This window comes from Marinomonas sp. 63XJN7_7_ISO-PGPR-S23-202 (genome assembly GCF_056173505.1).
This window is the reverse complement of record NZ_CM149677.1, coordinates 1,268,773-1,326,443: the sequence shown is the minus strand read 5'-3', so window position 1 is coordinate 1,326,443 and position 57,671 is coordinate 1,268,773. Positions and strand designations below refer to the sequence as shown.

General features: G+C 43.6%; 60 protein-coding genes (2 of these 60 only partly in view). 18 read left to right on the top strand and 42 right to left on the bottom strand.

The window, feature by feature from the left end:
- Nucleotides 1–188: the final stretch of a RecQ family ATP-dependent DNA helicase gene (locus tag AC0VYG_RS06095; RefSeq protein WP_475431428.1), read on the top strand. The gene continues 1,822 nt to the left of window position 1, outside the view; the window shows 188 of its 2,010 coding nt (coding positions 1,823–2,010); its start codon lies off the left edge, out of view; the stop codon is at nucleotides 186–188.
- A gap of 43 nt (nucleotides 189–231) precedes the next feature.
- Here the strand turns inward: AC0VYG_RS06095 and AC0VYG_RS06090 are convergent, their stop codons facing one another.
- From AC0VYG_RS06090 to AC0VYG_RS06070, 5 genes are all read right to left on the bottom strand, one after another.
- A complete protein-coding gene (locus AC0VYG_RS06090) occupies nucleotides 232–1,356 on the bottom strand; it encodes a glycosyltransferase family 4 protein (RefSeq protein WP_475431427.1) in 1,125 nt (374 codons plus the stop codon).
- 120 nt (nucleotides 1,357–1,476) lie between these two features.
- The gene (locus AC0VYG_RS06085) at nucleotides 1,477–1,860 is read right to left on the bottom strand and encodes a VOC family protein (protein ID WP_199477334.1); all 384 of its coding nucleotides are present in this window, start codon (nucleotides 1,858–1,860) and stop codon (nucleotides 1,477–1,479) included.
- 97 nt (nucleotides 1,861–1,957) lie between these two features.
- Complete coding sequence (locus AC0VYG_RS06080) at nucleotides 1,958–2,236, bottom strand: GIY-YIG nuclease family protein (RefSeq protein ID WP_475431426.1); 279 nt, start codon at nucleotides 2,234–2,236, stop codon at nucleotides 1,958–1,960.
- Between the two features lie 127 nt (nucleotides 2,237–2,363).
- A complete protein-coding gene (locus AC0VYG_RS06075; protein WP_475431425.1) occupies nucleotides 2,364–3,026 on the bottom strand; it encodes a LysE family translocator in 663 nt (220 codons plus the stop codon).
- The gene (locus tag AC0VYG_RS06070) at nucleotides 3,026–3,253 is read right to left on the bottom strand and encodes a DUF1127 domain-containing protein (protein WP_475431424.1); all 228 of its coding nucleotides are present in this window, start codon (nucleotides 3,251–3,253) and stop codon (nucleotides 3,026–3,028) included. The genes AC0VYG_RS06075 and AC0VYG_RS06070 overlap by 1 nt, the downstream gene beginning before the upstream one ends.
- 209 nt (nucleotides 3,254–3,462) lie before the next feature.
- On the opposite strand from AC0VYG_RS06070, the gene AC0VYG_RS06065 reads away from it, so the two are divergent.
- The 3 genes from AC0VYG_RS06065 (at nucleotide 3,463) to AC0VYG_RS06055 (ending at nucleotide 8,252) form a co-directional block, all read left to right on the top strand.
- Complete coding sequence (locus AC0VYG_RS06065; RefSeq protein WP_475431423.1) at nucleotides 3,463–4,896, top strand: aminotransferase-like domain-containing protein; 1,434 nt, start codon at nucleotides 3,463–3,465, stop codon at nucleotides 4,894–4,896.
- Nucleotides 4,897–5,135: 239 nt separating this feature from the next.
- Nucleotides 5,136–6,977: a methyl-accepting chemotaxis protein gene (locus AC0VYG_RS06060; protein WP_475431422.1), complete on the top strand. Its 1,842-nt coding sequence runs from the start codon at nucleotides 5,136–5,138 to the stop codon at nucleotides 6,975–6,977.
- A gap of 63 nt (nucleotides 6,978–7,040) precedes the next feature.
- The gene (locus AC0VYG_RS06055; protein WP_475432512.1) at nucleotides 7,041–8,252 is read left to right on the top strand and encodes an IS256 family transposase; all 1,212 of its coding nucleotides are present in this window, start codon (nucleotides 7,041–7,043) and stop codon (nucleotides 8,250–8,252) included.
- Between the two features lie 227 nt (nucleotides 8,253–8,479).
- Here the strand turns inward: AC0VYG_RS06055 and AC0VYG_RS06050 are convergent, their stop codons facing one another.
- Complete coding sequence (locus AC0VYG_RS06050; protein WP_475449899.1) at nucleotides 8,480–8,989, bottom strand: Spy/CpxP family protein refolding chaperone; 510 nt, start codon at nucleotides 8,987–8,989, stop codon at nucleotides 8,480–8,482.
- Between the two features lie 195 nt (nucleotides 8,990–9,184).
- On the opposite strand from AC0VYG_RS06050, the gene AC0VYG_RS06045 reads away from it, so the two are divergent.
- Together AC0VYG_RS06045 and cpxA are read left to right on the top strand one after the other, a co-directional pair.
- Nucleotides 9,185–9,889, top strand: coding sequence for a response regulator (locus tag AC0VYG_RS06045; protein ID WP_475431420.1), 705 nt, complete (start codon nucleotides 9,185–9,187; stop codon nucleotides 9,887–9,889).
- A complete protein-coding gene (cpxA, locus tag AC0VYG_RS06040) occupies nucleotides 9,886–11,346 on the top strand; it encodes an envelope stress sensor histidine kinase CpxA (protein ID WP_475431419.1) in 1,461 nt (486 codons plus the stop codon). Before AC0VYG_RS06045 ends, cpxA begins: the two co-directional genes overlap by 4 nt.
- A 27-nt stretch (nucleotides 11,347–11,373) precedes the next feature.
- Here cpxA and AC0VYG_RS06035 read toward each other — a convergent pair whose 3' ends face one another.
- The 3 genes from AC0VYG_RS06035 to AC0VYG_RS06025 form a co-directional block, all read right to left on the bottom strand.
- Nucleotides 11,374–12,723: a hypothetical protein gene (locus tag AC0VYG_RS06035; RefSeq protein ID WP_475431418.1), complete on the bottom strand. Its 1,350-nt coding sequence runs from the start codon at nucleotides 12,721–12,723 to the stop codon at nucleotides 11,374–11,376.
- A gap of 44 nt (nucleotides 12,724–12,767) precedes the next feature.
- On the bottom strand, nucleotides 12,768–13,949 hold the full coding sequence (locus tag AC0VYG_RS06030; RefSeq protein ID WP_475431417.1) for a glycosyltransferase: 1,182 nt from the start codon (nucleotides 13,947–13,949) through the stop codon (nucleotides 12,768–12,770).
- 221 nt (nucleotides 13,950–14,170) lie between these two features.
- A complete protein-coding gene (locus AC0VYG_RS06025; RefSeq protein WP_475431416.1) occupies nucleotides 14,171–15,553 on the bottom strand; it encodes an amino acid permease in 1,383 nt (460 codons plus the stop codon).
- A 1,111-nt stretch (nucleotides 15,554–16,664) separates the two neighbouring features.
- Here AC0VYG_RS06025 and AC0VYG_RS06020 point away from each other — a divergent pair.
- The gene (locus AC0VYG_RS06020) at nucleotides 16,665–17,318 is read left to right on the top strand and encodes a peroxiredoxin (protein WP_475431415.1); all 654 of its coding nucleotides are present in this window, start codon (nucleotides 16,665–16,667) and stop codon (nucleotides 17,316–17,318) included.
- A gap of 86 nt (nucleotides 17,319–17,404) precedes the next feature.
- On the opposite strand, the gene AC0VYG_RS06015 is transcribed toward AC0VYG_RS06020, so the two are convergent.
- From AC0VYG_RS06015 to AC0VYG_RS05985, 7 genes are all read right to left on the bottom strand, one after another.
- Nucleotides 17,405–17,893 (bottom strand): P-loop nucleotide/nucleoside kinase family protein, encoded by a 489-nt coding sequence (locus AC0VYG_RS06015; protein ID WP_475431414.1) that lies wholly within the window; start codon nucleotides 17,891–17,893, stop codon nucleotides 17,405–17,407.
- Nucleotides 17,894–18,013: 120 nt separating this feature from the next.
- On the bottom strand, nucleotides 18,014–18,886 hold the full coding sequence (locus tag AC0VYG_RS06010; protein WP_475431413.1) for a DUF2076 domain-containing protein: 873 nt from the start codon (nucleotides 18,884–18,886) through the stop codon (nucleotides 18,014–18,016).
- Between the two features lie 215 nt (nucleotides 18,887–19,101).
- Nucleotides 19,102–20,004: a LysR family transcriptional regulator gene (locus tag AC0VYG_RS06005; RefSeq protein ID WP_475431412.1), complete on the bottom strand. Its 903-nt coding sequence runs from the start codon at nucleotides 20,002–20,004 to the stop codon at nucleotides 19,102–19,104.
- 50 nt (nucleotides 20,005–20,054) lie between these two features.
- Entirely contained in the window at nucleotides 20,055–20,795 is a 741-nt protein-coding gene (locus AC0VYG_RS06000; RefSeq protein ID WP_475431411.1) for a LutC/YkgG family protein, read from the bottom strand.
- The gene (locus tag AC0VYG_RS05995) at nucleotides 20,788–22,245 is read right to left on the bottom strand and encodes a LutB/LldF family L-lactate oxidation iron-sulfur protein (protein WP_475431410.1); all 1,458 of its coding nucleotides are present in this window, start codon (nucleotides 22,243–22,245) and stop codon (nucleotides 20,788–20,790) included. The genes AC0VYG_RS06000 and AC0VYG_RS05995 overlap by 8 nt, the downstream gene beginning before the upstream one ends.
- A gap of 24 nt (nucleotides 22,246–22,269) precedes the next feature.
- Complete coding sequence (locus AC0VYG_RS05990) at nucleotides 22,270–22,989, bottom strand: (Fe-S)-binding protein (RefSeq protein ID WP_475431409.1); 720 nt, start codon at nucleotides 22,987–22,989, stop codon at nucleotides 22,270–22,272.
- 279 nt (nucleotides 22,990–23,268) lie between these two features.
- On the bottom strand, nucleotides 23,269–24,297 hold the full coding sequence (locus tag AC0VYG_RS05985; protein WP_475431408.1) for an ABC transporter substrate-binding protein: 1,029 nt from the start codon (nucleotides 24,295–24,297) through the stop codon (nucleotides 23,269–23,271).
- Nucleotides 24,298–24,758: 461 nt separating this feature from the next.
- Between AC0VYG_RS05985 and AC0VYG_RS05980 the strand changes: the two genes are divergently transcribed.
- The 3 genes from AC0VYG_RS05980 (at nucleotide 24,759) to AC0VYG_RS05970 (ending at nucleotide 29,076) form a co-directional block, all read left to right on the top strand.
- Complete coding sequence (locus AC0VYG_RS05980) at nucleotides 24,759–25,220, top strand: Lrp/AsnC family transcriptional regulator (protein ID WP_475431407.1); 462 nt, start codon at nucleotides 24,759–24,761, stop codon at nucleotides 25,218–25,220.
- A 74-nt stretch (nucleotides 25,221–25,294) separates the two neighbouring features.
- Entirely contained in the window at nucleotides 25,295–27,019 is a 1,725-nt protein-coding gene (locus AC0VYG_RS05975; protein ID WP_475431406.1) for an aminotransferase class V-fold PLP-dependent enzyme, read from the top strand.
- 278 nt (nucleotides 27,020–27,297) lie between these two features.
- The gene (locus AC0VYG_RS05970; RefSeq protein WP_475431405.1) at nucleotides 27,298–29,076 is read left to right on the top strand and encodes a diguanylate cyclase; all 1,779 of its coding nucleotides are present in this window, start codon (nucleotides 27,298–27,300) and stop codon (nucleotides 29,074–29,076) included.
- 19 nt (nucleotides 29,077–29,095) lie between these two features.
- Here the strand turns inward: AC0VYG_RS05970 and AC0VYG_RS05965 are convergent, their stop codons facing one another.
- Nucleotides 29,096–29,563 (bottom strand): MOSC domain-containing protein, encoded by a 468-nt coding sequence (locus tag AC0VYG_RS05965; RefSeq protein ID WP_475431404.1) that lies wholly within the window; start codon nucleotides 29,561–29,563, stop codon nucleotides 29,096–29,098.
- Nucleotides 29,564–29,811: 248 nt separating this feature from the next.
- Here AC0VYG_RS05965 and AC0VYG_RS05960 point away from each other — a divergent pair, with 248 nt between their 5' ends.
- The 5 genes from AC0VYG_RS05960 (at nucleotide 29,812) to AC0VYG_RS05940 (ending at nucleotide 33,690) form a co-directional block, all read left to right on the top strand.
- Nucleotides 29,812–30,072, top strand: coding sequence for a DUF4212 domain-containing protein (locus AC0VYG_RS05960; protein ID WP_475431403.1), 261 nt, complete (start codon nucleotides 29,812–29,814; stop codon nucleotides 30,070–30,072).
- Nucleotides 30,073–30,076: 4 nt separating this feature from the next.
- Entirely contained in the window at nucleotides 30,077–31,843 is a 1,767-nt protein-coding gene (locus AC0VYG_RS05955; RefSeq protein WP_475431402.1) for a sodium:solute symporter family protein, read from the top strand.
- Between the two features lie 147 nt (nucleotides 31,844–31,990).
- Nucleotides 31,991–32,506 (top strand): hypothetical protein, encoded by a 516-nt coding sequence (locus AC0VYG_RS05950; protein ID WP_475431401.1) that lies wholly within the window; start codon nucleotides 31,991–31,993, stop codon nucleotides 32,504–32,506.
- 37 nt (nucleotides 32,507–32,543) lie between these two features.
- Nucleotides 32,544–33,200: a 5,6-dimethylbenzimidazole synthase gene (bluB, locus tag AC0VYG_RS05945; protein WP_475431400.1), complete on the top strand. Its 657-nt coding sequence runs from the start codon at nucleotides 32,544–32,546 to the stop codon at nucleotides 33,198–33,200.
- Between the two features lie 289 nt (nucleotides 33,201–33,489).
- Nucleotides 33,490–33,690 carry a hypothetical protein gene (locus tag AC0VYG_RS05940; RefSeq protein WP_475431399.1) on the top strand — a complete coding sequence of 67 codons (201 nt, stop codon included), beginning with the start codon at nucleotides 33,490–33,492 and terminating at the stop codon, nucleotides 33,688–33,690.
- A gap of 427 nt (nucleotides 33,691–34,117) precedes the next feature.
- On the opposite strand, the gene AC0VYG_RS05935 is transcribed toward AC0VYG_RS05940, so the two are convergent.
- The 4 genes from AC0VYG_RS05935 to AC0VYG_RS05920 all read right to left on the bottom strand — a co-directional run bounded on the left by AC0VYG_RS05935 (nucleotide 34,118) and on the right by AC0VYG_RS05920 (nucleotide 36,145).
- On the bottom strand, nucleotides 34,118–34,354 hold the full coding sequence (locus tag AC0VYG_RS05935; protein ID WP_475431398.1) for a glutaredoxin domain-containing protein: 237 nt from the start codon (nucleotides 34,352–34,354) through the stop codon (nucleotides 34,118–34,120).
- A 159-nt stretch (nucleotides 34,355–34,513) separates the two neighbouring features.
- On the bottom strand, nucleotides 34,514–35,101 hold the full coding sequence (locus tag AC0VYG_RS05930) for a uracil-DNA glycosylase family protein (RefSeq protein WP_475431397.1): 588 nt from the start codon (nucleotides 35,099–35,101) through the stop codon (nucleotides 34,514–34,516).
- 137 nt (nucleotides 35,102–35,238) lie between these two features.
- Nucleotides 35,239–35,559 carry a GNAT family N-acetyltransferase gene (locus AC0VYG_RS05925; protein WP_475431396.1) on the bottom strand — a complete coding sequence of 107 codons (321 nt, stop codon included), beginning with the start codon at nucleotides 35,557–35,559 and terminating at the stop codon, nucleotides 35,239–35,241.
- Nucleotides 35,560–35,731: 172 nt separating this feature from the next.
- Nucleotides 35,732–36,145: a hypothetical protein gene (locus tag AC0VYG_RS05920; protein WP_475431395.1), complete on the bottom strand. Its 414-nt coding sequence runs from the start codon at nucleotides 36,143–36,145 to the stop codon at nucleotides 35,732–35,734.
- Between the two features lie 222 nt (nucleotides 36,146–36,367).
- Here AC0VYG_RS05920 and AC0VYG_RS05915 point away from each other — a divergent pair, with 222 nt between their 5' ends.
- Nucleotides 36,368–37,219: an AraC family transcriptional regulator gene (locus AC0VYG_RS05915; protein WP_475431394.1), complete on the top strand. Its 852-nt coding sequence runs from the start codon at nucleotides 36,368–36,370 to the stop codon at nucleotides 37,217–37,219.
- Between the two features lie 87 nt (nucleotides 37,220–37,306).
- Here the strand turns inward: AC0VYG_RS05915 and AC0VYG_RS05910 are convergent, their stop codons facing one another.
- The 19 genes from AC0VYG_RS05910 to ppsR all read right to left on the bottom strand — a co-directional run bounded on the left by AC0VYG_RS05910 (nucleotide 37,307) and on the right by ppsR (nucleotide 52,654).
- Nucleotides 37,307–37,789 carry an FKBP-type peptidyl-prolyl cis-trans isomerase gene (locus tag AC0VYG_RS05910; protein ID WP_475431393.1) on the bottom strand — a complete coding sequence of 161 codons (483 nt, stop codon included), beginning with the start codon at nucleotides 37,787–37,789 and terminating at the stop codon, nucleotides 37,307–37,309.
- A 271-nt stretch (nucleotides 37,790–38,060) separates the two neighbouring features.
- Nucleotides 38,061–38,426, bottom strand: coding sequence for a DOPA 4,5-dioxygenase family protein (locus AC0VYG_RS05905; RefSeq protein WP_475431392.1), 366 nt, complete (start codon nucleotides 38,424–38,426; stop codon nucleotides 38,061–38,063).
- A gap of 136 nt (nucleotides 38,427–38,562) precedes the next feature.
- Nucleotides 38,563–39,198, bottom strand: a complete 636-nt coding sequence (locus AC0VYG_RS05900; RefSeq protein WP_475431391.1) for a TetR family transcriptional regulator C-terminal domain-containing protein — start codon at nucleotides 39,196–39,198, stop codon at nucleotides 38,563–38,565.
- A gap of 132 nt (nucleotides 39,199–39,330) precedes the next feature.
- Nucleotides 39,331–39,804 (bottom strand): HugZ family pyridoxamine 5'-phosphate oxidase, encoded by a 474-nt coding sequence (locus tag AC0VYG_RS05895; RefSeq protein WP_475431390.1) that lies wholly within the window; start codon nucleotides 39,802–39,804, stop codon nucleotides 39,331–39,333.
- A gap of 211 nt (nucleotides 39,805–40,015) precedes the next feature.
- Nucleotides 40,016–40,387, bottom strand: a complete 372-nt coding sequence (locus AC0VYG_RS05890) for a DUF2750 domain-containing protein (RefSeq protein ID WP_475431389.1) — start codon at nucleotides 40,385–40,387, stop codon at nucleotides 40,016–40,018.
- 99 nt (nucleotides 40,388–40,486) lie between these two features.
- Nucleotides 40,487–41,176 carry a pseudouridine synthase gene (locus AC0VYG_RS05885; protein WP_475431388.1) on the bottom strand — a complete coding sequence of 230 codons (690 nt, stop codon included), beginning with the start codon at nucleotides 41,174–41,176 and terminating at the stop codon, nucleotides 40,487–40,489.
- Nucleotides 41,177–41,208: 32 nt separating this feature from the next.
- On the bottom strand, nucleotides 41,209–41,739 hold the full coding sequence (locus AC0VYG_RS05880) for a GNAT family N-acetyltransferase (protein ID WP_475431387.1): 531 nt from the start codon (nucleotides 41,737–41,739) through the stop codon (nucleotides 41,209–41,211).
- Nucleotides 41,740–41,867: 128 nt separating this feature from the next.
- Entirely contained in the window at nucleotides 41,868–42,500 is a 633-nt protein-coding gene (locus AC0VYG_RS05875) for a YitT family protein (protein ID WP_475431386.1), read from the bottom strand.
- A 166-nt stretch (nucleotides 42,501–42,666) separates the two neighbouring features.
- The gene (locus tag AC0VYG_RS05870; RefSeq protein ID WP_475431385.1) at nucleotides 42,667–42,972 is read right to left on the bottom strand and encodes a S24/S26 family peptidase; all 306 of its coding nucleotides are present in this window, start codon (nucleotides 42,970–42,972) and stop codon (nucleotides 42,667–42,669) included.
- Nucleotides 42,973–43,047: 75 nt separating this feature from the next.
- Entirely contained in the window at nucleotides 43,048–43,197 is a 150-nt protein-coding gene (locus AC0VYG_RS05865) for a hypothetical protein (protein WP_475431384.1), read from the bottom strand.
- Nucleotides 43,198–43,454: 257 nt separating this feature from the next.
- Nucleotides 43,455–43,898 (bottom strand): tetratricopeptide repeat protein, encoded by a 444-nt coding sequence (locus AC0VYG_RS05860; protein ID WP_475431382.1) that lies wholly within the window; start codon nucleotides 43,896–43,898, stop codon nucleotides 43,455–43,457.
- A gap of 306 nt (nucleotides 43,899–44,204) precedes the next feature.
- Nucleotides 44,205–44,834, bottom strand: a complete 630-nt coding sequence (cobO, locus tag AC0VYG_RS05855) for a cob(I)yrinic acid a,c-diamide adenosyltransferase (protein ID WP_475431381.1) — start codon at nucleotides 44,832–44,834, stop codon at nucleotides 44,205–44,207.
- A 23-nt stretch (nucleotides 44,835–44,857) separates the two neighbouring features.
- On the bottom strand, nucleotides 44,858–45,472 hold the full coding sequence (locus tag AC0VYG_RS05850; RefSeq protein ID WP_475431380.1) for a trimeric intracellular cation channel family protein: 615 nt from the start codon (nucleotides 45,470–45,472) through the stop codon (nucleotides 44,858–44,860).
- A gap of 75 nt (nucleotides 45,473–45,547) precedes the next feature.
- Nucleotides 45,548–46,138, bottom strand: coding sequence for a histidine phosphatase family protein (locus tag AC0VYG_RS05845; protein WP_475431379.1), 591 nt, complete (start codon nucleotides 46,136–46,138; stop codon nucleotides 45,548–45,550).
- Complete coding sequence (locus AC0VYG_RS05840) at nucleotides 46,135–46,908, bottom strand: adenosylcobinamide-GDP ribazoletransferase (protein ID WP_475431378.1); 774 nt, start codon at nucleotides 46,906–46,908, stop codon at nucleotides 46,135–46,137. The genes AC0VYG_RS05845 and AC0VYG_RS05840 overlap by 4 nt, the downstream gene beginning before the upstream one ends.
- Before the next feature lie 46 nt (nucleotides 46,909–46,954).
- Nucleotides 46,955–48,016, bottom strand: coding sequence for a nicotinate-nucleotide--dimethylbenzimidazole phosphoribosyltransferase (gene cobT / locus AC0VYG_RS05835; RefSeq protein WP_475431377.1), 1,062 nt, complete (start codon nucleotides 48,014–48,016; stop codon nucleotides 46,955–46,957).
- Nucleotides 48,017–48,028: 12 nt separating this feature from the next.
- The gene (gene rlmB / locus AC0VYG_RS05830; protein WP_067018758.1) at nucleotides 48,029–48,796 is read right to left on the bottom strand and encodes a 23S rRNA (guanosine(2251)-2'-O)-methyltransferase RlmB; all 768 of its coding nucleotides are present in this window, start codon (nucleotides 48,794–48,796) and stop codon (nucleotides 48,029–48,031) included.
- 25 nt (nucleotides 48,797–48,821) lie between these two features.
- Nucleotides 48,822–51,416: a ribonuclease R gene (gene rnr, locus AC0VYG_RS05825; RefSeq protein ID WP_475431376.1), complete on the bottom strand. Its 2,595-nt coding sequence runs from the start codon at nucleotides 51,414–51,416 to the stop codon at nucleotides 48,822–48,824.
- 431 nt (nucleotides 51,417–51,847) lie between these two features.
- Entirely contained in the window at nucleotides 51,848–52,654 is an 807-nt protein-coding gene (ppsR, locus tag AC0VYG_RS05820; protein ID WP_475431375.1) for a posphoenolpyruvate synthetase regulatory kinase/phosphorylase PpsR, read from the bottom strand.
- Between the two features lie 251 nt (nucleotides 52,655–52,905).
- Here ppsR and ppsA point away from each other — a divergent pair, with 251 nt between their 5' ends.
- Nucleotides 52,906–55,302 carry a phosphoenolpyruvate synthase gene (gene ppsA / locus AC0VYG_RS05815; protein ID WP_475431374.1) on the top strand — a complete coding sequence of 799 codons (2,397 nt, stop codon included), beginning with the start codon at nucleotides 52,906–52,908 and terminating at the stop codon, nucleotides 55,300–55,302.
- 110 nt (nucleotides 55,303–55,412) lie between these two features.
- On the opposite strand, the gene AC0VYG_RS05810 is transcribed toward ppsA, so the two are convergent.
- Nucleotides 55,413–56,447: a succinylglutamate desuccinylase/aspartoacylase family protein gene (locus AC0VYG_RS05810; protein WP_475431373.1), complete on the bottom strand. Its 1,035-nt coding sequence runs from the start codon at nucleotides 56,445–56,447 to the stop codon at nucleotides 55,413–55,415.
- On the bottom strand, nucleotides 56,447–57,352 hold the full coding sequence (gene rimK / locus AC0VYG_RS05805) for a 30S ribosomal protein S6--L-glutamate ligase (RefSeq protein ID WP_067018768.1): 906 nt from the start codon (nucleotides 57,350–57,352) through the stop codon (nucleotides 56,447–56,449). Before rimK ends, AC0VYG_RS05810 begins: the two co-directional genes overlap by 1 nt.
- Nucleotides 57,353–57,580: 228 nt before the next feature.
- Between rimK and AC0VYG_RS05800 the strand changes: the two genes are divergently transcribed.
- Nucleotides 57,581–57,671: the start of an IS256 family transposase gene (locus tag AC0VYG_RS05800; protein ID WP_475432512.1), read on the top strand. 1,121 nt of this gene lie beyond the right edge of the window; the window shows 91 of its 1,212 coding nt (coding positions 1–91); the start codon lies at nucleotides 57,581–57,583; its stop codon lies off the right edge, out of view.

Genomic DNA, 57,671 nt, shown 5'->3' with positions numbered 1-57,671 from the left:
CACAACAACTGCAAAACAAAAGCCCAGAGACAACGCTCACACCGGTTCTAATAACACGTTTTTTAACTGGACTCGCACAACCAATTTTTACGAAGATCAAAGCCCGTCAATTGACAGGCTTTGGTGTTTATGAAGAGAAAGCCTATAAAGACGTTATTGCTGCGGTAAAAGCGCTACTAACACAATGACTCCTCAATAGGGTCTTATATGGCATACTAGGCGAACAGACGACTAGGCAATATAAGGCCCAAAAACGGCATCAAATTTTTCTTCCAATGCGGATTCATAGACTTCTTTGGCTGAAGTTTGATTGGCTAGGGAAACCCGTTCCCGCAGCGCTTTATCACTGAGCAAAGCATCCATCAAATTGGCGAGCGTTTGGTTGCTTTCACCATCATAGACAAACTCAGCCGATTCATCTTTCATTATTTCACTCGCCCCCACCCATTTGGTCGTGATCACAGGGGCACCACAAGCCATCGCCTCAGCCACAACACGCCCAAACTCTTCAATTCTGGCTGGCAGTACAAATACATCCAACGCATTAAAATACCCCTCCACTTTATTGATGATTGGCAGCTGGCGTACTCTATCTTTATAAGGAGAACGGTCTAGAATCGCTTGATATTCAGGGGACAGTTTATCTTTACCAACAAAGACAAAATGCGTTTTCTCAGCCACCTCTTTTGGCAATAAGCTAATGGCCTCAAAGAATCGATCAACACCGCGTTTTTTAAAGTTTCCAGAGGTCACTAAGCCCACCAGAAGCTCATCGTCTTTCACTCCTAGGTCGGCGCGAATCGCATTTCGCTCCTCAATGGGTAATAGCTTAAACTGGTTTTCATCAATCGCCGGATAGATCACAGAAATATCGTGCTCTGGTATCGAAAAACGAGACATCAATTCATTTTTGGCCAAGTGTGAGTTGGCAACAATATGTTTAAACTGATGATTTTGGAAAATGGGGGTATGTGTTAAATACATCTCATCGTCTTTCGCCAAGGGCTTGCCATGGATTTTCTCGGATGCTAAATGCACACAATTATGAATAAAGTGCACATCCGGCTGTTGTAAGTCCCCTTGACCTATCAACAAATCGACCTTGAGTTTTTTCGCCAACTTCAGCGCTTCATTACTAAACTGCATTCTGCGGTTAAATTTTTTCTGCCAAAAAAATCGCCTAGACTTATGCGAAATTCCACCACTGTTTTCAATATCTGCGACATTGGCATTTTCAGAAATAGTATGCACTTCACAGCCTTTAGAACGAAAATATTTGATTTCCTCATGCACACTACGACAAGCACCAGAATAGGTCTTCTCAAGGTTTTGTTTCGCAATTAAGATAGTTTTCATAGCCGAAGAAGGATCCTTGACGGTCATTTGAGGGAACAAAATTAAAGCAACAATGATAACAATAAGTGAACAAAAAAGCGGTTCTAAACAAGAAAAAATAACCCAATAGGACGAAATGCGTTATTCAGAGAGATTCTTAGGATAGACACTCACCTCGATAAGATTATTATCAAGGTCATTGAAATAAACAGATTGAATCTCACCCTGGGCACCCGTTTTGCTGACAGGACCTTCAAGAATCGGCACCTGACAGGCGTTAAGGTGAGCAATGACTTCATCCAGAGACCAATCGGTGATCAAACATAGATCACCAGAGCCTTCAAGAGCATGATTACGTAGCTCATCACCTACACATTGAAAGTTGATTTTTTGCTGTCCAAAATGCACGGCACGACGACCGTTAGCAAAGGTAACAGGTTTCATTTTCAACACTTTTTCGTAAAAGGCGACGGATTTTTCAATATCAACAACGGTTAACACGATATGGTCAATATGGCGAATCATGTACCCTTGTCTCCCTTTACAAGTCACGATTTAATCTGTCTTTGCTAATCAAGTAATGCTAGGAGCAAATGGCCTGAAAGACAAGTTAAAAACCTGCTTATTCTCGTAAAGAATGTAAATCAATCTGACCGCTAATCAATTGTAATTTCTGATATTTCTTAAGTTTTTTGACACGATACTCAAGCCTTGCGGCGTCTCTCTTCGAGTCAGCCAATTGATGCCAGACAAGCTCCAAAGGTCCTTTTCCTTTAAGGTATTTCGCCCCCGTTGTGCCCTGCTTTGAATGCTCATGAAAGCGCCTTTCCACATCGGTGGTAATACCCGTATAGAGGGTATTTAAACGAGTTCTAATGATGTAGATATACCATTCGCTCACGCGTTACTCAGCCTTATTGATTGTCCTGCCATAGCGATAAAAGTCATCCCACGATACTGATCAGATCTGCTATTGCATACGCCCCCCCCATAACGACTAACAGTAGAGTGCCATCCGCAAAACAAGACTAGCCTTTGATTATTAATAACAACGTCGAAGCAGTCAGTACGCCCATGACAATATTAAATAGGCGTTGACGCTTTACACTCGTTAGCTTTCGGCGAATGGCCTCTCCTGCTAACGCCCATATTGTGATCGCAGGAAACCCCATACACGCAAACAATATAATAATCCAAAAACCAGACTGAACATACAGATTGCCCGCTAGAGAAAACGAGCTAACACAGCCAATGGACATCATCCAAGCTTTAGGGTTCGCATACTGGAATAAAGCGGCTTGCCACCAGCGCATTGGCACTATTTGCTTATCGATATTTTCAGCTTGTAGACCACTGTGTTGGCCCGATGAGGCTAAGTTTGGCTTTTGCGTTGTGATATTGTCCGTTGGGGCATTCGCAATTTTCCATGCTAGCCAAAGCAAATACGCCCCACCTACCCATTTTAAAACACTGTAAAGTGGAGGGTAGAGTATAAACAACGAGCCAAGCCCCAATAAAATAGCCAACAATAAAGACGCCATGCCAAGAATAATCCCTAACATATGCGGCAAGGTTCGACGAAAACCAAACTGTGCACCTGAGGCCAATAACATCATATTATTTGGTCCTGGCGTAACGGACATCACAAAAGCAAATACGGCAACACCCAGAAAAAAAGAAAGATTCAGCATTAGACATCTCCATGCGCTTTTTTATCAAGGGGCTTTCTAGTGCACTTAAACATCAGTACCTCCTTCCCTACTCCTAATAAACTCGCTTTAGCAGCCTGTTTTATTCTCTCTCCTTCACTGATGCCGATATCCTTGAGTTCATCAGCTGTTAAGACCAATAAGTCCTTGCGTGTCCGATAACTTTGTACACACTGTTTTATATGAGCTAATAGCGCAATCACCAACATTACCCTTCTCCTTCTTAGCCAACTAACCTAAGGCATCAGATTAAAGGGAAGACAAAAACCATAACAGAGGTAAAAATAGACATTTTTTACCATACAGATCATCGAAAAAACCGCCTGTGTGGCGAAAAAAACACCAATCTGTACGGTTACAGTGGGAATATATTCATTTCTAATAAAATGAAGCACTTTAAAATAAAGGAAAATCGATCATGACACTGTATCAAGATTTAGCGCTAAGACTAGGGGAGCATATTAAACATGGCTTTTACCAAATAGGCGACAGACTGCCTTCCGTTCGTCAACTAGCACAAGAATACAATGTCAGCATTTCCACCGTACAAGAAGCCTATCGCCAGCTAGAACAAGAAAGATTGGTAGAAGCTCGTCCTAAATCAGGCTACTTTGTTAGTCAGCCTTATCAACACGATAATTTGCCCACTATTTCGCGACCACCTCAACGCCCATTAGAAGTCTCACAATGGGAAGAAGTGCTCAATATGCTGATGATTCGTAGTGAGAAGCTTGGTATACAACTGCAACATGCCATGCCTGATATGCAGGCCCCTACCCTTAAACCTCTGCTTAAAACATTAGCGGATTTATCCAAACAACATCCGCAGTTAGGACTAGGTTATGGCGATGTACGAGGGACGATCGAGTTACGCGAACAAATTTGTCGTCTCACCGTTGCCTCTGGATGCCAACTTCATCCCGATGACTTAGTTATTACCTCAGGCTGCCAAGAAGCACTTTCAGTCTGCCTAAGAGCCGTTGCCGAGCCTGGCGATATTATTGCCATTGAATCACCAGGCTTTTATGGCGCGATGCAGGCCATTAAGGCCGCTGGACTAAAAGTCATGGAAATCCCCACTCACCCAGAAACAGGTATTAGCCTAGAAGCATTGGAACTGGCCTTAGACCAATGGCCAATTAAAGCGATTTTAACCACACCTACCTGCAACAATCCTATGGGCTATACCATGCCTGAGGAGCAAAAAAAACGCCTATTTAAACTGGCTCAAAGTTATGATATCACCATTATTGAGGATGACATCTATGGGGATATTTCTTATCAATTCCCCCGTCCGAAGACAATAAAATCGTTTGATAGCGATGGACGCGTACTAATGTGCTCCTCTTTTTCTAAAACCATTGCACCAGGCATGCGCGTTGGATGGATCGCTCCGGGCCGCTATCGGGACAAAGTAACCCATATCAAATACGTCAGCAGCTCCATGTGCCCGACTTTGCCACAATTAGCCATCGCCAAATTTATTCGTCTGGGAGGCTATGACAAACACATTAGACAAATGCGGCAACACTATGAACAACAACGAGATCATATGCTCACCGCCATTAACACCTACCTGCCAAAAGGCACCAGAGTGAGCTTTCCTAGCGGAAGCTTTGTTCTATGGGTAGAACTCAATCTACCGATAGATTGCCTAGAGTTGGTTAAAACCTGTCGCGAGCATGGTATTAGCTTTGCACCCGGCCCTATTTTTTCATCCACAGGTAAATACCGTAATTGCTTACGAATCAACTATAGTCAATTACAACCACATGAACGAGAAGAAGGCATAAAAAACCTCGCACTTTTAATTGATGAGTTCGCCTTAACGAAAAGCCAAAAGGCCAGTTAAAATAGACTGAGTTCTCTGAAGAAGATAGTTTTCTGTTACAGTAGTCATCACAATGGTGGTGGGGACATTGTTATACCACTTAGGACATTTTAAAACTTTCCTCCATGGTTGTACTATTAAAAACAGTTTCCTACCTTTATATTTGTTTATATCAACCATCAAAATAAGATGGACTTATTGGTCATTAGTTTTTTACTAGACTCCCTCAGTTCAATCTACATCTGCTAAGGAATCACCAGATGATGAATTTTTTAGAAAACCGATTAATTGGAACCAAATTAGCATTAGGCTTTGGTTCCGTGCTGATACTAACGCTTATTGTGGGGATAACAAGCCTGTATGGCGTGAGCTCACTACTCAGCCGAGCAGACAAAGTCCGGTTATCCAATGAATTGGATCATAATATCGTTGATATGCAGGTTGCTCGCGAGCACTTTGTTGCTTCCGGCTCTGAGGCTGACAAAGCCAAGTTAATGGATCTCACTCGACAACTTAGTGACAAATTAGCCAAATCAAAACAGCTCTATAATGGCCCAGATGTATTAAACCTGATCCAGAAAACCAGCCTGAGCATAGCGGAGTACGAAAAGACATTAACGCCACTTGCTGAGGCCCGTAAAAAATGGGATGACGTTGACAAACAGGCAAAGAATCTTCTTAGCAATATTTACAACCAATACGATCTTGTTGCGCAAGCACTTAAGAAGAACAAGGATCAGAACAATGCGTCAGAAGTGCTAACCATTGAAACTAGTTTTTATTCCTTAACGTCTTTTATTGATAGCCTTATCACAAAAGGACAACCGATTCCTGTGGATGAGGTCACCTCTAGACTCAATACAGTTATCGAAAAAACAAAAGCATTACAGTTACCTGATAATTTACAAAGCCATCAGCAAAAAATATTAACGCTGCTTGACCAATATCGTGAAATGGGTAAGCGCAATCCTGAGGTTACCTCCAAGCTTTACTCGGTTAAAGACCAATTGTTGGCACTATCTAAAAGCATGAATAAAAATATTGATGCAATTACTGGCCTACAAGAGAAGAAGAGCAAAGCGGATGGCTCAAACATTAATAGTTTAGTGATTTCCGTCACCGTCATTGCCATTATCATTGGTATCTTTTTTGCCCTATTGATCCGTCATATGATCACCAAACCCATGAATACTGTGATTCAAGCGGTCGAAAAAATTTCTGAAGGGGATTTTACTCAACGACTTCACACTGAACGAAGGGATGAGCTTGGGAAGCTGTTAAATCATATTGGCGACATGAGTAAAACCCTAAACAGCTTGATCTCCGAGGTCGTATCAGGTGTGATGAACTTAAGCTCAACCAGTGAACAATTGGAAGCCATTTCTAAGCAAGGGCAATCCATGATGCAGTCACAGCGGGATGAAACAGATCAAGTGGCCACAGCCATCAATGAAATGTCTTCTACCGTCACCGAGGTTGCACGCAATACTGAAACCGCGGCTGAGGCCTCTACAAAAGCCGATGAGATCGTCGGGCAAGGTAATGTCATGGTTAATAGTGCGGTCAAACTCATTGAGTCTTTAGCGGAAGATCTAAATGTGACCAGCCAAGCAATGGAACAATTAAAATCCCGTACTGATAACGTTGGCAATGTACTTGAAGTGATCAAAACAGTTGCGGAGCAAACTAACCTGCTCGCTCTGAACGCCGCCATTGAAGCAGCCCGAGCCGGAGAAGCTGGTCGTGGTTTTGCGGTGGTTGCAGACGAGGTGCGAGGGCTGGCGAGCCGCACCCAAAGCTCCGCAAAAGAGATCGAAGATTTGATTATTGAACTGCAAAATGGCGCGCAAGAATCTCTAACCAGAATGATGAGTAGTCGCGACATGTCAATGGAAAATGCAGAAAAAGCCAAAGGCATTCTAACCCTATTCAAAGACATTAACGAACAAGTGGGCTACGCTCAGGACATGAACCAACAAATTGCAACGGCCGCTGAAGAGCAATCTCATGTCTCCGAAGAAATTAGCCGAAGTGTAGAAAATGTTCGAGAGCTGGCCGATAGAACCAACGAGGGAGCGCTTGAGTCTGTTCGGAGACTGTAACTAATTTTGTGTAACTGCCTACCACAACATATTCTATTAAGAATTAAGGATAGGTAGATGCAAATGAACAAAAAAGAACTTGAAGCGTTCGCAAAAGAAGCCGCCAAGGGAATTAAAACGCCTGAGGATCTCAACGAATTTAGCCAAATGCTGAAGAAGATTACCGTTGAAGCGGCATTGAATGCAGAAATGGATGACCATCTGGGTTACGAGAGACATCAAAAGTCCACCTCAACCAATAGTCGTAATGGCAAGAATAGCAAGCGTATTAAGACGGAAGATGGTGAGTTTGAACTGGATACGCCTCGTGACCGAGAAGGCTCTTTTGAACCCAAGCTGGTCAAAAAACACCAATCCCGATTCACTTCTATGGACGATAAAATCCTGTGGCTCTATGCGCAAGGCATGAGTACCCGAGACATCGTCAATGCCTTCGATGAATGGTATGGTGCCGAGATATCTCCAACACTGGTATCACGCGTTACCAATGCGGTCATTGAGCAAGTGACTGAATGGCAAGCACGCCCTTTGGATGCCATCTACCCCATTGTGTATCTTGATTGTATTGTGTTGAAAATCCGCCAAGATAAACGCGTCATCAATAAATCGATCTTCTTGGCACTCGGTATCAACACTGAAGGTCATAAAGAACTCATGGGCATGTGGATTGCGGAGAACGAAGGTGCGAAGTTCTGGCTCAACGTCCTCACTGAGCTTCAGCAGCGCGGCGTAGAAGATATTCTCATCGCTTGTGTTGATGGTCTAAAAGGCTTCCCAGAAGCCATCAATGCTGTTTTCCCACAAACTAACATCCAACTGTGCATCGTACACATGGTACGCAACTCATTGAAATATGTATCATGGAAAGACTATAAAGCAGTGACGGCGGATTTAAAGCAAGTTTACCGCTCCGCAACGGAAGAAGAAGCCTTGCTAGAGTTAGATCGTTTCGGCGACATCTGGGACGATCAATACCCGCAAATTACCAAATCATGGCGCAATCACTGGCATCACCTCAATACGTTGTTTAATTACCCTGACGATATCCGAAAAGCGATCTACACAACGAATGCGATTGAGTCCCTGAACAGTGTTATCCGTAGAGCCATTAAAAAACGTAAAGTCTTCCCAAGCGATGATTCTGCGAGGAAAATGGTATACCTTGCCATTAAAGAAGCCAGTAAGAAATGGACGATGCCAATTCAGAACTGGCGCCAAGCAATGAGTCGATTTATTATTGAGTTCGAGGAGCGTCTCGAAAAGCACCTTAACTAAATGGCAGTTACACAGAATCTGTTACAGGGTCTCTGTTCGTGCAGTGACCAACTTAAGAACCCTAAGCCATCAATTAAAAGCATTAACAGATCGCTTTAAGATTTGATCCCACTCTGCTCTATAGAGGACCATCAACCAAAAAAAAGCCGCTGTCCGATTACTAGACAGCGGCTTTTTACTGTTAAGCTGTTTAACAGCTCTCATCTTTTATCATCAATAAGTACTCACTAATAGACAAACTTTTTATGTTCTTTTGCTAAACGCTTATGCATTCTTTCCTCACATTGATGCTGGCGTTCTCTTTTAAGTTTCATATATTCTGCTTTTTGTTTTGGCGTCAATATATGAAGTATTTTGTATTGTCTTTCCAACATCGCAACTTTGCGGTCAATTCGTGTGCTTTCCATTGCAGTAGCAAGTTCCCTTGCAGCCACTTTATCAAACTTATCGGCATTCAATAGAGTATTGAGACGCTTTTCAAGGTCTCTTTCAATTACCCTCATCTCTTTTACTTCATCGAGACGAAACGCTCTCAGTTCCTTTTGTTGAGCGTCACTAAAATGCAGCTCTCTCATCATATGTGGATCTAACCTAACAATCATGTCGGGGCGGCACATTGGCGGCTTAGGGCCTCCCAATTTCCATTGAGTGGAAGTATCGGCGAATGCACTGGCCGCCCCCATCATGAAAGGTAATGTCACCGTCGCTAATATCAGTTTTTTCGTCAAATTTCCCATACCCTACAACTCCTCACTATAAAGTGGTTAATTTGCTGACGCTATCGTCAACCTGTAGAAGTAGCATAAAATCTGACGAGTAAAGGGGCGTATAGCTAAGGTAAAGCTAAGTAAAAACATCACCGTTTGACACATTTAGCAGTAAAATACGAGTCATCCTATTATTCTTGACTCATCATTTTTCAAGGAATAACGATGCCACACATTTTGATCATCGATGACGATACAGAACTAAGTGATCTACTTAAGGAATTATTAGCCTTTGAACATTTTACTGTCACCAGCGCTTACGATGGAGAAGAAGGGCTAGCACTCATGAATGAATCGGTCGATATGATTCTATTGGATGTCATGATGCCCAAACTGAATGGCTTTGATACCCTCAAAAAGTTACGAGAGCATTGGGACATTCCCGTTCTTATGTTAACCGCCAAAGGCGATGAAATAGACCGAGTGATAGGATTAGAATTAGGAGCAGACGATTATTTACCCAAACCCTTTAGTGAGCGTGAATTACTCGCTCGCATTCGGGCTATTTTACGCCGTGCCAATGGTAAAAGTGACAAAGAAAAGACTGGCAAAGGCCAAAGTAGCCAAGACAAAATCGAATACGACGACCTTGTCATTTATCCAGGTAAACTAGAAGCCTACCACAGGCAAGAATTGATCGACCTCACCAGTACGGAATTCGCACTATTACACTATTTTTTATTACACCCAGGACAAGTCGTCACAAAAGAATCTCTCAGCCTTGAAGTACTGGGAAAACGGCTTGCCGTATTTGATCGTGCCATCGATATGCATGTTTCTAACTTGCGCAAAAAACTGCCGGACTCTGCCGACAACAAACCACGCATTAAAACATTACGTGGACGTGGTTATCTGCTGGTGGCGGAATGATTCGCCTACCGAAAATAACCAACCTTTATGGTCGAATTTTTGCCATTTTTTGGTTTACCATGCTATTGGTATTGCTTGCGGTATTATCTTTGCCTCATTTCGACCCTCGAAAAAGCCATCCTATCGACAGAGAGCGACTAAAGCATCTTCAAACCATCAAACAACACCTAGAGAAGCGCTTTGCCTCACAAATGGATATCAGTAAAATTCTACTCAAAATGGAACCCAAACCACCAAAACGACATCCATTGCCTCCCCCATCCTCAGAGCGTGACAATCCACAAGGCGTTGAACATGCTCCCAAACGCATCAAAAAGCCAGAGCATATTAGAGAAAAATCCATTATATTTTTAACGGATATCAACGGGTTGATTTTATCTCCTATCAAGGGGCCTAACTTTATTTTTCGCGCCCTACGAAATTTCATCACCTCGATGGACAGTCCAAGTAACCCACAACAAAAGCTCTATGGCCGATTGATGCTATCGGGGCCGTTGCCCATCCATCTGGCGGGCAATAACTATCTGCTATATGTTGGCCAAGAGTGGCATCGTCCACCGCCTTTATTACTACGCTTATTTGATCATCCCTTACAACTCCTTCTGGCGGTCATGCTCGTCAGTACCCCTTTGCTATTGTGGTTCGCTTGGGCTCTTAGCCAACCAGCTCGTCGCCTAGAAAAAGCCGCACAACGGGTTGCTAGAGGGGAATTTGAAGTGGATCCGAGCTTAGAAAGAGGTAGTTCGGAATTTCGTCAAGCAGGGGCCAGTTTTAATAAAATGGTTGAAGCAGTGAATGACATGATCAGCCGGCAGCAACGCCTGCTTTCTGATATTTCTCATGAACTACGCTCCCCGCTTACCCGACTTCGCATGGCACAAGCCATTGCCATTCGAAAACAAGGTGAGAACCAAGAGTTAGCTCGCATCGATACCGAAGCCCAGCGCCTCGAAATGATGATCGCAAAACTGTTAGAATTGTCTCAACAACAAGTGAATAGCCATAATCACTGGGAGGAACACGCACTAGACAGTTTGTGGGAAGCCATGTTGGATGATGCTCAGTTTGAAGCGGAACAATTGGGAAAGCAGCTTTCCTTTACGCCTCTTCCAAGTCACCAAATTCGTTGTTATCCCGTATTACTCATCAGTGCCTTAGAAAACCTTGTGCGCAATGCCATTTACTATAGCCATCATGCCATCCATATCTCAATTCACGACCAAGGAAGCTCGTTACAAATTGTAGTAGAAGACGATGGTGAAGGCGTTCCAGAAGGAGAATTGAATGCTATCTTTCGTCCATTTTATCGTGTATCCACTGCCAGAGACAGACACAGTGGCGGCACGGGCTTAGGGTTAGCAATATGTAAAAACGCCATCATCCAACACAATGGCACGATTAGCGCATCAAAAAGCCCCCTGGGAGGCTTGCAGGTCAAGATACATTTGCCAATATAAACGAACTTTCAACTTCCAAATCGACATCTATACAGCCTTATCAAGTGATGCTTTAGCAATTAAAGCCTCACTAAACACGCTACCATCTACCAAAGTAAATACTTCATTCGACTTAATATGGGTTTGAAAGTACACATGGTCGCCATAGTACTGGTAACCATTCTTCAATACCTTTTTGTTCCACCACTTTTTAAGCATTTTACCGACTCGCGGTTTACTCCTTAGGTCGTGCATCGTATCAAAAGAGACGACTTTTTCTTTTTGCGTCGCGATATCCAACTGATGGCTATAACAAGCAAACGAACCAAAGACAGACGTTTCATTAAACCATGGCGGTAAGGCTGTTTTGGCATGCTCAGGACCATAAGGAAAGGTCTTTATGTGACGAAGGTGATTCACATACATTAGTACCCGCTCAGGCGTATGTGAACTTTCACGAATCGCCAGCGCTAAAGCATGAGCAGACATAATATGTTCAGGATGAGGGTCGATTTCCGGCTCCGTCACCAATACGGTGGTGGGGTTGATTTGTTCTAATAAGCTAGTCAAATCCATGACTAGGGCTTCCCCTGAACTCTTATTCGACAAATCATTCGGCAAGAAAATGCGATTCCACTGACGACTCACTTGCGGCGTTAACTCCGCCAAGACCGGATCCGTTTGAGGCTCTTTCGCGGTATCATAAAGCGCATTTTTGGTTAGCCCAAAGTAGCCAAGGGAAGATAACTGCTCTAGGGGAACACCTGCAAGCAGCGGTGTCGTCATACTATTCCAGGCTCTAATGGACGCTTTACGTCCAACCGCCGCATGCATGCTATCGTCCAAACTAGGAATATATTGCTTTTCCAATTTCTGAACATTTTGCCCGGCATTAATGGTTGTTATCCAAGTCGACTCGGCAAAATCACGATAAAAGCCATAAGCCGCCAACTCCGCATCATCGGCATGAGGGGCTAGGATTAAAATTGGCCCATCGCTAAAATCCGGCTTTTTAAACGCCAATAATTTTCCATAATTAGGCAAACGACAATGCTGAAAGATCAAGATCGCCACTGATTTAGCATTATCGTTCAACACCCCACTCAAATTGAGATAACGCATCCCCTCTTCACCCGACTCAAAATACTGAGTATTAGAGGCCGACACTTCTGACTCATCCGACTCAACTATCGCAATAGAGCCTTGCTTTTTCTTATGAGTCGACTGATAAGAAAACGCTAATAGCCAAGTGAAATCATCGACATTTAATTCATTAAACCCTCCGCCATCCGCTAAATTAATGGTGACGCAGTGCTGATGTTTCGATTGAGTGTTTTCCAGTATCGCCTCACTTTGCCAATCAGGCTGTAAAGCATATTGATAATCCGTTTTCTTCATAGCTAACTCGTGTCTGTGCAATCCTCTCATCGCTTTACAGAATATTATTCTGTCGCAAAGTAGGCTTGGATATATTGTTCGACAATATGCGCTTCATCAAACTGCTGTAATGCTTTGGTAATATCTGCCGTCAGCTCTGGGGTTCTCTCTTCTTGTAGCACCAAGGCGATTTTCTCAGCCAAGGACTCCGGTGTTTGCTGTGCTAAAAAATCTTTTAACTTACCTTGCATGATATCACTCACGCCACCAGGACAATTTGTCGCCACAACGGATGTACCACAAGCCAGTGCCTCAATCAGCACCATTCCTAAACCTTCACTTGTTGAGCTTAATACAAAAAGATCCGCTTGCTGATACCAAGGGAACGGGTTGTTTTGTTGTCCTTTTAAAAAAACATAATCTTCTAAAGCAAACTGCTTAATGGTTTGTTTTATTTTTTCACGCTCACGCCCTTCCCCAACAATCACTAAATCATGCTGTATGCCATAGTGTTGACGAGCGTAATGGTATGCCTCAACCAACAACGAAAAGTTCTTGCCCGGCACTAAGCGTCCGAGCCCTAAAATATAGGGTTTTTTATGATATTCCACACCCTCAACTAGACGTACCGCTTCCAAACGAATTTTGTCATAATCATTAGGATTGGTAATCGTGTGAATGCTCTGACAAGGAATCTGGAAGGATTCAATTAAGTCCTCAAACGACTCACGCGCCCCATCCGACACACAAACCATACGACGATGAGAAAACAATAAGGTGAAGATACGTTTAGAATACGCACCAAAATGCACTTTGTTTTGTGTGCTTTCACAGACAAACACGAAACGTTTGTCTTGCAAAGGCCAAACATGACTGAATGTTCCATGACCTCGGAACACAATCAGATCAAAACGGCCAACACGCTTTTCTAGACGATTTAGCTTATAAGCAAAAGCCACCGCCTCTGCATAGGCAAAAAACATCGCAAACGTCTTACGAAATGCCACATTCAACAAGCGACAGATCACTAGCCATATGAATCCAATGCCAGTCAATAACACCCATTTTTTTAAATCAAATAAATGCACTGTCGAGCTCGGATGACTGGGAGTAACTTCGATTCGACGATTTTTTAAATAGATAAGATGAGCATCATGGCCTTGCTTTGCAAACGCATCCGTCAAACTGCAAGCCACCCGCTCCATTCCGCCCAATTTTAAAGAATTAACAACTACTGCGACTCTCATCTTACATCCTAAACATTACTATCGTACCGTCACATTTGCTCGCAGATTTCTATGTCATCTAAAAGTAACCAAACGAGGGTCTAGTTTAGCGGTTTGTCTTTCAGAGATCTAACTTAAATACGACCCACAAAAAAAAGCACGATAGGATCATCGTGCTTTTTCAAAGAAATGTTTATCGCTCAGCTTATATGAGAGACGTCAATAGCATTAGCCATCCACTGTTATTCCGTTACTAGGTTTCTGTCAGTGGTACGTTTACCAGTAACAATAAAGCTAAAGATTAGCATAATCGCGGTTACGCCAACGGTTGCAAAGGTTTCTGGTCGGTAGTCTGGAGAAATACACATATAACCCAAAACCACCGCAATAACGGCAATAGTTAACCAGGTTAACCCTGGAAACAACCACATTTTAAAGGCAGGCGATTTTCCTTCTTTTTCCAGTGCACTACGCATTCTCAACTGAGACACAGCAATGACCAAATAGACAATAAGAGCGATAGCCCCCGTGGTTGATAAAAGGAAGCTAAACACTTCACCTGGGAACACATAACTAGCAAAACAGCCAGCAAATCCAGCCAAGGTTGAAGCAATTACGGCCACACGAGGCACACCAGTAGAAGAAAGTGTTGTCGCTACCGCTGGCGCATCACCACGACAGGCCAACGAATAAAACATACGAGAAGCGGTATATAACCCTGAGTTCATACAGCTACATACCGCAGTCAATACGACAATATCAACCAATAATTTAGCATGAGGTAAATGAAGTGAACTGAGAACAAACTGGAAAGAGCCCGCTTTTAATGCAGGGTCATTCCAAGCCACCAGAGACACAATGACAAAGATAGACAAGATATAAAACAGCGCAATTCGATACACAACCAGTTTTGTTGCTTGGCGAATCTTGTCTCCTGGGTTTTTGGATTCTGCCGCCGCAATGGTCACAATTTCCGCTCCGAAGAAAGAAAAGATCGTCACTAATACACCAGCAAGCACGGTGCCAAACCCTTTTGGCATAAAGCCTCCATGAGCATACAGATTCGACACACCGCTAACATTCTCAGCTAATGGCCAAACACCGAAAATCGCCATGCCACCAATAATGATAAACGCGATGATCGCGACCACTTTAATCAGTGCGAACCAAAACTCAAACTCACCATAGCTTTTTACATCCCATAAGTTTGATATGGTCAGAATCACCATGATCCCTATCGCAAATTCCCATGAAGGAATGTTTTGGAACCAAGCATGCAGAATATTCGCCCCAGCAATGGCTTCAACAGGAATGACCAATACCCAGAACCACCAATACAACCAACCAATTGTAAAGCCAGCCCATGGACCAATAGCACGAGATGCGTACGTCGAGAAAGACCCAGAATCGGGATTAGACACCGCCATTTCACCCAACATACGCATAACAAGCAGTACGAGTACCCCTGTCATCGCATAGGAAATCAGAATAGCAGGCCCTGTGGTTGCAATGGCATTAGCGGAACCAACAAATAGCCCCGCTCCAATGATCCCCGCAATTGAAATCATGGAGACTTGTCGATTTGACAACCCTGCCCCCAAATGCTTCGCATGTGTTTTACTCATAGTTACCCCCAGTGATTTATAATCTATTTATTTTATAAAAGTGAATTCATCCACATGTTTCAGTACACCGCCATTGCTACGTTTACAGACTCCTCATTGGATTGAAGCATCTATAAATACCAAAGTGACAAAGCACCGAAGTGATATCCTTTTTTGTAATCATCAGTAAATGATTGCAGTGAAAGTCCCTCAACAAATCGAATAGGTAAGAGGCTTCACAAGAAAGTACAAACTTCAGTAGTACATTTTTTTTTGACCTATCTCAAGTAACTGTAATGTTAACCACACCATTACATCATCAAATCAACCTGCCTCTTGACGATTTCTTTGTAATTGACTGACTTACATCTGACCTGTGCAAAGCATTCACAGAAACAAGGGGGTGTATTCTCTTCTAAAAATTTATATGGACGATTGCAACATGTACAAACGATCAAAAAACTCTTTTTAAAACAATAAAATAATATAAAAATCATAAAAAAATATGATAATTCTAAAAGCTATGTCAGAAGAAAGAACTTCAAACACGAAAATCACACCGATTTTTATTGCAAAATAGTCTGATAAAACTTTCAAAAAAATCTTGCTAGAAGTAACAAATATTGGTGTTAGAGAAAAATTTAATGATGCTTCATTTTTCTCCTAGTAAATCGTGGATATATTAAGGATAAGAGTGGGAACTTCATAAAATTGCCATAACTGAATAAAATCTAGACAAAAAATGAATATAGTTCATTTTTTAAACAAACAGTCACTCTGACGACAATGCACATACCAAATAAGAAGCCCTGCACTTTCCACTGGCTCTTACCATCGAGTTAGCTATAGACACTCAAAGCTATAAATAGAATTAACATCGACCTTCTCTCAGAAAACAGTCGACGAGTATCCAGACAAATCCGTCACTGCTCGTACTTTCACTTTCCAGTCATTGAATCGTCCCAACAACCTAGTCTTCCAGCAGCTATCCAAATATCACCGAAATTTTTATAGCTTTTATTTATAAGCTTAGTAGAAAATTACATATGGAGATAAATATTAGGACATCCTAAGATAGTTAATACAAGCTTAAAGCTTGTTTCGTACTTCAACCAATATTAAGGAGAATCTAATGTCTTTACGCATTAACGATACTATTCCAAACCTAGAACTTGAAACGGATCAAGGTACTTTTAAGCTTCATGATTGGATAGGTAACAGTTGGGCAATTTTGTTTAGTCATCCTAAAGACTTCACACCAGTTTGTACTACAGAGTTTGGGGCAGTTGCCCAGTTGTCTTCAGAGTGGGAAAAGCGTGGTACAAAAGTGATTGGTTTATCTGTTGATGGCATTGAAGAACACAAAGAATGGAAAGCCGATATCGAGTCTTTCTCTGGTGCAAAAGCAAGTTTCCCTATTATCGCAGATGAATCTTTAGAAGTCTCTAAAGCATTGGATATGTTACCTGCTGACGCTTACCTTCCCGATGGCAGAACCGCAGCGAATTCTGCCAGTGTTCGAGTCGTTTTTATCATTAGCCCAGACAAAAAATTACAACTATCCATGACATATCCAATGTCAGTTGGTCGTAATTTTGCCGAGGTTTTACGGGCTCTTGATGCGTTACAATCTAGCTATGGTGAACCGATTGCAACGCCAGCGAATTGGGTAGCAGGCCAAGATGTTATTGTTGCTTTGTCTTTAAACGATGAACAGGCGAAAGAAAAATTTGGTGAAGTTAATACTATTTTGCCCTACCTACGTACTGTTAAGATGCCATCATAATCATTTCTTAGGCTGGCGATCCATTCTCTAATTCATTATGGATCGCCTTTAGAAAGCCTATAAATAAAGCCAGACGACGTCAGGCTTTATATTTTATCTCGCCAGTTCAATCCTTCTTCAGGACTCGGTACTTCAAAATACTTAGTCACTTGGTGGAATACCGATTCCGTATCAAACGCTGCTCGCGTGGGTTCTTCTTTGCGCCGCTGCGCAATGCGTTTTAAACATTGCTCATCACTGACATCTAAATAAAAGAATTCATGCGGCGCATCGATGGTTGCGACTAAACTTAAAAACCATTTACGTTGTACAACGGTATTGGCAGGAAAATCCATGACAACATTGGTCCCGGTAGAAAGAATATTCTGAACATGCTCTCTGATTAAGGGTTTTAACCGTGCCGAATAAGTTAAATAGTCCTTAAAAGAAAGAATCAAATTCGGATAAAGTGCCGCTAACCACACATCTTCTGACAGCAAAACCGCATTTCTTTTTTCAGCCATTTGCTTAGCTTGTGTCGACTTACCGGCCCCCATTTTTCCACAAAAAAATACTAAACAGCCCTTCTCTTTCATACCGACTCCATCCTTATAGTACCTCTTCATATCATCGTTAAGCACTATTAAGAGACTAGAACCAAGAAAAGCAAGGCGCAAGATATTTTCTCTGGGATCGATACATCACGCCACTAAAGTTTAGCTATAATCATCAAAATCCCCACCAAAGTCATCAAAACCACCAGCATCGCCAAAGCCACCTTGGTCAAACCCACCACCTAGGTTTGAATTAAATCCATCGGGATCCATACCACCTTGGTCAAAGCCAGCTTGCCCAAATCCCCCTTGCCCCATGCCATTGTCAGCAAACCCACCTTGATCCATACCATTATCACCAAAGCCACCTTGATCCATACCATTATCAGCAAAGCCACCCTGATCCATGCCATTATCGGCAAAACCTGCTTGTCCCATATCTTGTGGCGGTGTTTCATTAATAATATCGACCATCTCGGTTTGCGAATGATGACTAAACATATCCATCAACATATTCCCTACAACCAAACCACCAGCGACACCTGCGGCTGTTTTTAAAGCACCACCTAAAAAGCTGCTGCCACCGCCACCGCCGCCAAACATACCACCAGCAGCAGGCCCTCTTGCTCCATTCCCTTGGTAGTTGGCTTGTTGACCATAGGCCGACCCTGCACCATAGCCTGCTCCTGCTTGTTGCGCATTTCCGCCCCAACCTGACCCAGAGTTCCCTTGTCTACGCGCTTGTTCATTATTGGTATTTTGACTGCCACCACCAAATAAGCCCGATAAAAAGCCACCGGAACTTGGTTTACTAGCCACTTCTTTTTCCAATGCCTCGACTTTTGCTTTTAACTGTTTTAATCCAGCTTCTTGCATAATAATGGTTTGCGCCATGTAATAAGGCGCAGATGGATTATTGACAAGGTGTTTATTAATATGAGCTTCAGCGTCCTTATCCCGCTCGCCAGTTTGTTTTTCTGCTTCAGTAATACGTTCAAACAAATTATCGATTAAACGTTTTGCATCATCACTCATGGCACAGCCCTCTTTGTCTAACAATTGAATCGGTTGATAAATACAACCCTGTTATTATCATAATAAGGTCAGCAGCAGGACTAACAAGCCACTAAAAAGTCAGGAAAAAGGAAAAAATTAAATGACAGGTGATAAATAAGAAGAGAAATACCAAGAAATTTGCCTGTCGGGGCAAACAAATTCCTCACCAAACTCACGTTGGATAAGGTTCGTGGTTAGAAGCGTTCCTTCATAGATAGGTAGCCTTCTCGAATATGTTCTATTAGCGCCTGTATGCGTTTAGAAGGTGTCCTTGTGAAGGGGTAGACAGCATAAATACCTACTACTTTACCAACATGACCTGCCAGTATTTCGATAATTTCACCCTTTTGCAATTCGTCATAGACGAGACAAGTGGGAAGGTAGGCAACCCCATTACCCGTCAGTGCGGCTTTTTTTAATGCCGCCGCGTTATTAGAGGCAAAATTCCCCGACACTTTATGGGTATAAAGGCGATTGTCATGAGAAAACTGCCAGTCAAATGTACCCGTACTTTGATGGGTATAACCTAAGCAGTTATGCCTTGATAACGCCGCAGGCGTCTGGGGAACGCCATTGCGGTCAAGATAAGCAGGCGACGCACAAATCACCCAACGAGAATTAAATATATGCCGAGCAATCAGGCTGGAATCTTCCAAATACCCAGTTCGGATCACCAAATCATAATTCTCCGCCACAAGATCCACAAAATGATTGTCCATGGACATATCTACCGTTAGCCCAGGGTGGCGATTACAGAAATCGGAAACAACATCGGCCAATAACAGTTCACCGGAGATTGTCGGTACCGACATCCGTATATGACCTGACATGGATTCACTGTAACCTGTAATCGCATCAAACGCCGATTGTGCCACTTGGTTAAGGTTCTTCGCTCGACGGTTAAGTACCTCTCCCGCCTCAGTAAGAGACAATTTCCTAGTGGTACGATAAAGTAATTGCACACCCAACTCTTTTTCCAATTTGCTGATGCGCTTACTCACTACCGATTTGGTAATACCATTTAATTCAGCAACCTTACTAAAAGAACCGTGTTCAATGACTTGAGTAAACAGGATTAAATCGTCTATTGCGGGCATGCCAAAGATTCTCTTTTATAAGTCATTTCAGAGTGTTTATCGTCGAATGATTATTGATCATCCAGAATAATATAGGTCGCAAAAATAGGACCATGAACCCCAACTACTTTAATTAACTCTATATCCGCCGTCGAGCTGGGCCCTGAAATAAAGTTAACGCAGGATGGCATCCGCTCACCGGCTTTGGCTTTCTCGGTCAACACAGCTGTCGCCTGGGTTAATCTTGGCACAATGGCACTTTTTGGCACGATAAATACCGACGCCTCAGGCAATAAGCTAATCACGCGTCCCTGTTCAGCCTGACTATAGAGCACCATGGTGCCAGATTCCGCTAGGGCTTGTTCTGCAAACACAACCCCCACCTTAGCTCGCTCACAAACACGGATATTCGCGTCGTATCCAAGAGATGAATCCCATACATATGGACTTAATCCCGCTTGAGTAAGCTGGTTAATATCCACATCAGCCAGCAGCCGAACATCAGCGGATAACACAACATCGTTACCATCGCTAGACGATTTATGTTGCTGATAAGCATGACAAACCTCAAACAACACCTGACTCAACTTAGCCTTAGTTGTAACAATAGCCTCAGCACCCAATGCATTTTTGGTGTAATCAACCAAGTGATCTCTTAGTTGATCTGGCGACCACCCTGCCATAACCTCTTGATGACAACAATATTTAAAAGCAGGTCGAACCGGTGCTTGCGTGCGTCTAGGCCGATCTAATACCTTAGCAATATTATCCAAAAAAGCGGTACGGTGCTGTAATCGCTCCTGATTAGTCATGATTGCCCCCTGCCTCATTTTTCTGCTGATCGACTTGTGTTTGTTTTCGGTTTTTAAACCAACTACGGAAAGACTCGCCATCAGGTTGAGGAAGGTCACGTGAATCCGTCCAGTCTTTTAAGGGTCCCGCATTAAAAGGCATTTTGCCGTCTTTTATCGTCGCGTTGGCCACTTTGGCGCCCGCTTTAACGGTTTTACCCCACAATGTTGGACGAGCATTCACATAGTTAAAAAACCCTGCCGCTGCACGTTCACCAAGCGGTGTTAATTTACTTTCTGCCATGACTCTACGGTGCTTGAGCAATAAATCGGATAAAGGAATTTTCACAGGGCAGACGTCATTACAGGACTGGCATAAACTACAAGCATAAGGTAACTCTTTAAAATCGTCATAGCCCCCTAATAGTGGTGACAACACCGCCCCAACAGGGCCTGAATAAATGGAACCATAGGATTGACCGCCAATGTGACGATAGGCAGGGCAAGTATTCACACACGCTGCACACCTTATACAACGTAGAATGTCTTTAAATTCAGACCCTAAAATAGCGGAACGACCATTATCGACTATCACCAAGTGAAATGCCTCTGGTCCATCACATTGATCGCTCTCCCTTGGGCCTGTCAGCGCCGTCACGTAACCGGTTAACGGTAACCCCACCGCACTTCGGCATAACAAGCTCACCACAATATCCAATTCTTCAAAGGTTGGCACCAGACGTTCCATCCCCATCACCGCAATATGCGTTTTTGGTAAACTGGTGGCCAATCGTGCATTACCTTCATTCGTCACTAAACTGACCGTGCCCGTTTCTGCCACAGCAAAGTTACAACCAGTAATACCGATGTCGGCTTCTAAAAAATCATGACGAATGTGCTGACGCACAAAGCGCGTCATTTCTTCAGGGTCATTTGTCCCTTGATAACCTACTTTCTCTTTGAAAATATCGCGAATCTGAGTACGGTTTTTATGTAATGCGGGCACCACAATATGGGAAGGCGGGTCGCAATCATCTACTTGTAGAATATACTCACCAAGATCCGTTTCAATGACTTCACAGCCAAGATCGATAATGGCCTTATTCAAATCAATTTCTTCGGTCACCATGGATTTGGATTTAACGATTTTTTTGGCCTTTTTCTCTTTGATGACACCTTCAATATAACCTCTAGCCTCTTCGGCCGTGCGAGCAAAAAACACATGGCCACCGTTTTCCACAACCTTGTCACTCAACTGCTCTAAATAGTAATCAAGATTCTCCAAAACATGCTGGCGAATCTCCTTTCCCATTTCTCGCCATTGTTCCCAATTACCTAATGCATCGGCGGCTTTAGCACGGTTAGTGAACATTCGCTCTTGTGCATTGGCAACAGACTGGCGCATATAACCATCTTGCATTTGAATATCAATGCGCTCTTTAAACGTCGCATGACTGGTTTTCATTGACATGTTTATCCCCTTCAACGAAATCAACTAACGGCTCGTCAGCACCTCAGCAATGTGCATAACCTTGATCGCCTTCCCTTCACGATGAAGACGCCCTCCTATGTTCATCAAACAACTGATGTCTGCGCCAATCAAATAATCCGGTGTAACGTCACTCATATGACGCACTTTTTCTTTTACCATCTCTCCAGAAATTTCGCCCATTTTGACGGAGAAGGTTCCTCCAAAACCACAGCAGGTTTCTTGATTATCAATGGGTAATAAAGTCAGGCCTTCTACCTCAGCCAATAAGGATAAAGGTTCATCGCGTACACCTAACTTACGAATTAAACTACAAGAAGGATGGTAAACAGCCGTTCCTGCCAGCTTCGCCCCCAGCTGAACGACCCCTAACTCGCGAACCACAAATTGGGTTAATTCAAAAAGCCGATCAGCAACGGCGCGTGCTCGCATGGCCCATTCAGGCTCATTTTTTAAGTATTCGGGATAGGCCTTGACCATGGCAGCGCAAGAACCCGCTGGGGTAACAATGGGGTAATCATTGCACTCGAAGGCACGAATGAACGACTTCATAGCAGGCTTGCTACTTTCTACATAACCACTGTTAATGGATGGCTGGCCACAGCAACTTTGGGCCTCAGGAAAAATCACATCACAACCTAATTGCTCTAATAGGGCGACAGTGCGCTTTGCGACATTAGCTTTCACTGTGTCGCATAAGCAGGTGACAAAAAAGTTAACCTTCATACTGGCTCCTAGGGCGTTTTTGTTAGAATGCCCTAACATAAAAAGATGCTATAAGAATCACTTTATAATGCCGTTTTATGGCAAAAAGTATAGAAGCAGATTTCTCTTAAAGTATGAATAGAAAACAATAAGAATAAAAAAGAGAACTTATCTTTGTATTTTTATATAAAATTCAATATCTTAAAATAATAAAGTTTATTGGAGCGGCTTTAATTATAACACATTAAGAAACAATCTTTCGTCGTATACGAAATAATAAAAACACAGCCGTTGTAGCGTCTATTTTTCGGTCTCCTTAAGACGACCTTGTAACGTATCCAACGCAATGGCCATTTGTTCCAAACCATCAAACAGGCGAGTTGAGGCTCTCATCGCTAAGGCATCCATAATAACAAAGCGGTTTTCTTTCACGGCGGTCATATTACGTGTGTACGGATTACGTTTAAGAAACGCAATCTTAGTTTTATAATCGTCTGCGGCCCAACGACGACGATTCATTTTCGCCAACACAATAACAGAAGGGTTCGCCCTAGAAATGGCTATCCAGTCTATGAGAGGCCATTCTTCACCAGAGCGCACGATATTATCTATCCCCAAAGCATTCAAAATGTAGCCTGCTGGACTATTTCGCCCAGCAACATAAGCAGGACCATCCAGCTTTGGACTAGAATACCAAAACACCGCTGATACATTATTTAACTCATCCTTTTTTGCTCGTGCAATCGCATTCGCTTCCCTTTCTTTTAAGGAGGCGATAAACACGCTCCCTCTTTCCTGTTTATCAAAAATGTCAGAAAGCTCTTTAATCCCCCGATACAAGGAGCCGGTACTAAACACATTGACTCGTGTTCCATCGATACCAACAGTATTGTCTTTGTTATCACAATCTGTCGGCAACACATAGGCAGCAATACCGTGAGATGCAAACAACTCTCGAGTGCTTATCACCCCCTCCTTGCCAACATACCACTCAAATTGTGAGCCAATAAAATCCGGTTTTTTTAGCAGAATTGATTCAAGGGTCGGCGTATTATCCGATAAACGTGGAACAATTTTATCTAGCTGTGAAAATTGCGGTGCAACGTTATTCAACCAGACACCTGTCCCGACAATTTTGTCCCACACACCGAGTTGATAGAGAGTTTCGGTCATATCTTGACCAATTGAGACTACCGCCTTGGGAGGCTCAAAATAGATATGCTCATACCCACAATTCTCTATTTTTAATGGGTATTGAGTCTGAGCAAAAGACGACATACTCACTAAGCCCGCCACTAAGCTCATAAAAACACAGAATAAATTACGCAAAAGACGCCTCCTTCGTTTTAAAGTGCTTTAAAACGATTACTTAAGACCTCCTCACGATGTCACGAGTCAAGCCAAGACGAGGAAAAAACAGACAAGAAAACGGAGTTTATGGGTGAAAAATGAACATTTTGAGTCTGTTTTCAACAAGATATTGACGAACGCAATTGTCATGCAAAGATCTCTACTGACAAAAAGGCATGCTTCTTCCCAAAGATCACCAATGTAAGACTGACTATAAACCTGTCTAGATTCAGGTAACCATCATGCTCGTTTTTTTCTCCCTATACATGAAATATAGACCGCTATTTAATAAATATTAGACTTTTTAGCATTATTTTTTCGTCAGTGATCGAACTATGATTCCTAATATCCTCTATTTTTAGAAACCAGGTTGCATAGGTTATAAAAAAAACACATCATTAAAAAAATTATTCTATAAATATTAGAAAAAAGAGAACAAAATGACTTTAGATGACATAGATATGCAACTTCTTGCCTTAATTCAAAGTAATGATAGTATTTCTAATGATGCTCTTGCTAAGCAAGTTGGGCTCTCAAAAACCCCCTGCTGGCGCCGCATTCAAAAGCTCGAAAATGCTGGCTATATTAAACGACGAGTGGCGTTATTGGATGCCGACAAGCTTGAGCTTGCGGTATCAGTGTTTGTCCAAGTGAAAACGAATCAACACGACGTAAATTGGGCCACAAACTTTTCTCAAATTGTGGCGGATTTTCCAGAAGTGGTGGAGTTTTACCGCATGGCAGGAGAATACGATTATTTATTACGAGTGGTGGTAAAGGACATCCCCGCTTACGACCGATTTTATAAACGCTTAATCAGCGCAACCGCTCTGACTGACGTGACCTCAAATTTTGCGATGGAACAGATTAAGTATACAACGGAGCTGCCTTTATCTATCTAAAAGCAGGCCATTATCGCAGCAAAAATAGAGAGATCCGTTACAGATAAAACATTTATTAATAAAGGCAATCTCGAATGCAATCTACTGTCAAAACAGCTCCTCAACAAATGACAACAAACGCCACTATAAAGACTAAAGAGAAAGAGGCACTACTCGAACGTATTCGACAAGGCATCATTGGCAAAGAGACGTTGATCGACACCCCGTTTGGAATGCGCAGACTCACTTATGCAGACTACACTGCCTCCGGACGCAGTTTGCAATTTATCGAGGATGCTATCCAGCAGTATGTTATGCCCTACTATGCGAACACTCATACGGAAGCCAATGCCACAGGCCAACAAACGACGTGCTATCGTGAGCAAGCTCGTGAGCAAATACGACAAGCGGTCAATGCCAGTAGTGAGGATCTTGTTTTATTTTGTGGTAGTGGTGCAACCAGTGCCGTGAACACCTTGATCACCCAGTTAGGGCTACGAGACCTTGCGGCCCAGGAAAAACACAACACCATCGTGTTTATCGGTCCCTATGAGCACCATTCGAACGAATTACCATGGCGTGAGCTAGGCCTAAAAGTGATTCGCATTCCCCAAGCGGAGGAAGGAGGCGTGTGCATCAAAACACTGGAAAATAAGTTGCAAGAACATCATGGTAAACGTCTTATTGGATCATTCAGCGCCGCTTCCAATGTCACAGGCATATTATGCGACCAAAACGCCATTACCGATTGCTTACATCGTTACAATGCCTTGTCTTTTTGGGATTTTGCCGCCGCTGCACCTTATATTGATATTGATATGAACCCCCAACAGAATAAGCAACTCGCCAAAGACGCCCTCTTTTTCTCGACACACAAGCTGGTTGGCGGCCCAGGTACACCTGGGATACTCGTGGTCAAGCGCGCCTGCATTAAAAACCAAAAACCAAGCCATATTGGTGGCGGTACGGTCTCTTTCGTCACCCCAGACTCCCATACTTTTTTACCAATTGGCGAACGTCGTGAAGAAGGTGGCACCCCCGCCATCATAGAATCCATTCGTGCTGGCCTCGTCTTCCAACTCAAACAAGCGGTTGGCGTCGATACGATCCTCAACAAAGAACACGCCTGGGTGCAAAAAATACACTCTCGTTGGAGCCATTCTTCGACAATCGAACGGTTAGGTCATGCCGATGCCCCCAGCCTTTCCATCACGGCGTTCCGTATCCGCACTGACTATGGCTATTTGCATCATGGTTTTGTCACCTCTTTATTGAACGATTTATTTGGCATCCAAGTTCGTGGCGGTTGTTCGTGCGCGGGTCCATATGGGCACCAACTATTAGGGATAAATGAAGCTCAGTCCAAGCGCATTCAAGAAGCGATGGCGAAGGGTGAAAAACTCGTCAAACCAGGCTGGGTACGCTTTAATCTCAATTACTTTCTAGAGGAAAGCGAGGTTGACTTTATTCTTGATGCAATTGATTTTGTCGCCGAACACGGACTCACTTTATTACCCTATTACGCCTATCTCCCAGAGAGTGATTTATGGCGTTTTCAAGGCAAAGGGGCAGCCACTACCAAGGATCTTAACACTTTATTATCGGCAACGTTATCGACCGCCCCTAAAGAGTCTTCTTTACAAACGTCGACGATAGATAAGAAGCAAGATTGGATGAACCGATCAAGTTATTTCGCAGCGGCATTAGACATCATTTCAGATTGTCAAAGCGGTCATTATGCTCGTCAGCAACAAGCTTTTAATGAACAATATAAAGACATCAAAACATTCGTTTTGGCTGGAGATTTGCCACTCTCTTAAATATTTCAAGGCTTTACTTAGGACCATGTGATCAAGTGTAAAGCCTTGTTTTTCAGACATATAATGGCCAACCAATTGGTTCACCGTCTCACACGGACAAGCTTACTTGTATTTTCAATATAACGATTTTTGGTTCTAATCATTATTTTTTCGGAGAATCACTAAAAAATATTACATGAAACACGACAATCCACATGACTTTAGCCAGGACATCAGGTTATATAGAGCAGTAGAAGTACGTTATTTTTCATAAATAGAAGTACGTCAGGAGACGAAACATGGCAAATGAGGCTAATACAAAGCTCAAGCCGTTGAAACAATTAGGCTTTCGCCTAAATTTAGTTCTTTTAAGTGTTCTTAGCTTCTATGTTCTGACAACAGGTTACAGCCTCTTTACCTTACGAGAACAATCCCAAGAGTTTGAAGCATTGTCTAACTCCTATTTTGACCGGGCAATGCATGCAGCGGAATTATCTCGAGAAGCAGAAGTCATTGCCTCTGACACTCTAGTCAATATGCTCAACCAAAGCTATGACAACAAATACATTCAAACGCCAACCATTGGCCTGCCTGAACAAAACAAAAATATTGTCAATAATGTTTCATTTGAAAGTTCCTTTGAAGATATTCGTCAGCAATTAACCGCTAACACACCACATGAACAAGCCTTAATTGACAAGATAGATAGGTTAAAAAAACCCTACTTCGACACTATTCGTATCTTAAATAACTATCTGATTGAAAAAAGAAATATCACCCAGTTACAACGTAATATTGAGTCTCGTCTGCTAAGCCTACAAAAGAAAATCTACCTCCTCCCACAAACAACAGAACATCAAAAAAACCTTGTTGATGAGCTTATCAAAACCATCAATCTAAGTGTTCTGACATTGCACTCGACAACTTTCAATCAACTGATTGCTCACATGAACAGCATTTCCTCATTAATCTCAAACATGTCATATCAAGATAACTTGACATCATCTGAATGGCAAAACATTAGTCTTATCAGCAAGTTATCTAAGCAGGTATTCAACACAACACTTAAACGACAAATGCAACTCTCGGCCACGTTAATAGCAGTAAACAAAACACGCATGGAAGCCAAAAAACTCAGCAATGCATGTTACGATCTTTATGTGTTATTAAAACAATCAACGCAAAAAGCCTCTTCGGCACACAAAGCATTTATCAGTAAAGTGATGCTAAAAATCGGCTTATTTAGCGTTATTTTTCTGTTACTAACAGGCATTGCATACTGGTTCATCCATCACTACCTGATTCATCGTTTGAACCGATTAAATAGCGTGATGCTAGAACATGTCGAAGGCATAAAAACAAACATACCTCAGTCAGGTAATGATGAAATTGCGATGATGGGGAAAGCATTTTCTATTTTTGTCGAGGCGACCAATAAAGCGCAACAAGACTCCCTCAAAGCTCAAAAGCGCACCGAAGAGGCCAATCAAAAGCTGACTCAGCTCAACCAGTCACTGAAGCAATTAAGCCATACCGACGAACTTACTCAAATGGCGAACCGCCGACATTTCTTCCACGAACTCACGAACATGTGGCAACTTGCCTGTGAGAAACAAATCAGCATAAGCATCATCATGCTTGATTTAGACTGGTTTAAAAATTTCAATGATTACTATGGTCACCAAGCTGGAGATAAATGTTTATTTCAAGTGGCACAATTGATTCTAGCGGAAGTAAAAAGTACACAGGGCATCGCGGCCCGCTACGGAGGTGAAGAGTTCATCATTCTACTACCCTATTTTGACCTAGACCGAGCAATGGTGTTCGCTAAAAAACTACAAAGCAAACTCTACGAAGAAGAAATCGAACATCATAAGTCGCCTAAAAAACGCATTACGCTGAGTCAAGGCATCACCAGCCATATACCAAAGGAGGGGGATAAATTTGATCACCTCATCCATCTCGCCGACCAGGCCTTATATAAGGCAAAAAACAATGGACGAGATCAAATTATCGCTCAAGCGAATGAGGAGTATGCGCCATTAAGAACCTTCCCCAGCCCATCCAGCTCCCTCTAGGGTGCAGGTCGGTGGCCATTTAATAAGATAAGTCATTACTGACGATAAAAGGCATACCTGTGTTTAAAATCCCTGTACTTAACACATTCGCTCTTAACCCACCACGGTGCAACCAAGCTTTAACCACTTGTGGCGCAGATAAAGAGTCATTGGCAAGCAACTGCCCCAAAAACGCACAAGGCTCACACAATTCCACCCCGTAAAAGCGTACATCGCCAATCATGAACTCTTTTCCGACCAAATGATTTAATCGAACGCCCTCCGTCACAATGTTTCGGCGTGTCGCTGACAGCCCAATTTGTTGATTAAAATTCGTATTAAAAGCATCTATTTCTTCACTTTCTACAAAGGTTATGTTCTGGCCTTCTTCTTGCCGCTTGGCATAGTTCCGGTCACCGACGATGCCTTTTCCAGCGTCCACTTTAACGGCCTCAATTTCAATCTGGGGCATTTTCGACTTTTTGGCAACAAATATGCTTTTGATCATTCTCTTTTCCCTTCTTAATCAAACTGTCCTAAAGCGACTCTTTTCAATCCACCAATACGTAACGGATCTTATTCGTCACGTTTTATTCATCATAACCCGACATCTCAGACTTTTGTGCTAACCATACCACTCAACCTTCAACCACGTCTTTAACACATAATTTTTGATCATTTATTACACAAAATAAACAAATCGCTGCTAAATTAAAAATGCGTTGTAAAACAATAATGATAAATAAGGAGATTACCATGTCTAACCCCAAATCAAATGCTGAAAAATACTGGCAAGCTAACCTAAGACTCATACTAGGCTGCTTAGTTGTCTGGGCATTAGCCTCTTATGGTTGCGCTATTTTGCTTCGCCCATTTTTATCGAGCATTCACATTGGAGGAACCGACCTTGGTTTCTGGTTTGCTCAGCAAGGATCCATGCTTGTTTTTATCGCAATCACCTTTTTCTATGCTTGGAGAATGAACAAGTTAGACAAAGAATTTGGCTTAGAGGAGTAATTCTATGAGTCAATTTGTCATCAACTGCTTGTTCGTCGGGGCTTCCTTTGCTCTTTATATTGGTATTGCTATTTGGGCAAGGGCAGGCTCTACCAAAGAGTTTTATGTCGCTGGCGGTGGTGTTCACCCAGTCTTAAACGGCATGGCAACCGCTGCGGATTGGATGTCTGCCGCTTCTTTTATCTCCATGGCGGGGTTAATTGCCGCTGGCGGCTACGCCAATTCCTCGTTTTTAATGGGCTGGACAGGAGGCTATGTTTTACTCGCCATGCTGTTAGCTCCCTATTTACGCAAATTTGGTAAATACACGGTACCTGATTTTATTGGTGATCGCTTTTATAGTAGCGGCGCCAGGTTAGTGGCCGTTGCCTGCTTAATCATCGCCTCTACTACCTATGTTATTGGCCAGATGACAGGGGCTGGAGTGGCCTTTTCGCGTTTCTTAGAGGTCAGTAACGATATCGGGCTGTTCATCGCTGCCGTGGTGGTGTTTTTGTACGCGGTACTGGGCGGCATGAAAGGCATTACCTATACACAAGTCGCTCAGTATGTGGTGCTGATTATCGCTTACACGATACCTGCCATTTTCATTTCTCTCCAGCTCACCGGTACCTTCTTACCTCCTATAGGCTTATTTTCAACCCACGTTGAATCCGGCATTCCGTTATTAGAAAAGCTTGATCAAGTGGTACGCGAATTAGGCTTTAGAGATTACACAGCAGATGTCGATAATAAGCTCAATATGGTTCTATTCACTCTGTCTCTCATGATTGGTACCGCTGGTTTACCACACGTTATTATTCGCTTTTTCACCGTACCAAAGGTAGCGGATGCACGTTGGTCGGCGGGTTGGGCCTTGGTCTTCATTGCATTATTGTATTTAACCGCTCCTGCTGTTGCTTCCATGGCTCGCTTGAACTTGTTAACCACCATTTACCCAAATGGCCCCACAGAACAACCAATAGAGTACGCTGAGCGGCCTGATTGGATCAAGAATTGGGAAACCACAGGTTTGATCAAGTTCCAAGATAAAAATGGCGACGGACGCATCGAACTCTACAACGATTCGCCAGCTTTTGCAGCCACGGCAGCAGAACGAGGCTGGAATGGGAGCGAGTTAAGTGTCAACAACGACATTCTTGTATTGGCAAACCCAGAAATAGCCAACTTACCAGGTTGGGTTGTAGGACTGATCGCAGCAGGAGGATTAGCGGCCGCCCTGTCTACCGCGGCGGGTTTATTGCTCGCCATCTCGTCGGCCGTCAGCCACGATTTAATTAAAGGCACCATTAACCCTAATATTTCTGACCGAGGCGAATTACTGGCGGCTAGGATCTCTATGGGGGTCGCCATTGCGGTGGCGACCTATTTAGGCATGCATCCACCGGGCTTTGCCGCCCAAGTCGTCGCCTTAGCTTTCGGCATTGCGGCTGCGTCTATTTTCCCTGCTTTAATGATGGGAATTTTCTCCAAACGCATCAACAATAAGGGAGCCATTGCAGGTATGCTGGCAGGTTTAGGCTGTACCTTAGTCTATATCTTCCTATTCTTAGGATGGTTCTTTATTCCTGGTACAGCCTCGTATACCAATACGCCAGATAATTGGCTCTTTGGTATCTCTCCATTATCATTTGGAGCCATCGGCGCGGCCATTAACTTTATCGTTGCATTCATGGTCTCTTATATGACAGAAGAACCCCCGAAATCCATTCAAGATCTGGTGGAAAGTGTGCGTTACCCACAAGGGGCTGGTCATGCTGTCGATCATTAGATCATCAGGCTCTATCCAATATTGAGGTTCAGGCAATATTGAAGTGCAAGGAACAAGAAACCGAACACGACAATCGTGTTCGGTTTCTTTGTTTATAGCAACTTCCTGTATGATGATCAGCAATCTAAAAATAGTAAGAGAGAAACCATGTTTTGGGAATTCATTTCGACCATCTTTGCAGGACTAGGAGGGGCAGGCATTGCCCTTTTAATACGCCATTTGACGAAGAAAAAAGCCCCCGTCTGGTTTATTCCTGCCTTTGCAGGTTTCACCATGTTAAGCTTTCAAATACTGGGAGAATACGATTGGTATCCACATCAAGTCAGCTTATTACCAAAAGGCGTTGTCGTAGTAAAAACCGTGCAAGAGAAAACCCTGTGGCGTCCTTGGAGTTATATCTACCCTCAAACCGTGCGCTTTATCGCTGCAGATGTGGGCCATTCAGCCATCAATCAGCGCCACCCCAGTTGGGTATTAGTTGATCTGTATTTTTTTGAACGGCACCATAGTGCAAAACGCGTCACACAAGTGGTCGACTGTAAAAACAATGCTCGTTCCAACTTTTTCAAAACTGCGCAAGATTCCACCTTTGCGTGGCATAAATTAAAAAGTGATGACCCTATACTCACCACCGTGTGTGCAGGTATCGATACTGCCCACTAATTCCCACCATATAATGTAACGAATAAACAACACCAAAATGAAAATTACCCAAGAAGAACGCGATGCCGTTTATAAAACCATTTTCGCCCGTCGGGATGTGCGTAAAGAATTCATAGATAAATCCATCCCTGATGACGTATTAGAGCGTATATTGATCGCAGCACATCATGCTCCAAGTGTTGGCTTCATGCAGCCTTGGGACTTTATTGTGGTACAAAACACACAAACTAAACAAAAGATCAAACAAGGCTTTCTCACTGCCCATGCTGAAGCCACAAACCTGTTTGAAGGGGAGCGTAAAGAAAAATATCAAAGTTTAAAACTCGAAGGCATCGAAGAAGCACCGATGGGCATTTGTGTGACCTGTGATCGAAGTAGAACCGGCTCAGTCGTATTAGGACGCACAGCAAAACCGGAAATGGATTTATTCAGTGCCGTCTGCGCGGTACAAAACCTGTGGCTGGCAGCGCGAGCAGAAAACATTGGCGTTGGTTGGGTCAGTATCGTACACGACCATGTGATTCGAGAGGCCCTTCACATTCCAGAGAATATCGATATCATCGCCTACCTATGTGTTGGCTACGTTGAACAGTTTCAAACCACCCCCGATCTAGAGCGCTTTGGCTGGTTACCAAGAAGAGAAGCAAAAAGTGCCATCCACTTTGAATCGTGGACTCATCCAATAAACGAGTAAACCAGCGCCTATACTGACATTGCAATCATTAGCAAGTTAAAAACAGCCCTGTTTCGAGGCTGTTTTTAACATCGAAAAGCTTTACCCTCCAACTCACCATGGATACCTCTCACGCTTACCCCTTTAAATCAAAATAGTTGAATTTAATTCATCAATAAGAATAGAAAACATCGTTTGTTATTTAGACAGCCGCCCTCTAATATTGTCCTTGTAGTCAGAAAGTTGAATCAACTAAAGACTACATGATCTAAATAAGCTACTAGCTACTAAATGGAAAGAGGAACTCATTATGAAAACTCAAAAATCTATCGAAGAATTACTTTCTGGTGTCGATACTAAATATCTTACTGAAAGCGAAAAGGCGACTCTGATTGCCCGTGCAAAAAGCACTGAGTATGTTTTCGATCTTATCTTTTCTGCTGCATCTTCTATGAAAAAAGTCGTCAGTAAATTTAACGTGTACGCATCAAAACTTGCGCACCTTGCTTAATTGTCACGTCAATAAAACATATTTCTAAGAGCAACTGAGCAAGCATTAATAACAGGCCTCTCATCCTAACATGGCCTTTTAAAAATGACTTACTCTTCGGGATCACGCGCTAGAATAACAATAAGCGCCCACTCTCCCGCTTTATTTTCCTCCTAATACAATTCTTTCACTCTTTTCTTTTGTTTCCCTTTGATTAGGTACAGCGCCCTTTATTATCATGCTCCTTTTAATCAGATGCAGACTTCATATCTCACTATAACGTCTTTTGCATACCTAACAAAAAATGTATCGCTATATTTCGTCTATCTCGATGATAAGCGGTGTATTGAGAAAGATAGTCGACAGGCGCTTTCATGGTGGCATTCTCCTTTTGTCTTATTGTTATAAGGCCTAAGCAAAACGCATTAAAAATCAAGCAAAATGACTATCAAATAATCGCGAAACGGCGCTGTAGATCGTGAAAACCACCGATGTATTCATCGTCTAAAAACACTTGAGGAAGGGTATAAATATCGTGTCCAACCAGCCTGGATAATGTCACTCTGGTTAGATTTTCGTCTTTTATATCAATATAGTGGTAAAGAACATTATTGTCCTCCAAGACTTGCTTCGCCCGACGACAAAACAAACAGTCATCGTGCCCATACAATAAGTATTTTTTCATAGCCACCTTACCTCATAAAAAATCCACTCTATAAGAGTCACGAGGCTATATATAATCAATTGATTTTATTAAGTATATTGTAAAAAACTATTCGATATTGCGGATCATAACCGTAAACGAGCCAACATAATGCCGCCCTGTTTTATTACGAGTGTACTTTTAGATAATACGTGCAACGCTCATTTTTAGCGCTGGCAGAACCTCTTCTTCAAACCAAGGGTTTTGTTTTAGCCAACGGTTATTACGAGGGCTTGGGTGAGGTAAAGGCAGCCTGCCTTGAGCTAAATATTCTCTCCAATGTTTTACTTGTTCCGTTACCGATGCTTTCCCTTTCACACCTAGATGATAGGCTTGGGCATAAGAACCCAGCACGATAACTAATTCAATGCTTTTAAGTTCAGCCAATAATGGAGTCCGCCATAAATCCGCACATTCTTTTCTTGGAGGCAAATCCCCAGATTTCCCCGTCCCAGGAAAGCAAAAACCCATGGGAACCAGTGCTATCTGCTTAGCATCATAAAAAACGTCTTTTGATACTCCCAGCCATTGACGTAGTCGATCACCACTTGGATCATCAAAGGGTCGTCCTGCTTCATGCGCTTTTTGCCCAGGAGCTTGCCCAGCAATTAAAATTTTTGCATCAGGATGGATTTGTAGAATGGGCTTGGGGGGCAAAGGAAGGCAAGCGGCGCAATGCTGACAACCTCTAATAGACGATTCTAGCTCGATAAAAGAATGACTGATCATCGCAAACTCACAATGCTACCGGAGTGATAAGGACATAGACACAAAATCCTCTTCTTCCTCTATTATCACATAGCCAAGGCCTTGATAAAATTGAATCGCGTTTGCGTTACATTTGAAAGAGGATAAGCTCACGGCAGTCAACCATTTTCCCTAGCCTTTTTTTGAACAAAAGCCATGATAGAGGTGCCAATATTTCGTTGCCGCCACTCAGGGAATACAATTAGCCAATGCACATGACAAGAAGCATTATGACGCTTGTAACACAGCACACCAACCCGATCTTTTTCTACTTTTACCCAGTAGAACCAATCAAGCTGATATTCATTCTCTAAGCGCTGACGCTGAAATGTATCCTCCCAGCCAAATACCGCATCAACATATGGAAAGATACCTTCCTTAATACGAACAAACAAATCCTCAAATTCGCTTTCTACTATGGGCTCTAACACGAGCTTCATACCATTCTCCCACCCTACTCTGCCTTAAGACTGACCTTAGAATGCCTCTTTTTAAATGGCAATAAAAAGATTCTTTTATACGACTGGCAGCAATGAGAAGCTTTCACAGGGCAACAAGTTAGACCCTATTTCGACGATCAAATGCTCTTCCTGCTTTTCTCGTTACTTCGATCTAAAAAGGTGTCCATGCTTCTGTTTGTTCGCTTAGCAACAATGTATGCGCCAAATCCAGCGCCTCGTCCTTGTTGGCAACCATGAACATAGGATAACCCCAGAACTTCTCATAAATGATAGCGAACGCTTTAGTCGCCAACCGCTTGGCGGTATTCGGCTCAATGTAAATGGCAGCTTTAACGAAGGATCTCAATTCGTTCTTGTGACGTTTCATCCAAAGTGATGTTTGCTTCATTTCTTCCGGCGAATGTTCGTGATCACCTTTATCAAGCCCCTCGCCGTTGAGCAAAACAAAGACTTCTTTACGAGCAAGCAATGCCTCAAACTCGGCAAAAGAGGAATCCTCGGAATCGGTACCCGACGTATTTAGTTGTATCCAAACTAGAGGGAACTGCGAAGTGTCAATTAACATGTCAATACTCCTTATAAATATAAGAAAAATCGCTAGCGGCCACACCTCGTCAGAAAAATACTCCTCTTTTTTGGAGGTGCCATGCTCTGAGAGAGCAAAACAGCTAGCATGGTTAATTTCACAATACCTTAGGAATAACTGGACGTCATTTCATAATTTGGCCATAATATTTTTCAATTAGGCCAAATTATTCTACCTTCAATCCGAGGTTCAGCACTTACTATGTCGAACATTGCCATCACAGACCTGAACGTAACCCGAAACGTTGATGACGTCCCCCGTCCCGTTGTCGCTCTGGGTGCCACATCGGTAGCAAAGGACTGGGAACATGCGAGTCATCAGCACCGCAAGGCCCAACTGCTTTACTCCGTGCGCGGCATTCTCAACTGTGAAATCGAAGACGGTGTCTGGATAGTGCCACCACAATGCGCAGTATGGATACCGGGAGACTTGCCCCACTCAGCCTGTGGGTCGGGTGAAACAGAGTGTTATTGCCTGTTCGTCGAGCCTGATGCCGCTCCGGACCTTCCAAAAAGCTGCTGCACGATCTCGGTATCGCCATTGCTACGTGAGTTGCTTCTAAAAGTAGCTGAGATTCCTGAGCTATATACGCTGGGAGGGCGAGAAGATCGACTGATCGCCACTTTGTTGGATGAGTTGGCGGCGGCTCCAGTGGAAGACCTTTATCTGCCGATGCCACGCGACCCGCGCTTGCGCCGCTTAGCGGAAATGCTGTTGGCCGATCCCACAGACAAAACGTCAAAGGGCGATTGGGCTACCCGCATTGGCATGAGTGAGCGAAGCATGAGCCGGCTCCTGATGCACGAAATAGGAATGAGCTTTGGCCGCTGGCGTCGACAACTGCATGTTATTCTTGCTCTGCAACGCTTGACCAAGGGCGAAAGTGTGCAGACGGTGGCATTGGAACTGGGATACGAAAATGCTAGCGGGTTCGTCACCATGTTCCGCAAGGCGGTTGGTAAGCCTCCAGCACGATACCTCTCGGACCGAACAATGGGCACCGAATCGGCCCCCGTACCCGGCATCATACTCACCGAGCAAATTTCCCCCTAGTACGGTGCTAGCGTTATGTTGACATAAAAAAAACGGCCCTGTTTCCAGAAGCCGCTTTTTCGTGTGTCATGTTGAATCAGCTTAAGCTTAGTGCTGATGACCACCTTCACCATGAACATGTCCATGCTCTAGCTCTTCAGCTAAGGCTTCACGAACCTCGACGATTTCTACATCAAAGTTCAATGTTTTACCCGCTAATGGGTGGTTGCCATCTAACATTACACCATCTTCTTCCACACCGATGACGGTTACAGGCTGTTGTCCGCCTGGTGTTTGAGCCATAAACTGCATGCCAACTTGAATGTCATCAACGCCTTGGAAATTCTCATGTGGCACTTTTTGAATCAATTCTTCATGCACTTCACCGTACCCATCCGCAGGCGCCACTTCTACGTTCAATTTATCGCCAGCCACCTTACCTTGAATCGCTTTATCTAAACCATCAATAATGTTTTGAGCACCACTCAAGAAGACTAGAGGTTCTTGACCGATAGACGAATCGAGTTGTTGACCTTGGTCATCAGTCAATGTGTAGTGCATGCTTACCACGGCGTTTTCAGAAATTTGCATTGTCTTCTCTCCTAATTAAAAGTGAATAAGGGAACGAGTGCTTGATACAAGCAAACAGACTTTGCGTAACACCGCCACAACACGAACCCAAGACTGTAGTAGTTTGTTCAACTATGATAACGCGACATAGATTGAATAACTACCGCATAAGCAATCAAGTTTGGGACGTTCAACCATTTTTCTAGGGGGGGGTTAAAAAACTTTTAATACAAAGCAAAAAAACGCTTAACAATCACAATTTAAGCGGCTTTTCTTATTGTAAACAACACTTCTAGCCTGCGTCGAACTGAGAAATATCCAGCGTATGGGCATGACCCAACCAACTCACGCCTTGAGTATGATCAAAGTAATCATCATCGGTTACCGGATGAACAAACACATCAAGGGATTGGCGATTCAACATTAACCAGGGAACAAAGTCCGCAAATGTTTTGACGGCAAACGATAATTGACAGCTCCAGAGCGGATGAGGGCCAACTGGTTGTCGATGGAAACGACCAACCTGTAATTCGAATAAGTCACTCGCCTGTTGTGCAATCTGCTTTGCCAATTCAAGGCCAGACTCATCTCGATAATACAAATGAGCATGATAAGCTTTTATATCCGACACCTCTACAGTACGTCTATTGTGTTTCATAGCGCCCTCTATTTCTAAATACTGTCAGACCTTCTAAAACATTTAAGGTCATAAAAAAAGCAAAAGGCTGAAAAATCATCCCATTTAGGAGACGATCAATCAGCCTTTAACCATTGTTACAACAAGAAAAAGTCGATCAGGCCACCTGTGATTGCGGTAAACTCAAGCCAACACCTTGTAAAATAATGCTACTGACCGTGTCTCCGACACGCTTCAGATCCTCTTCATCCTGAGTCTCTTTATGGGACAGTGCCAGTATTTGGGCTTCAAAATCTGCATAATGCTGAGTCGTTGCCCAAATCATAAAAATCAAGCTGACTGGATCTACTGAACGCATCTTTCCACCATCGATCCATGCTTGAATAAGCGCTGTCCGAGAGCGAAACCAAGGACTTAACTCTTCCTTCAAATAGTCACGAATATGATTCGCACCACTAATGACTTCCATAGCAAAAATACGCGAAGATCGACCTTGTTCGAAACTTTGCTTCAGCTTTATACGAATAAAACTATCCAACACTTGCGCCGGATCATCGTCCACCGTAGCTCGATCAAACAGATCATTCCACCCACGTACAATTTTATTAAGCACCTGCTTATACAAGTTTTCCTTCGACTGAAAGTAATAGACAATATTAGGTTTTGGTAATGCAGCACGATCTGCAATATGTTGCAAGCTGGCACCACTAAACCCCTTCAAGCCAAATTCCACTTCAGCCGCGTCTAAAATACGAGTAAAAATTTCTTCACGATTACTTTGACGCTTACTCATTACTTTCATAAATCCTTGTTCACTTGCTCTCTACATAAACCCTATGTTACTGACTTCATTATCCTATTCAGCCTAAGCATTAAAGTGCAACGAAAGTTTCACAATAAAAATAATGAAAATCGTCTATACCTTTTAATAAAGCACACTATCATCAATAACATGGTCGTTTTTGAACTGTTGAATGAAATTTACTTTCTCTGGGTCTAAGCGAACCAAGTAAAAATCCTTCTGGGCAACTAATGTCGTCACAGTCTCACCAAAACGCTCCGTTAACAGCTGAATCCCCATGGCCCACTCTTCACTATCTTGCTCAATAAACTCCGCTGTCACATCGTATTGAACACGAGGACGTAAGTAAGGATTATTCGACTCAGACTCTTTTTGAACAATCATTACACAACCAATCGGATTATTATGCAGATGATGAGTATGAGGAGAAAGCTCGCTGACTAATAAATAAAAGCAGTTCTCGCCCAAAGCATAGGGGGCATAAGAAGAAAAAGGACGGTTCTGTAAAGATAATGTCGCCAACTGCAACGTTGTGGCAGTTTCTAAAATGGTTTTAATTTGATTGGATATTTGCGATGTATCGGTAGACATAGTCATGGTGCACTCCTTTTAAAGATGACACCTCATCCTACCACAGCCTTTATTAGCCGCATTAGATAGATATCATCTTTGTTAGTAAATCATCTAAAAAATACGCTTACCTTTAAAAAGATATTACTTTGTACTGTCTGTGCTTTACCTTCTGACCAGTACAAAACGCAAAGCACTGAAGTAGGCCAAACCTAGCCACGTGCTCTGTGTCAGTAAACTATTCTAAAAGTGCTTTTAATTCTTGAGCAGTCGATAGTTTGCCTTCATCTTCAATATTTGGGAAGACGGCAATCATAATATTGTCCTGCATTAGGCTAGGCAACCATTGGCCCGTAAACGTCGCCAGCTCAACCGCAACGGGTTCGCAGTCATCCCAATCCTCTACCGCCCACTGGCTGGCAAATGCTTCATCAGGCCAGACCATAACACAATCACCATCATCTGTTTCTACCATAACGAAGCCTTCTTCGTTACTGAGACTCCAAATGGTTTGTGTTTGTTTCGCTTGCTCGACAAAATACGCTAAACGCTCACTATCTGGTGCAATAAGTAGTTGGACACGTTCGTCCATCGTCAACTCTTTACTCATCTGGATTCTCTCTTACTCAATGATGGAACATGGCGCTTGTTAATTGAGCGCTAATCTTATTTCAAACCCTCTGTATGAAACAGGTAGACAGATACAGGTTTAAAAATACGCCACTTCGTCTTTTGTCAGCTCGCGAAACTCACCTGGCTGTAACCCCTCATCCAACACCAAAGGACCAATTCGATCACGATGCAAGGTTTCGACCCGGTTTCCTACCGCTGCTAGCATACGCTTGACCTGATGGTATTTCCCTTCTTGAATCGTCAGAAAAATCTCTGCTTCCGCAATACGCTCGGCTTTAGCGGGTAAAGTTGGCACCTGTTCGCCATTGAGCATCACCCCCTCTTCTAACTGCTTAAGCGCATGATCATCAATCGGTTCAGCCAACGTCATACGATAACGCTTTTGGCACACACTTTTTGGTGAGGTAATACGATGTAGCCATTGTCCATCGGTCGTGAACAACAACAACCCCGTTGTATCCTTGTCTAAACGCCCCACCACTTTCAGCGGTTGACCTAAATGCGTCCCCAGTAAATCTATGACAATGGGGTGATCGGCGTCTTGCGTGGCACACACATAGCCCGAAGGCTTGTTCATTAAATAATAGCCTTCAGAAGGCCAAGCCAGCGGTACAGCATCCAAACAAATGACATCCTTCTCCTCTACTGGGTAATTGGCTTTTTTAATCACCTCACCATTTACTGTTACACGACTTTTAGAGATCGCTACTTTAGACGCTTTACGAGCGAGGTTTGTCACATGGGATAAATAAAAATCAAGTCTCAAGAGATCGCCTATGGCTATGGGTGAATATACAGTTACGAGAATACTTCGTGTGTGGGTTCAATTTCTTTATAAAAAAAAGTGGCGTTGTGTAATGCACCATTGGCGCTACGGGTGTAGCCAGGCACTTCACCAAAGGGAATATAACCAAGTTTGATGTACATGTCATGGGCCACATCATCACTGCGTACTTCCAATATCAGCAATTGGCGCTGCATGGCCGCCGCAACGCGCTCCACACCTTTCATGAGCATACTTCCCAAGCCATGTTCTCGAGCTTGGGTATGCACCATCAGCTTTTCAATATCGCAGCGATGTAAAGCATTGGCTTTAGGCGACATACCAATTTGTACGCTACCGACGATTTTATTATCCTCACGAACCAATAAAACTTGTTTCAGGTTAACTTTTAAATCGTCATTCACGGTTAACCAATAAGACTTGGCCTCCAACTCACTCATAGGAGGTAAAAAACCAATGGGAGCCCCAGAATCAACTGCATCACACAGCAATTCAATTAGGTCATTAAGGTAAGGCTTAAGATCATCAACTTTGAGCAGCTCCAAACCAAGTTTCCTTCTTTTATCACAATGCCTCTATAATACCTGAGCGCGACCACATAGGAAATCGCCGCACTCATTTATTAAAAAAACATAATAAAATAGGTGGTTAACACACTCGATGCCAATGATGGCTAAGCAGAGACATTTCCCAAGTAACGGCCAGGTTTGTGATTCACTGCAATGATCATATTTAAAGCGACGGCACCAATAATCGAAATGGCCACCAGAGAGATATCCACGATAAACAGTGAAGACGTTAAAATGGTCAAGTCGACCAGCATCTGAAACTTGCCAATAGACCACCCATATTTATCCGCTAAGAAGCGTGACAATATATTAATGCCTCCCAAGCTGGCATCATGACGAAACAGCATCAAAAAACCGACGCCCATCAAAAAACCGCCAACTGCCGCCGCATACACTGGCTGAACGCTCGCAAAGGAAACAAGCCGAGGCGTCACTTCAGAAAAAAAAGACAAGCAAAACACCGACGCAAACGTCTTGAGCGTAAATTCCCAACCGATGTGCCGAATGGCAATCAAATAAAAAGGAATATTGACGAAAAAGAACGCCTCACCAAAGTTTACCGAAGTGGTATAACTCAATAGAAAAGCAATACCAGCCGTACTGCCTGTTAGCAAACCCGCCTGTGCAAACAAATTGACACCTAACGCAATAATCAAGGTACCAATCAGAACCGCTAGAGCATCTTCTAGGCGGGTATGGCGTTTAGTTGAAGCTGGAGCAACAGTAGAACAGGACATAGTTTTCTCTATTTAAATCACATGGTAAAAGGGCAAAATGAGGAGTGAATTTTAGTGAATAGGAAGGAAGAGACCAAGAGAGCCGGATAAGACAAAATCGTTCGATTTGTAAAAAGTGTACACTTTTTTGTACAGGCATTCTATGCAGAGACAAGCAGACACATCACTAGCCGTCAGTTTGTTTCCTATGATTCGCGCATATACGGAAAACAACCTTGCCCAATACACGTCGAGGAGAAACCCAGCCAATACGCTCCGATTCTAAGCTAGTCGGGTGTTCCCCAATAAGCCATAACTGACCATCTGGCGCAATATGACGTATTTTCTTTATGATAATGCCATACAAAAAATGATCGACGACGACAACATCTCCAATACAACATGAGAGAAACCAGCGGCTCGTTAAAACAAAGTCATTATGATGCAAGTAGGGAGCCATGCTTTGCCCCTCGATTTTCATTAAGCGAAACATAAATAACCTCCTCGTTCACCAAGTCTATCGTCTAACGCTATAACGAAAGATTCCATTTAGCGGCAACCATCTCTGTTACTTTGTCCGGCAAAAAGAAGATTGGCTCTCAATACGGTGCCGTCTCTGTGCCGCCTGCATAGCCATATCCGAGACCGTAATACTGTGCGCTTTGGCCGTTTTAAAACCAATCACTTTATCTAACAAAAGAATTACCCAATGCAACATATTCTATGACTCCTTTTTTGTTGATGAGGTCCATGCTTTTTTTCATGATGCTTACGACCTCGAATGCACTGTTTATAGACAAAACCAGAGACAATAAAAGCCCCAGCAAGGCACACTAAAAAATCATGTAGCAGCAATTTCCATTGATGTATTTGCCCATCCGCTAATGCAAAAGCTAGAGGACTAAATCCCAGAATAAGGAGAAATAGCATGCCTTTTTCTCTGATCAAACCACTTCGCCTTTTCATATTATTCTCCTAATGAAACGTCGCTGTTAACGCGGAAGGATCCGCTTGAGGAAGCGGGCGAAGCAAACTAGAACGCTTAACCACTGTCTCCTTTCCACAGCTTTGCGTGAACAATTCCCACTCAAAACGAATATGGTTTACCGTCTGAAGGATAAGATCACGCTGCTCTATAGCTAAATCAGGGCTCGCAACCACAGCTTGTAAAAAATCAATGGCCTTTTCAAATTGCCGATTGGCAGCAACCACATTCCCTAGCCCGGTATAAGACTCTGCAATATTAAGGTAACTAACCGCCATCGCCGCCACGACAGACTCTGGATCCAGACGGAAGTCCTCCTCAAAACGTTTTAATAGTTGATCAAGCGCTTGTTGGTTAAAATCCACCGCTTCTAAAAAAGCGTGATTAGAGTGGGCTTGATTCGCTTGCCTTGTTAACTTTTCCCAGTATTGCATCGTCTTTTCTACCTATCGTGTAAGATGAGTTTATCAGAGCAACTTAATGAGAATTATTATCATTTAAAAACAATAAAAAATCCACTCTTTTTGATAATAAATCTCATTTGATTTTGCTATCAGAAGGAAAACAATCATCAAACAAAGCGATGATCGTGTGCATTGTTTAAAGAAGCGTATTGGCACTGGGCGCCCGAAGCGGTTTAGAAAGAAAAGTAAGAGGCTATGGATGGAAAGGTGATCCATCCAGCAAGGCACTGGACCTTGTTGGACAAACTTAAGACGATAGGTGCGCGCGCAAGAGCGCTACCATTCGATGCCTGATTGCGCTTTTACCCCATTGGCAAATGCATGACGCTCATTAGCAATTTTACTGTGCGTGTCTACACTGTCTAACAAGGATCTTGGTGCAGTACGGCCAGTCATCATCACATTTTGATGCTGAGGTCGGTTTTTCAATGCTTCAATAAGATCGTCATCATTTAAATAACCGTATTTGTACATATAAGTAATTTCATCTAATAGAACAAAATGAATATCTGGATTCGATAACATCTCTTTCGCCAATTGCCAGGCTTGCTCAGCCGCTTCTTTTTCCAATTCAGGGTTGCGAGTTTCCCATGTGAAACCATGACCCATCACATGAAATTCGACGCTTGGATGGTCACCGAAAAAAAGCTGCTCACCTGTGGCTTTGCGGCCTTTAATAAACTGAATCACGGCACAACGCTGTCCGTGTCCCAGAGCTCGCGCCATCGTACCAAACGCACTGGAGCTTTTACCTTTACCATTGCCGGTTAACAAAATCGTGACGCCACGTTCTTGTGTGGCCGCCGCAATGCGCTTATCCACCACTTCCTTCTTTTTTAATAAGCGCGCTTCATTTTTATCCGCTTGTTCCACAACTGGAGTCGATGGTTTCTCTTGCTCTGACATAATTGGTCTCTTTTTGATTCACATTATTTCTTTTTATAAAGCAGCCAACTTGGGTAATACAGCCCTTTGTGAATAGCAAACAACCTCAGTATAAAGATCAAAGAGGCCGCGTAAATCGAGTTATATTCATGATGAGGAATATTTTTCTGCAAGATAACAAACAAAAGTGCCCCCAAAAAAGCAGGCGTGGCGTAAAACTCACGGCCTAATATCAAAGGTGGACGATGGCTCAATACATCACGAATAATGCCACCAGCCACCCCAGTAATCACTCCCATGGTAATCGCAATCACTGGAGAAAAACCAAGGGCGAGCACTCGCTCCGTCGCAATCACCGTAAACAAAGCCAAACCAAAAGAGTCTGCATAATGGAAGACTTGCTGGCGATCTTCAATGATACGAACCGCAAAAAAAGCAAAGGCAGAAGACAGAAAGGCCACCCATAAATAGGAAGGGTCTTTCACCCAATACACCTCATTAACTCTTAAGATCACATCCCGAATCGTTCCTCCGCCAAGGGACGTCACCATGCCAATCAGTGCCACACTGAATAGGTCCATATCGCGTTTCCCGGAGGAAATCACGCCCGTAATGGCAAAGGCCGCGATACCCACCATGCCTAAAATATATAACAACATTAATTTTTTAGTCTCTATAGAATAATTACTGGCCGACAAGCGCAGGCCAATGTTCGTTTCTAACAAATAGTGTGACTAACGAGACACCCAATCACCTGCCCCTAAACGGTTAAGGGTAATAAACTCACCGCGAATAGTCAGTTCCGTCACGCTATTAAAGCCCACATCAATACGGTGACACTGAGCTAATGGCCATTGGCACAATAAACTAACAAGCACCTTAATCACTCCTGAATGTGTCACTGCAACACAAGCGTCCAGCTCTTTGTCCTGAACCGATTGCCACCAACTCGTGACTCGCTTCGCCAAGGATTCCAGAGACTCCCCTTGATAGGGAGCGGATTGAGCCAGGTCTTCCATCCATGAGTCGATCGCTTCTTTAGGTATCGCTTGCCAAAACTGGTTTTCCCATTCCCCAAAATCCAGTTCTTTCAACGCTTCCGCACAAGAAGATGTGCCTCGACTTAACAGCTGGCTCAACTCAGCTGCTCGGCTTAATGGACTATGATAAAAGGCCACCTTCTTATGCGCTAAACGGTCATCAAGATAGGATTGCAATCTTAGGCTTGACTCCTGCCAACCTTCCAATAACGGCACATCGGTCGCGCCATAACACAGCCCCGTTGGTACATCCGGCTTAGGGTGACGAATCAACAGCAGTTTCATACAAACACGCCTAACACGCATAACAGCAGGATGACTTCACCTATCTGCTCCGTCGCCCCCAATGTGTCGCCATTAAAACCGCCAATTTTCTTTTTCAAATAAAAATGTGTGCCAAGGGTAAATAGAGCTAAGATGCAAATTGCTTTCAGCAGGTAGGAAAAATCAAACAACAACAGCAGAATACAAGGTAGAAAAACAATCCCCCATTCCTTCCCTTTTAGCGTTGCAATCATCGTCTGCGCTTTGCTCTGTCCAGTGGACACATAGTCCAGCGAATTCATGATCACTATCGGCATCACCCGAGCCATTGTATGAGCAGCAATCCAAATCAATAAGCTAGACCACGCCCCATCATGCAAAGAGGTAATCGTCGATAAAATTTGTGTTAACAGCAACCATTTCAGCATCATCACAAACCAAATGGCGAGAGCTGCATAGCTACCAATGCGCGAATCCTTCATGATAGAAAGGCGCTGCTCTTGGGTCCAGCCCCCTACCAGTCCATCGCAAGCATCCATCAAGCCGTCTTCATGAAACCCACCGGTCAACAGCACAGCGCTAAGTAACATGAACAAGGCCTGTAATGAAGCACTTAGCCCATCAAACAACAAGGGCCAAGCACTTAATACCGCGATCAACACGCCAACCCATGGCAAAAAGCACACCGCTGGAGTGTGCTCTTTCTCATCCCAATCCACCTTAAAAGGAAGACGTGTGTAGGTAACAATGCTGCGTTTAAGCCCTTCTAAATAAGGAGTGAACTGACCCACTCACTGTCTCCTATAGACAATTTATCTTACTGATATGGTTACTTCGCTAGGATTGGCCACTGACACCGGCACTTTCAAAGCTTGCCATCTGATTCAAAAAGACAGTGGCGCTTTGAATCAAAGGATAAGCAAGAATGGCACCGGAGCCTTCACCCAAACGTAAATCCAACGATAAAATGGGTTCAGCCTTTAGCTGTTCCAGTAACAATCGATGGGCTTTTTCATTGGATTGATGCGCAAACATCGCATAGTGACGCACATTAGGTTCAACTTTTTGAGCGAATAAGAACGCCACAGTACAAATAAAGCCATCCACCACAAACGCAGTTTGTCTATGGGCCGCTTGTAGCATGGCACTTGCCATGGCAATGATTTCAAAGCCACCAAGCTGCTCAGCTAAGGTTTGTGGACTCCACTTTGCCGCAGACATGCCTGTCTCTTCTTCCGCGCGTTGAATGGACGCCTCAATGACTTGCGCCTTATGTGACACGCCGGCATCATCTAGCCCCGTTCCCCGACCAGAACATTGACTCGCCGAAAGACTGGTCATTGCGCTCATCAAACAAGAGGAAACACAGGTATTACCTATGCCCATTTCACCAAACATAAGCAGATTGCAACCAGCATCAATCGCCAAATCGGCTTCATCGACTCCCGCGCTGATCGTTCTTGCTAGCTCTTGAGTCGTCATCGCTGCTTGTTGGCTAAAGTCTTTCGAGCCAAACGCCACTTTGCGCTGACCAAGCAAAGGGTGATCATCAATGCTTGACTTAACGCCCACATCAACCACTCGCAGAGGCACACCATGCTGTTGACAAAACACACTGACCGCAGCCCCACCCATTAAGAAGTTCATTACCATTTGCGGTGTCACTTCTTGTGGAAACAAACTGATCCCCTGATCAACAACGCCATGGTCAGCAGCAAAGACGATCATTTGGGGTTTTGAGACATCCGGTGTCAGGCTATTTTGAATCGCCCCCAATTGAAAAGCGATGCTTTCCAACTCCCCCAACGCTCCAACAGGTTTGGTTTTGGAATCGATTTTATGTTGTAAAGCTGCCTTTAACTCCAACGAAGGCAACGAAATATCAAATTGCTCGAACACCGAACCGTCTCCTTAAGCCAGCGCTTTCACAGCGCGTTGACGAACCACTTCATATAAACAAACCCCCGTTGCCACAGAGACATTCAAGCTTGACACCACACCGGCCATTGGTAGCTTCACCAGATAATCACACTGTTCACGGGTCAGACGTCGCATGCCTTCTCCTTCTGCCCCCATCACGATGGCCGTCGGAATCGTCAAGTCTTGCTCATAAATTGTTTGCGTCGCTTCACCAGCCGTACCAAATATCCACACCCCTTGGTCTTGTAGCTTTTTCATGGTACGAGCAAGGTTGGTAACCGCAAAAACAGGGATGCTTTCTGCGGCCCCACAGGCAACTTTACTGACGGTGGCATTCATCGGGGCAGAGTTGTCTTTTGGCATGACCACCGCATGAGCTCCGGCGGCATCGGCGCTACGCAAGCACGCCCCCAAATTATGAGGATCGGTCACACCGTCTAAAATAATAATCAACGGATTTTCATCTAAGCCAGCAACCAAGCTATGCAGATCCGCCTCATTGCCCGCTTTGGTCAGGGTGGTATAGGCCACGACACCTTGATGAACCACTCGCTCTTTGGTCTTCGTAAACAACTGATCTAACTCACGACGAGCCACCAAGCTGTAACGCACTTTATGGGTTTTACACAGCTGAACGAGACGCTGTGTCTTTTTATCATCACGGCCCTCTTGAAAGCGCACTTCTTTGACCCGTTCAGGCTGTTGTAACAACGCATTTTCAACAGCGTGAATACCATAGATCCATTCTAAATCAGACATTTTTACCTTTTACTCGATCAATCAATTAATCACGCGCACGTGGCTTAGCATTGTTCTTTTTGACTTTCTTCTTGGCTTTCTTAGGTTTTTTCACTGCCGCCGCTGTAGACTTTGCATCAGCCGACGACGACTTTTTCTGCCGGACGCGTTTGCCTTTGGAAGGTGTACGGCGCTTTTTCGATTTTGCCTGTACACCGTCTTTCTCGCCTTTACTTCCTTTACCTTTATTTTCTTTAGAAGAAGCGGCTTTCTCGTCTTTGGGAAGATTTTTTGGCTTACCACGGCCACCTAATTCTATGGGTGGTAACTGGGCAAGCTGCATTTCTAGCTCAGTTAAATCGTTACGCTCTACCTTGTGACGTTGACGTGGTTTGGCTTCGTCTAGGCTTAAATCAATCTTACGTTGCTCAAGATTGACACTGGATACACGCACTTTTAACGTGTCACCAAGACGGAATACCCGCCCAGTCCGTTCACCTATAATCGCCTGATGTTCAATATCATGGACAAAGTAGTCCTGACCGAGCCCAGAAATATGCACCAGCCCATCAACGAACAAACCTTGTAATTCCACAAACAAACCAAACGAGGTAACGGCCGTCACCACCCCCTCAAAGGCATCACCTAAATGCTGCTCAACGTATTGGCATTTTAACCAGGCTTCTACATCACGCGTGGCTTCGTCAGCGCGACGCTCTGTCATCGAGCAGGAGTCACCTAAACCATCCATATCCGCATGATCATAACCATAGATTTTGCGCTCCTTAATCGTTGGGCTACCCGCCACGCGATGCGCTTGACGCACCACAGGGCGACCTTCGCCACGAATCAAGTAACGAATGGCTCGATGGGTCAACAAATCAGGGTAACGACGAATCGGCGAGGTAAAATGGGTATAAGCAGGGTAATTCAGACCAAAGTGGCCCATGTTATCTGCTTGATACACCGCTTGGGACATAGAACGCAGCATCATGGTTTGAATACTGCGAGCATCCGCTCGATCTTTAATCTGTTCTGCTAGATTGGCGTAATCATCTGGTGTCGGCTTCAGGCCACCCGTTAATTCCAAACCGAGCAAACCCAGATAAGTACGCAGGGTTAACAAACGTTCTTCTTTTGGCCCTTCATGAACACGAAACAAGGCAGGCAAATCCGCTTTAATCAATAACTCTGCGGCCGCCACATTGGCACACAACATACATTCTTCGATCAGTTTATGGGCATCATTACGTTCTACCGGAACAATGTGCTCAATCTTAGAGTTTTCATCGAATACCATACGCGTTTCAATGGTATCGAACTCCATCGCGCCCCGCTCATCCCGAGCACCTTTCAATACTTGATATAAGCCGCTTAAATCATCAATGTGCGACACAATAGAAGCATAACGTTCACGCAACTCTAAGCCTTGCTCATCGGGCTCTGATGAAATCATTTTTGCGACCTTGGTATAGGTCAAACGGGCATGGGAGCGAATCAAACCTTCGTAAAACTTGTAACCACGCATCTTACCACGAGACGTCAACGAAATTTCTGCCACCATCGCCAAACGATCTACATCTGGATTCAAAGAACACAGACCGTTCGACAAAATCTCCGGCAGCATAGGAATCACACGACCAGGAAAATACACCGAGTTGCCACGCACAATCGCCTCTTCATCCAAGGCAGTGTCTTTTTTCACATAGTGGGACACATCGGCAATCGCCACCAAGAGCTTCCAACCGCCTGGCGTCTTTTCACAATAGACAGCATCATCAAAATCGCGCGCGTCTTCACCATCAATAGTGACAAACGGTGTATCACGAAGATCCACACGGTGCGCTTTATCTTCTTCGGCCACTTCACTGCTGAAATGCTTAATCTGTTGCTCTACGGCCGCTGGCCACTCGTTAGGAATTTCATAACGATGCATCGCCACTTCAATTTCAACCCCTGGTGCCATAAAGTCACCGAGAATCTTCTTCACGATGCCTTGTGCTGGTTTGCCACGTTCTGCATAACTGACAATTTCCGCCAACACATATTGTCCATGAGTAGGGGTTAAACCAGAGTCTTTGGTAATGAGAATATCTTGAGAAATACGTGGGTTTTCTGGTGTAACAAAAGCCGTACGCCTCTCCTCGCCATTTTTTTCTAAATAATAGCGACCAACCAGTTGACTGTGCTTACGTTCTAATATCTCAACCACAACGCCATCCAAACGGCCTTTTACACTTCGGCCAGACAGACGCACTTTCACCTTATCGCCATCCATCACATTTTGCATCTGACGGGCCGATAAGAAGATATCATCATCACTTGGGCGCAATAAGAAGCCATGGCCCTCTTTATTACCTTGCACATAACCTTCAATCAGGTCACTTTCTAAAATGGGGGTGTATTCGTCTTGTTGATTACTAACTAGTTGGCTATCGCGGCACATGGCGATCAATCGACGGCGAAGGGCTTCAATTTCGTCCTCCCCTGTCAAACCGAAGGCTTTACACAGGTCAAAATGACCAAGGCTTTTGTTCTGGGTCGCCAGAAACTCTAGAATATACTCGCGGCTCGGTACCGGATTATCGTATTTAGAGGCTTCGCGCTGCTGGTGTGGGTCGTTAATTTTTTTATCACTCAATGTATTTTTATCCTTGATTTGTCCAATAAGATGCAGCCTTTTGAAAATATGGGTATTGGCACCTTATAATCTGCAGCGCCCTGTTCCTCTATAGTCTTATGCCGTCTAGTGTTTCTTCTAGTTAGCCGCTTAACAAGTCGCTGACCTGTCTAGGGAGGCTGTCATTATAGAGCATTCTCCGCCAATACTCTTTAGCTTAGCGCACTTGTTCACATAAACTGCACAAGCCAACTCGAAATAGCCAACCCTACGTTCTCGTTCTATGTGTAATAGAACAACAAAACGCCCTCATTCGCTAATCTTGAGGGTCTTTATACCGATTGATTGTGATGCTTTTAAGCTAGCGTCGCACTTTTTTGCGTCAAATCCGGTTAAATAACCCACAAAAAACAAGAACCCATCGAATTAACTGATAGGTTTTACGGTCAAATTCACTGCCTATGGCGTACTAAATGCATTTCGGCCATTACTTTGGCGGAAATTTCTTCCACCGATAACCGCGTAGAATTCAAGAAAGGAATCCGCTCTTGTCGATATAAAGACTCCACTTCCTCTAATTCATAACGGCACTGACGTGGCGAAGCATACTTACTAGACGCCATACGTCCTGTACGAATTTCGTGCAATCTATCGGGATCAATAGTTAAACCAAATAATTTTTTCTTATGAGGACGAAGCACTTTTGGCAAGCCTGGCGCGGAAAAATCATCTTCTGTAATCGGATAATTCGCCGCCTTAATACTGTACTGCATGGCAAGGTACAAGCTGGTTGGTGTTTTCCCTGATCGAGACACCCCCAATAAAATAATATCCGCTTGATCGAAATTTTTGATCGATGCGCCATCATCATTCGCTAAGGCATAGTTAATCGCCTCAATGCGAGCATCATAAGCCCCCGCTTTCATGCCATGGGCCTTTTGAGCGGTCGGCTGCGCTTTCACACCCAAGGCTTTTTCAATGGGTAACAGGAGATCACCAAACACATTATAGCAGTGGGCATCACAAGACTGAATAATCTCACGAATTAAGATGTCAGAAATCGTATAAAACACCAATGGCCCATTGCCATTCGCCACTTCTAGATTAATTTGTCTTTTTAATCCATTAGCTTGGTCATTGGTATTTACAAAAGGCACGCTTTGCATCTCGATTGGGATATCAAAAAAGGACAACATCGCAGAACCAAACACTTCAGCCGTAATTGCCGTTCCATCGGAAACAAAATACACTTTCATCATTTTTTTCTCTTTTTTGTTGTTATGCAACTACATTGAATTTTTAAATTGAAATAAAACAACATCGAATAATCGATTTTATTCCTCAGTACTCCTCTACATACAATGATCTCATTCGCTGCACTTTGACAAGAGCAGGCTAGAAAAATATTCCAGCAGCCTTGTCTTGATATCTAAGCGATGTCGAACAGCACGATGATAATGAAAGACACAATAAAAAGAGCTTTTACGTTTAACAATTTCTGGAGTGCCTTGTGAGCAAATTTATTAAGTGGTTTAAAGATCTTCGTTTAGAAGATGTCGGTGAAGTAGGCGGTAAAAACGCTTCTTTAGGTGAAATGATTTCCAACCTGACTGACCTTGGTATTCAAGTACCAAATGGGTTTGCAACCACTGCTTATGCTTATCAAAGTTTTCTAGAAGAAAGTGGCTTGGATGCAAAAATCCATGAAACCCTAGACAGCTTAGACGTCGATAATGTTCACGCTCTTGCGGAAGCGGGTGTGCAAATTCGAAGCTGGATTGAAAATGCGTCTTTCTCGGCTGAGTTTGATCAAGAAATCAAAGACGCCTTTGCTGTACTTTGCGATGACAACCCTAGCGATACGTCTTTCGCCGTTCGCTCTTCCGCAACCGCTGAAGATCTACCAGATGCGTCTTTCGCAGGACAGCAAGAAACCTACTTAAACGTCAAAGGTTTGGCAGATATTAAAGCCTCCATTAAACGCGTCTTTGCTTCACTGTTTAATGATCGCGCGATCTCATACCGTGTTCATCAAGGCTTTGAACACAAAGGGGTGGCACTGTCTGCAGGCATTCAAAAGATGGTTCGCAGTGACATTGGCGCCTCTGGTGTACTGTTCACATTAGACACCGAGTCAGGCTTTAACGAAGTGGTCTTCATTACTGCGGCTTACGGTCTCGGTGAAATGGTCGTACAAGGCACCGTCAACCCAGATGAGTACTACGTCCATAAAAGTACGCTGGCAGCTAACCGTCCCGCTGTTGTACGTAAATCGCTTGGCTCCAAAGCGCAAAAAATGCAATACGCAGAAGCTGGCAGCGAAGAATTTGTTGAAATCGTTCCTGTTGAATTAAATGACCAAAACCGATTTGCACTGAGCAATGAAGAAATTGAAGATTTGGCTCGCCAAGCCTGCATCATTGAACAACATTACCAACGCCCGATGGACATAGAATGGGCAAAAGATGGGGTAGATGGAAAACTTTACATTGTTCAAGCCCGCCCAGAAACCGTCCGTAGTCAAAGCAATGCACAAAGCATGGAACGCTATTCTTTGAAAGAAACCTCATCCGTGCTCATCACAGGCCGCGCGATTGGTCATAAGGTTGGCACAGGCGAAGTCAAAGTCTTGTCGTCTATTACCGAGATGGATCGTATTCAACCGGGTGACATTCTCGTGACTGACATCACAGATCCCGATTGGGAGCCCATTATGAAACGCGCTTCGGCCATCGTCACCAATCGTGGTGGACGTACCTGTCATGCTGCGATTATTGCTCGAGAACTAGGCATTCCCGCTGTCGTCGGTTGTGGTGACGCAACAGACGTTTTACAAGATGGACAATTCGTCACCGTGTCTTGTGCTCAAGGAGATATGGGCTTTGTCTATCAAGGGCAATTGAAGTTCGATGTAATCACCTCCGAAGTAGGCAACATGCCTGACTTACCCGTGAAAATCATGATGAACGTAGGCAACCCAAACCGTGCATTTGACTTTGCCATGCTACCTAATGCTGGCATCGGCTTAGCTCGTCTTGAATTCATTATTAACCGTATGATTGGCATTCACCCGAAAGCGCTATTGAACTACGATCAAATGGATGCTTCCCTGAAAGAAGAGATCAATCATCGTATTGCTGGTTACTCAGGCCCAGTGGCATTCTATGTTGATAAACTGGTAGAAGGGATTGCCACGTTGGCCTGCTCCTTTGCCGATAAACCCGTCATTGTTCGTTTATCTGACTTTAAGTCAAACGAGTACCACAACCTTGTTGGTGGTCCATTGTTCGAACCAGACGAAGAGAACCCTATGCTGGGCTTCCGTGGAGCGGCTCGCTATATCGACGATTCGTTCCGTGATTGCTTTGCATTGGAGTGTGAAGCCATTCGCCGAGTACGTAACGAAATGGGCTTAACAAACATCCAGATAATGATCCCATTTGTGCGCACACTCGAAGAAGCCCAACAAGTCACCGAACTATTGTCAGAACAAGGCTTGGCACGTGGCGACAATGGTCTAAAAGTCATCATGATGTGTGAGCTTCCATCCAATGCCCTGCTTGCCGATGAGTTCTTAGAATACTTTGACGGCTTCTCTATTGGTTCAAACGACCTAACCCAATTAACCCTTGGATTAGACCGAGACTCCGGTCTCATCGCGGATAAGTTCGACGAACGTAATCCTGCGGTGAAAAAATTATTGAAGATGGCAATTGCCGCCTGTCGCGGAAAAGGAAAATACGTAGGGATTTGTGGCCAAGGGCCTTCAGATCATGCGGATTTTGCAGACTGGCTGGTCGCACAAGGTATCGAGAGCATGTCTCTCAACCCAGATACTGTCATCGAAACCTGGCTGCACCTTAATGATGTGTTAGAAAACTCGTCATTAAGTCAGAATGTCGTTTAACGACGGCGCGTTACATTTTTTGTAACGTCACTTTCTAGTTTGATAGCCCTGCTTTGCAGGGCTTTTTTTGCTTGCTAACAAATGGATTCGCCCAATACTCTTAAATATGGTTAACCTTGAGGAAAGACCTGATCGCTCTCCATCAATTCATCTTGCATGCTTTCCACATATTCCGCGACCTCATCTGGTGAGGAAAAATGGGCAATGTGATACATGGCATCCCCTTCTTGAACCAGTGGAATATTTTGTTTACCAATGATGATGCCACTCTTCTTACATACCACCTCATCCAAAATTTCCCCATAAGGGTCTTTAATTTGAGCCAATAGCTCGTTTTTTTCGACAAGATCACCCAACGCTTTTAGATGCGTTGTAAAACCACTGTCGGTTGCTCGAACCCAACTACTGCTTCGGGCCATTTTAGGTTCAGGCAATGACTTTTTACGACGCGATTTCGACAACATACCAAGGTGTCTCATCACTCCAACAATCCCGTTTACCCCTGCTCGGATCGACAACTCATCAAAACGTAAAGCCTCGCCCGCTTCATATAAAATGACTTTTGCTCCAACATCATTCGCACAGGCCCGGAGAGAACCGTCACGTAAATTTGAGTTTAAAATCACAGGGACACCAAAGGCCTTCGCCATCTCCAAAATATCTTGGTCATCCAAGTTGCCACGTATCTGTGGTAAATTAGAGCGATGCAAACTTCCAGTGTGCAAATCAATTCCGTAATCCGCTTTTGACACCACTTCCGTTAAGAACCGATCCGCTACCCGTCCAGCCAAAGAGCCTCGTTTAGAACCTGGAAAGCTGCGATTTAAATCCCTTCTATCAGGTAAATAGCGACTTTGACTAAGCACCCCATAACCATTAACCACCGGTACCGCAATCAAGGTACCGTGGATTTTATCCATATACTTGCTATTGATCAGGCGGCTAATGATCTCAATACCATTCAGTTCATCTCCATGAATCGCAGCACTGATAAAAAGCGTGGGACCAGGGCGCTTACCACGTCGAATATAAATCGGCATGGACATATTTGTATCGGTATACAGTTTAATAATGGGCAATTCAATTTTAATGGTTTCGCCAAGTAAAATATCAATTCCATCTATCGATAAAATATCATTACTCATCAACCTTTACCCTTCGTCTTCGTTGTTCCTGTAACCGATGCTTTTTCCAAGTATTGGATAATCATTTTAGCCACATCTTTTTTGGTTGCAGACTCAATACCTTCAAGACCAGGAGATGAGTTAACTTCCATAATCAGCGGGCCATTATTAGAGCGTAATATGTCGACACCACACATATTCAATCCCATCACTTTCGCCGCATCAATAGCTGTTTTACGCTCCTCCGGCGACAACTTCACAAGAGTCGCCGTTCCACCACGATGTAAATTGGAACGAAACTCTCCCTCTGCCCCCTGTCTCTTCATCGCTGCCACCACTTTGCCGCCGACAACTAAACAACGAATATCCGCCCCGCCAGCTTCTTTGATGTATTCCTGCACCAAAATATTAGCTTTTAATCCCATAAAGGCTTCGATTATAGATTCAGCGGTTTTATTCGACTCCGCCAACACCACACCAATTCCTTGAGTACCTTCTAACAACTTAATCACCACGGGTGCCCCGCCAACATTTTTTAGCAAGTCACCGATTTTATCTGGATGGTGTGCAAAACCTGTTTTGGGTAGACCAAGGCCTTTACGTGACATTAACTGCAAAGAGCGTAACTTATCTCGGGAGCGACTAATCGCCACAGATTCATTAATACTGTAAGTGCCCATCATCTCAAACTGACGCACCACTGCCGTACCATAAAAAGTAACAGAAGCACCGATCCTTGGAATAACGGCATCATACTTAGGTAAAGGCCGACCATCGTAACGTACAGACGGACTGCTACTGGTAATATCCATATAACAGTGCATCGTGTCTATCACATCCACCTCATGACCCAACTCTCGACCAGCTTCCACTAAACGCCGAGTAGAATAAAGATTAGGATTGCGCGATAAAATAGCGATTTTCATAGGTATTCCTTGGACAAAAATAAAGCCGCTCTAGACAAAAACAACGGGGAAAACATGCTGCTAACATGAACGCGAGAATAGAGAATAACCTCACACGAGGGAAGCGATATTTGACCTAAGACACAAAATATTCATCGCCGACCTAGGTAAAAAGAGAGACTGTAACTAATTTTGTGTAACTGCCTACCACAACATATTCTATTAAGAATTAAGGATAGGTAGATGCAAATGAACAAAAAAGAACTTGAAGCGTTCGCAAAAGAAGCCGCCAAGGGAATTAAAACGCCTGAGGATCTCAACGAATTTAGCCAAATGCTGA

Coding starts and splice junctions, on each gene's coding strand:
- AC0VYG_RS06045 (WP_475431420.1), top strand. CDS start 9,185: ATGCCACACATTTTGATCATCGATGACGATACAGAACTAAGTGATCTA.
- rimK (WP_067018768.1), bottom strand. CDS start 57,352: ATGAAAATCGCTATTTTATCGCGCAATCCTAATCTTTATTCTACTCGG.
- AC0VYG_RS06000 (WP_475431411.1), bottom strand. CDS start 20,795: ATGACTAATCAGGAGCGATTACAGCACCGTACCGCTTTTTTGGATAAT.
- AC0VYG_RS06015 (WP_475431414.1), bottom strand. CDS start 17,893: ATGAAAGAGAAGGGCTGTTTAGTATTTTTTTGTGGAAAAATGGGGGCC.
- AC0VYG_RS05990 (WP_475431409.1), bottom strand. CDS start 22,989: ATGAAGGTTAACTTTTTTGTCACCTGCTTATGCGACACAGTGAAAGCT.
- AC0VYG_RS06030 (WP_475431417.1), bottom strand. CDS start 13,949: ATGAGAGTCGCAGTAGTTGTTAATTCTTTAAAATTGGGCGGAATGGAG.
- AC0VYG_RS05980 (WP_475431407.1), top strand. CDS start 24,759: ATGACTTTAGATGACATAGATATGCAACTTCTTGCCTTAATTCAAAGT.
- AC0VYG_RS05900 (WP_475431391.1), bottom strand. CDS start 39,198: ATGAGTAAGCGTCAAAGTAATCGTGAAGAAATTTTTACTCGTATTTTA.
- AC0VYG_RS05895 (WP_475431390.1), bottom strand. CDS start 39,804: ATGACTATGTCTACCGATACATCGCAAATATCCAATCAAATTAAAACC.
- cobO (WP_475431381.1), bottom strand. CDS start 44,834: ATGTCAGAGCAAGAGAAACCATCGACTCCAGTTGTGGAACAAGCGGAT.
- AC0VYG_RS06020 (WP_475431415.1), top strand. CDS start 16,665: ATGTCTTTACGCATTAACGATACTATTCCAAACCTAGAACTTGAAACG.
- AC0VYG_RS05870 (WP_475431385.1), bottom strand. CDS start 42,972: ATGTTTCGCTTAATGAAAATCGAGGGGCAAAGCATGGCTCCCTACTTG.
- AC0VYG_RS05970 (WP_475431405.1), top strand. CDS start 27,298: ATGGCAAATGAGGCTAATACAAAGCTCAAGCCGTTGAAACAATTAGGC.
- rlmB (WP_067018758.1), bottom strand. CDS start 48,796: ATGTCTGATTTAGAATGGATCTATGGTATTCACGCTGTTGAAAATGCG.
- AC0VYG_RS06075 (WP_475431425.1), bottom strand. CDS start 3,026: ATGCTGAATCTTTCTTTTTTTCTGGGTGTTGCCGTATTTGCTTTTGTG.
- AC0VYG_RS06035 (WP_475431418.1), bottom strand. CDS start 12,723: ATGAAGAAAACGGATTATCAATATGCTTTACAGCCTGATTGGCAAAGT.
- ppsR (WP_475431375.1), bottom strand. CDS start 52,654: ATGATGAAAGTGTATTTTGTTTCCGATGGAACGGCAATTACGGCTGAA.
- AC0VYG_RS06005 (WP_475431412.1), bottom strand. CDS start 20,004: ATGCCCGCAATAGACGATTTAATCCTGTTTACTCAAGTCATTGAACAC.
- AC0VYG_RS05915 (WP_475431394.1), top strand. CDS start 36,368: ATGTCGAACATTGCCATCACAGACCTGAACGTAACCCGAAACGTTGAT.
- AC0VYG_RS05890 (WP_475431389.1), bottom strand. CDS start 40,387: ATGAGTAAAGAGTTGACGATGGACGAACGTGTCCAACTACTTATTGCA.
- AC0VYG_RS06010 (WP_475431413.1), bottom strand. CDS start 18,886: ATGAGTGATGATGCAAAACGTTTAATCGATAATTTGTTTGAACGTATT.
- AC0VYG_RS05940 (WP_475431399.1), top strand. CDS start 33,490: ATGAAAACTCAAAAATCTATCGAAGAATTACTTTCTGGTGTCGATACT.
- AC0VYG_RS05995 (WP_475431410.1), bottom strand. CDS start 22,245: ATGTCAATGAAAACCAGTCATGCGACGTTTAAAGAGCGCATTGATATT.
- AC0VYG_RS06065 (WP_475431423.1), top strand. CDS start 3,463: ATGACACTGTATCAAGATTTAGCGCTAAGACTAGGGGAGCATATTAAA.
- AC0VYG_RS05850 (WP_475431380.1), bottom strand. CDS start 45,472: ATGTTGTTATATATTTTAGGCATGGTGGGTATCGCGGCCTTTGCCATT.
- AC0VYG_RS05910 (WP_475431393.1), bottom strand. CDS start 37,789: ATGCAAATTTCTGAAAACGCCGTGGTAAGCATGCACTACACATTGACT.
- AC0VYG_RS06085 (WP_199477334.1), bottom strand. CDS start 1,860: ATGATTCGCCATATTGACCATATCGTGTTAACCGTTGTTGATATTGAA.
- AC0VYG_RS05860 (WP_475431382.1), bottom strand. CDS start 43,898: ATGCAATACTGGGAAAAGTTAACAAGGCAAGCGAATCAAGCCCACTCT.
- AC0VYG_RS06090 (WP_475431427.1), bottom strand. CDS start 1,356: ATGAAAACTATCTTAATTGCGAAACAAAACCTTGAGAAGACCTATTCT.
- AC0VYG_RS05925 (WP_475431396.1), bottom strand. CDS start 35,559: ATGAAGCTCGTGTTAGAGCCCATAGTAGAAAGCGAATTTGAGGATTTG.
- AC0VYG_RS06070 (WP_475431424.1), bottom strand. CDS start 3,253: ATGTTGGTGATTGCGCTATTAGCTCATATAAAACAGTGTGTACAAAGT.
- AC0VYG_RS05865 (WP_475431384.1), bottom strand. CDS start 43,197: ATGTTGCATTGGGTAATTCTTTTGTTAGATAAAGTGATTGGTTTTAAA.
- AC0VYG_RS05960 (WP_475431403.1), top strand. CDS start 29,812: ATGTCTAACCCCAAATCAAATGCTGAAAAATACTGGCAAGCTAACCTA.
- AC0VYG_RS06025 (WP_475431416.1), bottom strand. CDS start 15,553: ATGAGTAAAACACATGCGAAGCATTTGGGGGCAGGGTTGTCAAATCGA.
- AC0VYG_RS06060 (WP_475431422.1), top strand. CDS start 5,136: ATGATGAATTTTTTAGAAAACCGATTAATTGGAACCAAATTAGCATTA.
- AC0VYG_RS05875 (WP_475431386.1), bottom strand. CDS start 42,500: ATGTCCTGTTCTACTGTTGCTCCAGCTTCAACTAAACGCCATACCCGC.
- AC0VYG_RS05950 (WP_475431401.1), top strand. CDS start 31,991: ATGTTTTGGGAATTCATTTCGACCATCTTTGCAGGACTAGGAGGGGCA.
- AC0VYG_RS05965 (WP_475431404.1), bottom strand. CDS start 29,563: ATGATCAAAAGCATATTTGTTGCCAAAAAGTCGAAAATGCCCCAGATT.
- AC0VYG_RS06050 (WP_475449899.1), bottom strand. CDS start 8,989: ATGGGAAATTTGACGAAAAAACTGATATTAGCGACGGTGACATTACCT.
- AC0VYG_RS05905 (WP_475431392.1), bottom strand. CDS start 38,426: ATGAAACACAATAGACGTACTGTAGAGGTGTCGGATATAAAAGCTTAT.
- bluB (WP_475431400.1), top strand. CDS start 32,544: ATGAAAATTACCCAAGAAGAACGCGATGCCGTTTATAAAACCATTTTC.
- AC0VYG_RS05920 (WP_475431395.1), bottom strand. CDS start 36,145: ATGTTAATTGACACTTCGCAGTTCCCTCTAGTTTGGATACAACTAAAT.
- AC0VYG_RS05845 (WP_475431379.1), bottom strand. CDS start 46,138: ATGAAACTGCTGTTGATTCGTCACCCTAAGCCGGATGTACCAACGGGG.
- cpxA (WP_475431419.1), top strand. CDS start 9,886: ATGATTCGCCTACCGAAAATAACCAACCTTTATGGTCGAATTTTTGCC.
- AC0VYG_RS06055 (WP_475432512.1), top strand. CDS start 7,041: ATGAACAAAAAAGAACTTGAAGCGTTCGCAAAAGAAGCCGCCAAGGGA.
- AC0VYG_RS05810 (WP_475431373.1), bottom strand. CDS start 56,447: ATGAGTAATGATATTTTATCGATAGATGGAATTGATATTTTACTTGGC.
- AC0VYG_RS05975 (WP_475431406.1), top strand. CDS start 25,295: ATGCAATCTACTGTCAAAACAGCTCCTCAACAAATGACAACAAACGCC.
- AC0VYG_RS05935 (WP_475431398.1), bottom strand. CDS start 34,354: ATGAAAAAATACTTATTGTATGGGCACGATGACTGTTTGTTTTGTCGT.
- AC0VYG_RS05930 (WP_475431397.1), bottom strand. CDS start 35,101: ATGATCAGTCATTCTTTTATCGAGCTAGAATCGTCTATTAGAGGTTGT.
- AC0VYG_RS05955 (WP_475431402.1), top strand. CDS start 30,077: ATGAGTCAATTTGTCATCAACTGCTTGTTCGTCGGGGCTTCCTTTGCT.